At 67.6% G+C, this 54,104-nt stretch carries 62 protein-coding genes (1 of these 62 only partly in view); 28 read left to right on the top strand and 34 right to left on the bottom strand.

The genetic code is table 11. The features are described 5' to 3' along the window. Window positions 1-1,586, bottom strand: partial view of a cell wall metabolism sensor histidine kinase WalK gene (locus ITJ64_RS10175; protein WP_194680495.1) — the 5' portion only. The gene continues 49 nt to the left of window position 1, outside the view; the window shows 1,586 of its 1,635 coding nt (coding positions 1-1,586); its start codon is at window positions 1,584-1,586; its stop codon lies beyond the left edge, outside the window. A gap of 92 nt (window positions 1,587-1,678) precedes the next feature. Here ITJ64_RS10175 and ITJ64_RS10180 point away from each other — a divergent pair, with 92 nt between their 5' ends. From ITJ64_RS10180 to ITJ64_RS10190, 3 genes are read left to right on the top strand one after another with little or no spacing between them, the layout of a single operon-like run. Next, window positions 1,679-2,326: a response regulator transcription factor gene (locus ITJ64_RS10180; protein ID WP_194680496.1), complete on the top strand. Its 648-nt coding sequence runs from the start codon at window positions 1,679-1,681 to the stop codon at window positions 2,324-2,326. Between the two features lie 7 nt (window positions 2,327-2,333). Further along, window positions 2,334-3,542 (top strand): sensor histidine kinase, encoded by a 1,209-nt coding sequence (locus ITJ64_RS10185; RefSeq protein WP_194680497.1) that lies wholly within the window; start codon window positions 2,334-2,336, stop codon window positions 3,540-3,542. Then, entirely contained in the window at window positions 3,539-4,720 is a 1,182-nt protein-coding gene (locus tag ITJ64_RS10190; protein WP_194680498.1) for a hypothetical protein, read from the top strand. The genes ITJ64_RS10185 and ITJ64_RS10190 overlap by 4 nt, the downstream gene beginning before the upstream one ends. On the opposite strand, the gene ITJ64_RS10195 is transcribed toward ITJ64_RS10190, so the two are convergent. Genes ITJ64_RS10195 through ITJ64_RS10205 form a run of 3 tightly spaced genes read right to left on the bottom strand, consistent with a single transcriptional unit; the run spans window position 4,717 to window position 6,011 of the window. Further along, window positions 4,717-5,181 carry a MarR family winged helix-turn-helix transcriptional regulator gene (locus tag ITJ64_RS10195; protein WP_194680499.1) on the bottom strand — a complete coding sequence of 155 codons (465 nt, stop codon included), beginning with the start codon at window positions 5,179-5,181 and terminating at the stop codon, window positions 4,717-4,719. The two genes, ITJ64_RS10190 and ITJ64_RS10195, sit on opposite strands and share 4 nt — an antisense overlap. Further along, window positions 5,168-5,695, bottom strand: coding sequence for a MarR family winged helix-turn-helix transcriptional regulator (locus tag ITJ64_RS10200; protein WP_194680500.1), 528 nt, complete (start codon window positions 5,693-5,695; stop codon window positions 5,168-5,170). Before ITJ64_RS10200 ends, ITJ64_RS10195 begins: the two co-directional genes overlap by 14 nt. 58 nt (window positions 5,696-5,753) lie before the next feature. Next, window positions 5,754-6,011: a hypothetical protein gene (locus tag ITJ64_RS10205; protein ID WP_194680501.1), complete on the bottom strand. Its 258-nt coding sequence runs from the start codon at window positions 6,009-6,011 to the stop codon at window positions 5,754-5,756. Window positions 6,012-6,216: 205 nt separating this feature from the next. On the opposite strand from ITJ64_RS10205, the gene ITJ64_RS10210 reads away from it, so the two are divergent. Beyond that, window positions 6,217-7,083 (top strand): TetR/AcrR family transcriptional regulator, encoded by an 867-nt coding sequence (locus tag ITJ64_RS10210; protein WP_194680502.1) that lies wholly within the window; start codon window positions 6,217-6,219, stop codon window positions 7,081-7,083. Here the strand turns inward: ITJ64_RS10210 and ITJ64_RS10215 are convergent. The 3 genes from ITJ64_RS10215 to ITJ64_RS10225 all read right to left on the bottom strand — a co-directional run bounded on the left by ITJ64_RS10215 (window position 7,080) and on the right by ITJ64_RS10225 (window position 8,267). Next, window positions 7,080-7,349 (bottom strand): hypothetical protein, encoded by a 270-nt coding sequence (locus ITJ64_RS10215; RefSeq protein WP_194680503.1) that lies wholly within the window; start codon window positions 7,347-7,349, stop codon window positions 7,080-7,082. The genes ITJ64_RS10210 and ITJ64_RS10215 overlap by 4 nt on opposite strands. Before the next feature lie 218 nt (window positions 7,350-7,567). Further along, window positions 7,568-7,750 carry a hypothetical protein gene (locus tag ITJ64_RS10220; RefSeq protein WP_194680504.1) on the bottom strand — a complete coding sequence of 61 codons (183 nt, stop codon included), beginning with the start codon at window positions 7,748-7,750 and terminating at the stop codon, window positions 7,568-7,570. Window positions 7,751-7,784: 34 nt separating this feature from the next. Next, window positions 7,785-8,267, bottom strand: coding sequence for a pyridoxamine 5'-phosphate oxidase family protein (locus ITJ64_RS10225; RefSeq protein ID WP_194680505.1), 483 nt, complete (start codon window positions 8,265-8,267; stop codon window positions 7,785-7,787). Window positions 8,268-8,367: 100 nt separating this feature from the next. On the opposite strand from ITJ64_RS10225, the gene glgX reads away from it, so the two are divergent. Further along, a complete protein-coding gene (gene glgX, locus ITJ64_RS10230) occupies window positions 8,368-10,455 on the top strand; it encodes a glycogen debranching protein GlgX (protein ID WP_194680506.1) in 2,088 nt (695 codons plus the stop codon). Window positions 10,456-10,491: 36 nt separating this feature from the next. Further along, the gene (locus ITJ64_RS10235; RefSeq protein ID WP_194680507.1) at window positions 10,492-10,761 is read left to right on the top strand and encodes a DUF3072 domain-containing protein; all 270 of its coding nucleotides are present in this window, start codon (window positions 10,492-10,494) and stop codon (window positions 10,759-10,761) included. Window positions 10,762-10,788: 27 nt separating this feature from the next. Here the strand turns inward: ITJ64_RS10235 and ITJ64_RS10240 are convergent, their stop codons facing one another. After that, complete coding sequence (locus ITJ64_RS10240) at window positions 10,789-11,823, bottom strand: NAD-dependent epimerase/dehydratase family protein (RefSeq protein WP_194680508.1); 1,035 nt, start codon at window positions 11,821-11,823, stop codon at window positions 10,789-10,791. Between the two features lie 210 nt (window positions 11,824-12,033). Here ITJ64_RS10240 and ITJ64_RS10245 point away from each other — a divergent pair, with 210 nt between their 5' ends. Genes ITJ64_RS10245 through ITJ64_RS10255 form a run of 3 tightly spaced genes read left to right on the top strand, consistent with a single transcriptional unit; the run spans window position 12,034 to window position 12,769 of the window. Beyond that, window positions 12,034-12,324 carry a hypothetical protein gene (locus ITJ64_RS10245; RefSeq protein WP_194680509.1) on the top strand — a complete coding sequence of 97 codons (291 nt, stop codon included), beginning with the start codon at window positions 12,034-12,036 and terminating at the stop codon, window positions 12,322-12,324. After that, on the top strand, window positions 12,324-12,503 hold the full coding sequence (locus ITJ64_RS10250; RefSeq protein WP_194680510.1) for a hypothetical protein: 180 nt from the start codon (window positions 12,324-12,326) through the stop codon (window positions 12,501-12,503). Before ITJ64_RS10245 ends, ITJ64_RS10250 begins: the two co-directional genes overlap by 1 nt. Next, window positions 12,500-12,769, top strand: coding sequence for a GlsB/YeaQ/YmgE family stress response membrane protein (locus ITJ64_RS10255; RefSeq protein WP_194680511.1), 270 nt, complete (start codon window positions 12,500-12,502; stop codon window positions 12,767-12,769). The genes ITJ64_RS10250 and ITJ64_RS10255 overlap by 4 nt, the downstream gene beginning before the upstream one ends. A gap of 63 nt (window positions 12,770-12,832) precedes the next feature. Here ITJ64_RS10255 and ITJ64_RS10260 read toward each other — a convergent pair whose 3' ends face one another. Beyond that, complete coding sequence (locus ITJ64_RS10260) at window positions 12,833-13,138, bottom strand: hypothetical protein (RefSeq protein ID WP_194680512.1); 306 nt, start codon at window positions 13,136-13,138, stop codon at window positions 12,833-12,835. Between the two features lie 57 nt (window positions 13,139-13,195). Here ITJ64_RS10260 and ITJ64_RS10265 point away from each other — a divergent pair, with 57 nt between their 5' ends. Then, the gene (locus ITJ64_RS10265; protein WP_194680513.1) at window positions 13,196-13,570 is read left to right on the top strand and encodes a hypothetical protein; all 375 of its coding nucleotides are present in this window, start codon (window positions 13,196-13,198) and stop codon (window positions 13,568-13,570) included. Between the two features lie 27 nt (window positions 13,571-13,597). Here the strand turns inward: ITJ64_RS10265 and ITJ64_RS10270 are convergent, their stop codons facing one another. Next, complete coding sequence (locus tag ITJ64_RS10270) at window positions 13,598-13,783, bottom strand: hypothetical protein (protein WP_194680514.1); 186 nt, start codon at window positions 13,781-13,783, stop codon at window positions 13,598-13,600. Between the two features lie 190 nt (window positions 13,784-13,973). Here ITJ64_RS10270 and ITJ64_RS10275 point away from each other — a divergent pair, with 190 nt between their 5' ends. From ITJ64_RS10275 to ITJ64_RS10285, 3 genes are all read left to right on the top strand, one after another. Beyond that, on the top strand, window positions 13,974-14,489 hold the full coding sequence (locus tag ITJ64_RS10275; RefSeq protein ID WP_194680858.1) for a hypothetical protein: 516 nt from the start codon (window positions 13,974-13,976) through the stop codon (window positions 14,487-14,489). Between the two features lie 100 nt (window positions 14,490-14,589). Then, a complete protein-coding gene (locus tag ITJ64_RS10280; protein WP_194680515.1) occupies window positions 14,590-15,579 on the top strand; it encodes a MauE/DoxX family redox-associated membrane protein in 990 nt (329 codons plus the stop codon). An 86-nt stretch (window positions 15,580-15,665) separates the two neighbouring features. Then, window positions 15,666-16,571 carry a helix-turn-helix domain-containing protein gene (locus ITJ64_RS10285; protein ID WP_194680516.1) on the top strand — a complete coding sequence of 302 codons (906 nt, stop codon included), beginning with the start codon at window positions 15,666-15,668 and terminating at the stop codon, window positions 16,569-16,571. Here ITJ64_RS10285 and ITJ64_RS10290 read toward each other — a convergent pair. Further along, entirely contained in the window at window positions 16,543-16,869 is a 327-nt protein-coding gene (locus tag ITJ64_RS10290; protein WP_194680517.1) for a PqqD family protein, read from the bottom strand. The two genes, ITJ64_RS10285 and ITJ64_RS10290, sit on opposite strands and share 29 nt — an antisense overlap. After that, complete coding sequence (locus tag ITJ64_RS10295; RefSeq protein ID WP_194680518.1) at window positions 16,866-17,189, bottom strand: hypothetical protein; 324 nt, start codon at window positions 17,187-17,189, stop codon at window positions 16,866-16,868. The genes ITJ64_RS10290 and ITJ64_RS10295 overlap by 4 nt, the downstream gene beginning before the upstream one ends. Before the next feature lie 184 nt (window positions 17,190-17,373). Here ITJ64_RS10295 and ITJ64_RS10300 point away from each other — a divergent pair, with 184 nt between their 5' ends. Both ITJ64_RS10300 and ITJ64_RS10305 read left to right on the top strand, forming a co-directional pair. Then, window positions 17,374-17,895 (top strand): hypothetical protein, encoded by a 522-nt coding sequence (locus ITJ64_RS10300; protein ID WP_194680519.1) that lies wholly within the window; start codon window positions 17,374-17,376, stop codon window positions 17,893-17,895. Window positions 17,896-18,208: 313 nt separating this feature from the next. Further along, window positions 18,209-19,843 carry an ATP-dependent DNA helicase RecQ gene (locus ITJ64_RS10305; RefSeq protein WP_370545130.1) on the top strand — a complete coding sequence of 545 codons (1,635 nt, stop codon included), beginning with the start codon at window positions 18,209-18,211 and terminating at the stop codon, window positions 19,841-19,843. A 74-nt stretch (window positions 19,844-19,917) separates the two neighbouring features. Here ITJ64_RS10305 and ITJ64_RS10310 read toward each other — a convergent pair whose 3' ends face one another. Continuing rightward, entirely contained in the window at window positions 19,918-20,340 is a 423-nt protein-coding gene (locus ITJ64_RS10310; RefSeq protein WP_194680520.1) for a hypothetical protein, read from the bottom strand. Further along, the gene (locus tag ITJ64_RS10315; RefSeq protein WP_194680521.1) at window positions 20,337-20,720 is read right to left on the bottom strand and encodes a hypothetical protein; all 384 of its coding nucleotides are present in this window, start codon (window positions 20,718-20,720) and stop codon (window positions 20,337-20,339) included. Before ITJ64_RS10315 ends, ITJ64_RS10310 begins: the two co-directional genes overlap by 4 nt. Window positions 20,721-20,820: 100 nt before the next feature. Between ITJ64_RS10315 and ITJ64_RS10320 the strand changes: the two genes are divergently transcribed. Next, a complete protein-coding gene (locus ITJ64_RS10320) occupies window positions 20,821-21,537 on the top strand; it encodes a hypothetical protein (protein ID WP_194680522.1) in 717 nt (238 codons plus the stop codon). Here the strand turns inward: ITJ64_RS10320 and ITJ64_RS10325 are convergent. Continuing rightward, complete coding sequence (locus tag ITJ64_RS10325) at window positions 21,534-22,307, bottom strand: hypothetical protein (RefSeq protein ID WP_194680523.1); 774 nt, start codon at window positions 22,305-22,307, stop codon at window positions 21,534-21,536. The two genes, ITJ64_RS10320 and ITJ64_RS10325, sit on opposite strands and share 4 nt — an antisense overlap. Then, window positions 22,304-22,894, bottom strand: coding sequence for an RNA polymerase sigma factor (locus ITJ64_RS10330; RefSeq protein ID WP_194680524.1), 591 nt, complete (start codon window positions 22,892-22,894; stop codon window positions 22,304-22,306). Before ITJ64_RS10330 ends, ITJ64_RS10325 begins: the two co-directional genes overlap by 4 nt. Before the next feature lie 134 nt (window positions 22,895-23,028). Between ITJ64_RS10330 and ITJ64_RS10335 the strand changes: the two genes are divergently transcribed. Together ITJ64_RS10335 and ITJ64_RS10340 are read left to right on the top strand one after the other, a co-directional pair. Continuing rightward, window positions 23,029-24,240, top strand: a complete 1,212-nt coding sequence (locus tag ITJ64_RS10335) for an LCP family protein (protein ID WP_194680525.1) — start codon at window positions 23,029-23,031, stop codon at window positions 24,238-24,240. 255 nt (window positions 24,241-24,495) lie between these two features. Then, window positions 24,496-25,806 carry an HNH endonuclease signature motif containing protein gene (locus ITJ64_RS10340; RefSeq protein ID WP_194680526.1) on the top strand — a complete coding sequence of 437 codons (1,311 nt, stop codon included), beginning with the start codon at window positions 24,496-24,498 and terminating at the stop codon, window positions 25,804-25,806. 53 nt (window positions 25,807-25,859) lie between these two features. Here the strand turns inward: ITJ64_RS10340 and ITJ64_RS19135 are convergent, their stop codons facing one another. Then, complete coding sequence (locus ITJ64_RS19135) at window positions 25,860-25,985, bottom strand: hypothetical protein (protein ID WP_255524902.1); 126 nt, start codon at window positions 25,983-25,985, stop codon at window positions 25,860-25,862. A gap of 439 nt (window positions 25,986-26,424) precedes the next feature. Here ITJ64_RS19135 and ITJ64_RS10345 point away from each other — a divergent pair, with 439 nt between their 5' ends. Then, window positions 26,425-26,664 (top strand): hypothetical protein, encoded by a 240-nt coding sequence (locus ITJ64_RS10345; RefSeq protein ID WP_194680527.1) that lies wholly within the window; start codon window positions 26,425-26,427, stop codon window positions 26,662-26,664. 330 nt (window positions 26,665-26,994) lie between these two features. Here the strand turns inward: ITJ64_RS10345 and ITJ64_RS10350 are convergent, their stop codons facing one another. The 5 genes from ITJ64_RS10350 to lepB form a co-directional block, all read right to left on the bottom strand. Further along, the gene (locus ITJ64_RS10350; protein WP_194680528.1) at window positions 26,995-27,492 is read right to left on the bottom strand and encodes a hypothetical protein; all 498 of its coding nucleotides are present in this window, start codon (window positions 27,490-27,492) and stop codon (window positions 26,995-26,997) included. 75 nt (window positions 27,493-27,567) lie between these two features. Further along, on the bottom strand, window positions 27,568-28,017 hold the full coding sequence (locus ITJ64_RS10355) for a hypothetical protein (protein ID WP_194680529.1): 450 nt from the start codon (window positions 28,015-28,017) through the stop codon (window positions 27,568-27,570). A gap of 244 nt (window positions 28,018-28,261) precedes the next feature. Next, window positions 28,262-29,023 carry a twin-arginine translocase subunit TatC gene (tatC, locus tag ITJ64_RS10360; protein ID WP_194680850.1) on the bottom strand — a complete coding sequence of 254 codons (762 nt, stop codon included), beginning with the start codon at window positions 29,021-29,023 and terminating at the stop codon, window positions 28,262-28,264. 89 nt (window positions 29,024-29,112) lie between these two features. Next, entirely contained in the window at window positions 29,113-29,415 is a 303-nt protein-coding gene (gene tatA / locus ITJ64_RS10365; RefSeq protein WP_194680530.1) for a twin-arginine translocase TatA/TatE family subunit, read from the bottom strand. Between the two features lie 44 nt (window positions 29,416-29,459). After that, the gene (lepB, locus tag ITJ64_RS10370; protein ID WP_194680531.1) at window positions 29,460-30,185 is read right to left on the bottom strand and encodes a signal peptidase I; all 726 of its coding nucleotides are present in this window, start codon (window positions 30,183-30,185) and stop codon (window positions 29,460-29,462) included. A 191-nt stretch (window positions 30,186-30,376) separates the two neighbouring features. Between lepB and ITJ64_RS10375 the strand changes: the two genes are divergently transcribed. After that, window positions 30,377-30,940 (top strand): hypothetical protein, encoded by a 564-nt coding sequence (locus ITJ64_RS10375; RefSeq protein ID WP_194680532.1) that lies wholly within the window; start codon window positions 30,377-30,379, stop codon window positions 30,938-30,940. A gap of 80 nt (window positions 30,941-31,020) precedes the next feature. On the opposite strand, the gene ITJ64_RS10380 is transcribed toward ITJ64_RS10375, so the two are convergent. Both ITJ64_RS10380 and ITJ64_RS10385 read right to left on the bottom strand, forming a co-directional pair. Further along, window positions 31,021-31,923 carry a nucleotidyltransferase family protein gene (locus tag ITJ64_RS10380; RefSeq protein ID WP_194680533.1) on the bottom strand — a complete coding sequence of 301 codons (903 nt, stop codon included), beginning with the start codon at window positions 31,921-31,923 and terminating at the stop codon, window positions 31,021-31,023. Continuing rightward, window positions 31,920-33,032, bottom strand: coding sequence for a hypothetical protein (locus ITJ64_RS10385; protein WP_194680534.1), 1,113 nt, complete (start codon window positions 33,030-33,032; stop codon window positions 31,920-31,922). Before ITJ64_RS10385 ends, ITJ64_RS10380 begins: the two co-directional genes overlap by 4 nt. Window positions 33,033-33,199: 167 nt before the next feature. On the opposite strand from ITJ64_RS10385, the gene ITJ64_RS10390 reads away from it, so the two are divergent. The 4 genes from ITJ64_RS10390 to ITJ64_RS10405 all read left to right on the top strand — a co-directional run bounded on the left by ITJ64_RS10390 (window position 33,200) and on the right by ITJ64_RS10405 (window position 37,715). Then, on the top strand, window positions 33,200-34,804 hold the full coding sequence (locus ITJ64_RS10390; protein ID WP_194680535.1) for a polysaccharide biosynthesis tyrosine autokinase: 1,605 nt from the start codon (window positions 33,200-33,202) through the stop codon (window positions 34,802-34,804). Further along, window positions 34,804-35,397, top strand: a complete 594-nt coding sequence (locus ITJ64_RS10395; protein ID WP_194680536.1) for a hypothetical protein — start codon at window positions 34,804-34,806, stop codon at window positions 35,395-35,397. Before ITJ64_RS10390 ends, ITJ64_RS10395 begins: the two co-directional genes overlap by 1 nt. Before the next feature lie 82 nt (window positions 35,398-35,479). Beyond that, a complete protein-coding gene (locus tag ITJ64_RS10400) occupies window positions 35,480-36,079 on the top strand; it encodes a low molecular weight phosphatase family protein (protein ID WP_194680537.1) in 600 nt (199 codons plus the stop codon). Between the two features lie 154 nt (window positions 36,080-36,233). Beyond that, a complete protein-coding gene (locus ITJ64_RS10405) occupies window positions 36,234-37,715 on the top strand; it encodes a sugar transferase (RefSeq protein WP_194680538.1) in 1,482 nt (493 codons plus the stop codon). Between the two features lie 45 nt (window positions 37,716-37,760). Here the strand turns inward: ITJ64_RS10405 and ITJ64_RS10410 are convergent, their stop codons facing one another. Continuing rightward, window positions 37,761-38,702, bottom strand: a complete 942-nt coding sequence (locus tag ITJ64_RS10410) for a hypothetical protein (protein ID WP_194680539.1) — start codon at window positions 38,700-38,702, stop codon at window positions 37,761-37,763. A gap of 39 nt (window positions 38,703-38,741) precedes the next feature. Next, on the bottom strand, window positions 38,742-40,154 hold the full coding sequence (locus ITJ64_RS10415) for a polysaccharide biosynthesis tyrosine autokinase (protein WP_194680540.1): 1,413 nt from the start codon (window positions 40,152-40,154) through the stop codon (window positions 38,742-38,744). A 424-nt stretch (window positions 40,155-40,578) separates the two neighbouring features. On the opposite strand from ITJ64_RS10415, the gene ITJ64_RS10420 reads away from it, so the two are divergent. Further along, window positions 40,579-41,424 carry a hypothetical protein gene (locus ITJ64_RS10420; RefSeq protein WP_194680541.1) on the top strand — a complete coding sequence of 282 codons (846 nt, stop codon included), beginning with the start codon at window positions 40,579-40,581 and terminating at the stop codon, window positions 41,422-41,424. A gap of 104 nt (window positions 41,425-41,528) precedes the next feature. Beyond that, window positions 41,529-44,060, top strand: a complete 2,532-nt coding sequence (locus ITJ64_RS10425; RefSeq protein ID WP_194680542.1) for a hypothetical protein — start codon at window positions 41,529-41,531, stop codon at window positions 44,058-44,060. Between the two features lie 45 nt (window positions 44,061-44,105). On the opposite strand, the gene ITJ64_RS10430 is transcribed toward ITJ64_RS10425, so the two are convergent. The 5 genes from ITJ64_RS10430 to ITJ64_RS10450 form a co-directional block, all read right to left on the bottom strand. Then, complete coding sequence (locus ITJ64_RS10430; protein WP_194680543.1) at window positions 44,106-45,242, bottom strand: acyltransferase; 1,137 nt, start codon at window positions 45,240-45,242, stop codon at window positions 44,106-44,108. A gap of 173 nt (window positions 45,243-45,415) precedes the next feature. Beyond that, the gene (locus ITJ64_RS10435) at window positions 45,416-46,960 is read right to left on the bottom strand and encodes a lipopolysaccharide biosynthesis protein (RefSeq protein ID WP_194680544.1); all 1,545 of its coding nucleotides are present in this window, start codon (window positions 46,958-46,960) and stop codon (window positions 45,416-45,418) included. 25 nt (window positions 46,961-46,985) lie between these two features. Then, the gene (locus ITJ64_RS10440; protein ID WP_194680545.1) at window positions 46,986-47,861 is read right to left on the bottom strand and encodes a glycosyltransferase family A protein; all 876 of its coding nucleotides are present in this window, start codon (window positions 47,859-47,861) and stop codon (window positions 46,986-46,988) included. Continuing rightward, window positions 47,861-48,913 carry a polysaccharide pyruvyl transferase family protein gene (locus ITJ64_RS10445; RefSeq protein WP_194680546.1) on the bottom strand — a complete coding sequence of 351 codons (1,053 nt, stop codon included), beginning with the start codon at window positions 48,911-48,913 and terminating at the stop codon, window positions 47,861-47,863. Before ITJ64_RS10445 ends, ITJ64_RS10440 begins: the two co-directional genes overlap by 1 nt. A gap of 147 nt (window positions 48,914-49,060) precedes the next feature. After that, the gene (locus ITJ64_RS10450) at window positions 49,061-49,870 is read right to left on the bottom strand and encodes a polysaccharide pyruvyl transferase family protein (RefSeq protein ID WP_194680547.1); all 810 of its coding nucleotides are present in this window, start codon (window positions 49,868-49,870) and stop codon (window positions 49,061-49,063) included. A 151-nt stretch (window positions 49,871-50,021) separates the two neighbouring features. On the opposite strand from ITJ64_RS10450, the gene ITJ64_RS10455 reads away from it, so the two are divergent. Next, a complete protein-coding gene (locus ITJ64_RS10455) occupies window positions 50,022-51,050 on the top strand; it encodes a GDP-mannose--glycolipid 4-beta-D-mannosyltransferase (protein ID WP_194680548.1) in 1,029 nt (342 codons plus the stop codon). A 1-nt stretch (window position 51,051) separates the two neighbouring features. On the opposite strand, the gene ITJ64_RS10460 is transcribed toward ITJ64_RS10455, so the two are convergent. The 3 genes from ITJ64_RS10460 to ITJ64_RS10470 are packed head-to-tail and all read right to left on the bottom strand — an operon-like array spanning window position 51,052 to window position 53,694. Then, window positions 51,052-51,690, bottom strand: coding sequence for an ElyC/SanA/YdcF family protein (locus ITJ64_RS10460; protein ID WP_194680549.1), 639 nt, complete (start codon window positions 51,688-51,690; stop codon window positions 51,052-51,054). Then, entirely contained in the window at window positions 51,657-52,565 is a 909-nt protein-coding gene (locus ITJ64_RS10465; protein WP_194680550.1) for a glycosyltransferase family A protein, read from the bottom strand. The genes ITJ64_RS10460 and ITJ64_RS10465 overlap by 34 nt, the downstream gene beginning before the upstream one ends. Window positions 52,566-52,575: 10 nt before the next feature. After that, window positions 52,576-53,694 carry a hypothetical protein gene (locus ITJ64_RS10470; protein ID WP_370545131.1) on the bottom strand — a complete coding sequence of 373 codons (1,119 nt, stop codon included), beginning with the start codon at window positions 53,692-53,694 and terminating at the stop codon, window positions 52,576-52,578. Window position 53,695: 1 nt separating this feature from the next. Here ITJ64_RS10470 and ITJ64_RS19350 point away from each other — a divergent pair, with 1 nt between their 5' ends. Then, entirely contained in the window at window positions 53,696-54,001 is a 306-nt protein-coding gene (locus ITJ64_RS19350; protein WP_370545154.1) for a hypothetical protein, read from the top strand. Window positions 54,002-54,104 lie beyond the last annotated feature (103 nt).

Genomic DNA, 54,104 nt, shown 5'->3' on the forward strand with positions numbered 1-54,104 from the left:
GTCGAGGTCACCGAGAGCTCCCCGCCGTGCCGCCGCACGATGTCGCGGCTGATGGTGAGGCCGAGCCCCGAGCCGTGGATGGTCGACTGCCGCACGCCCTCCGCCCGGAAGTATCGGTCGAACAGCTTCTGCTGCTCGAGCTCGCTCAGGCCGATCCCGGTGTCGCTGACCGCGAGGTCGACGGTGCTCTCGCCGGACGCGACCGACACGGTGACCCGCCCGTCCTCGACGTTGTACTTGATGGCGTTCGTCAGCAGGTTGTCGACCACCTGGCGCAGGCGGAAGCCGTCGGCCTCGAGCAGCACCGGCCCCTCGACGGCGTTCCGGATCACGATGCCGCGCTCGGCCGCGGTGAGCACGTGCGCGTCGATGGCCTGCGCCACGATCTCGGAGAGGTCGCACTGGCTGAACGACATGACGATCTGCTGCTCCTTCTCGCTGGCCGCGGTGAGCAGGTCGGCGACCAGGGCGAGCAGCCGGTCGGAGTTCGCCGAGGCGACCTCGAGCATCGACCGCGTGCTGGGGTCGAGCGTCTCGTCGTCGAGCGCGAGCTCCAGGTAGCCGAGGATCGAGGTCAGCGGCGTGCGCAGCTCGTGCGACACCGACGCCACCAGGTCGTCGCGCGCCTGGATGGCGTTGATCTCGCTGGTCACGTCGCGGGAGACCATGACGCCGCCGTCCAGCCGCCCGTCGGGCGAGGTGAGGGGGCGGGAACTGATCGACAGCGCCACGCGGTGCTCCCCGGGTTCGCCGAGCCAGACCACGAGGTCGTCGTAGCGCTCACCGGCGGTCGCCCGCCGGAACGGCTTCTCCTCGTCGGCGTAGGGGGTGACCCGGTCGGGCTGGTAGAGCACCGGATGCTCGACCGTCGTCTCGGGCAGCCCGAACTCCGTCTGCACCGAGCGGTGGGCGCGGTTCAGCAGGGTCTCCCGCCCCGCCCGGTCGAACGCGATCACGCCGAACGTCACCGCGTTCAGCACCTCGTCGAGCGTCTGCTGCTGACGGCGGGCCCGGCCGAGCGCCACCTCGAGCAGCCCCGCCTGCTGGCGCAGCAGCCCCCGCTGCGCCGCCGTGCGCGCCGAGGTGGCGAGGGTGGTCGTCGCGATGAACACGAGCGTGGTGGGCAGGAGCAGCACGGTGGGGATCGAGGCGACGCCGAGCGCCTCCCCGCGGAGCGCCGCCGAGGTCCAGAGCAGCGCGGTCGAGAGCCCCACGCTCACCACCGCTCCTGCGAAGCCGAAGTGGCTGGCCAGCCAGATGACGGGGAAGACGAGCAGCAGCCCCGCCCCGAGCATCGTGTTGCCCTCGCGCACGGCGATGATCGCCACGATGTCGACGAGCGGCAACAGTGCCGCCCAGTTGCGGTGGATGCGCGACCAGGGGATGAGCGCCGCCGCCCCCGTCAGCACGAACACGACCGAGACGCCGCCGAAGAAGCGGATGTCGAGCACGGAGCTCGGCTGGAACGCGTAGCTCGCGCAGACGAGCAGCAGCAGGGCGGCCGACAGCAGCAGCTGCGACTGGAAGACGCCGCGGTCCAGCCGCGAGCGCCGCTCCGCCTCGGTGCTCTCCGCTGCCCTGGCCATGAGTTGAGGGTACAGGCAAGCCCCGCACCGGATTGGACTGCCCGAACGTGTGCCGGGTACCATTCGAGAAGGGGTCAGGGGTGGATGGCGGCATGAACGACAGGGTGCACACGGTCGGCATCGTCGACGACCACGAGCTGATCCTCGACAGCCTGACGGGCTGGCTCGGTGCGAATGCGCCCGAGCTCGACGTCGTGGCCCACACCACCTCCTGGGTCGACATGGCCCGGCACCCCGCCTTCCCGCCCGACATCGTGCTGATGGATCTGCAGCTGAAGGAGCCCGTCTCGGTCGAGGCGCGCATCCGGATCTGCCGCTCGGTGGGGGCGACGGTCGTGGTGCTGAGCGCGCTCGACAACCCCGAGAACGTGCGCCGGGTGCTGGCCGCCGGGGCTGCGGCCTTCGTCTCCAAGTCGCAGTCGGCCGACGAGCTGCTCGCCGCGGTGCGCCGCGTGCTCGGCGTGCGGCCCGAACCGGGCGCGGTGGCCTGGGACGAGGCCGCCCGGCCGTCGCGGAACGCCGTCTCGGGCATCCGCTTCAGTGAGCACGAGGAGGAGACGCTGCGACTGTACGCCTCGGGCCACAGCCCGGTGGAGGTCGCGATGATCCTCGGCACGAACATCCAGATCGTCAAGAACGCGCTGGAGCGGGTGCGCGAGCAGTACGCCTCGGAGGGGCGTCAGGCCGAACGCAAGCAGGATCTGATGCTGCGCGCGGCCGAAGACGGCTACCTCGCATGAGCGCCCGATGACGCTGCAGATCGCGGCCGACGTCGACGGGCGGAGCACGAGCCGCGCACTCGCCACCGCGGGCACCTGGCTGGCCGGGGTGTTCCTCGCAGCCACCGCCCTGATCGCGATGACGTTCATCCCCGTCACGGGGCGCGGCGACATCGTGCTCGGCATCGCGGGTCTCGCCGTGACGGGGGTCGCCGTCGTGGCCGCGCTCCGCACCGCCTCGCACCTGCGCGCGGTGCTGTACACGATCGCGGCCGGCCTCACCCTCGGGCTCTACGCCTTCGTGGTGACGGGCGTGAGCGTGGCGGCAGCATCCCCCGGCGCCGCCCCGGCCAGCGACTACGTGCTGCTGTCGATGCCCGAGTTCGCCATCCTCGTGGTCGGCATCGCGGCGCGGTCGCTCGGCCGCTCGCTGGTGCTCGGCACCCTAGCCCTCGTGGTCGGCCCGGGGCTCGTGCAGCTCGCGGCCTGGCAGCAGGGCATGCGGCTCGCCCTCGACGTTCCGGTGGTCGCCTCGTGGATCGCGCTGTCGCTGTTCGTCGTCTCCCTCTGGGTCGGCCGGCGCGAGGCGGCGCGCGGCACCGCGCAGATGCTCGACTCGGCGCTCGCCGAGGAGCGCGACCTCGCGAACGCGCGGTTCTCGGCCCGGGCCGCCGACTGGGTCGCCGACACCGTGCTGGCCGACCTGCGTGCGCTGGCCGCCGCGGCGCCCGGCCCGCTCGAGGACCGCACGCTGCAGTCGCTCGACCGCGACCTGGCGAACCTCGCCGACACGAGTCTCGTGCTCTCCGGCCCCGAGATCGGGGCGTCGGCCTCGCGGTCGCTCGCCTCGGTGCCGCTGCTGGTGTCGGTGGTGCGGGCGGCCGAGCAGCAGGGGCTGCGCATCCGTGTGACCGGCGACACCGAGGTGATCAACGGTGTGCGGCCCTCCGACGCCCGCAACCTCGAGCGCGCCATCGCGGAGTGCCTCGACAACGTGCGCCGGCACTCCGGCCAGGACGAGGCCGAGATCGCCGTCTACTTCAGCCCGCCCGAGGTGAGCGTGATGGTGTCGGATGCGGGGGTCGGCTTCGACGTCGACGCCGCGGGCGACGAGACGGTCGGCCTCCGCGTCGGCGTGATCGACAGCATCGTCGAGGCCGGCGGCTCGGTGCAGATCTGGTCGCGGCCCGGAACGGGCACCGCCGTGTTCATGACGGTTCCGGGAGCCCCCGCGTGAGCGGGCCCGCGGCCGGCCGCGCACCGAGCCGCTCGGTGCCGCTCGGCTCGGTGCGCGCCCCCCGCGGATCCACGGCCCTCGACTTCGACCCGCTGGCCGCCATCAGCGCGCGCGGCTTCCTGATCGTGGTGGCCGCGGTGTGCCTCTCGGCCGCCGTGGCGCTGACGGTCACGACCGCCTCGCAGGTCTCGTCGTGGCCGCTCGCGATCGGTGCGCTGGTGGCGCTCGCGGCGGGCTTCGGCTGGTTCATCCGCTCGGCCTTCGACTTCACGGTGGGCGTCACCAACGACCGCTACGCCACGGCCTTCGCCCTGCTCGCGGTCGCCACGGTGCTGAACTCGCTCGGCTCGCTCGGCAGCAACGTGCTGGTGCGTGACGACTGGGGCCTGCTGACGCTGGCGTTCGCGCTGATGGCGGCCGCGCCGTTCCGCACCGCGGCCGAGCTCGGCCTGTACACCGGTGTCTCGACCGCGCTCGTGACCGTGCTGTCGCTGCTGCACGTGTTCTTCAGCCCGCTCACGGCGGTGCCGATCCCGGTGATCGTGCTGGTCGCCTGCGCGCCGGTGCTCGCGCTCGGACTCGGGGCGATGGGCTACGCCCGCGTGCTGCTGACCGGTATCTACGCCGAGCGGCTCGCCCAGGCCGAGGCCCGCGACCGGCAGTTCGACGCGCTCCGGCAGCGGTTCATCGACGAGGACGGGGTCGGCGCGATCGGCCCCCTCCGCGACGAGGTGGTGCCCTTCCTCGCGCGGCTGCGGGTGGCCGGCGAGCTGACGGCGGACGACCGGGTGCGCGCCGCCGAGCTGACCGCCCTGCTGCAGGCGGCCGTCGACGGCTCGCGCCCGATCGACTCGCTCGGCGACCAGGTCGACGTCTTCATCGACGAGGCGGGGCTGTCGCTGCGCATGCACGAGGACGACCGGGCGACCATCCGCGCGGTGCTGCGGGAGCTCAACCAGTCACCGCGCCGCACGCCCGGCTCGCTCGTGCTCGAGCTGCTCGAGGGCGAGGAGGACCGCTTCGGCATCATCCGCTGCTCGAGCACCGACGTGCGGAGCCTCCGCGCGGAGGTGCTGCCGTTCATCCGGATGATGCGGCTGATGATGAGCACCGCCTCCGGCGAGGTGGCGGGCGACGAGCTGCTGCTGCACTTCGACCTGCAGCGGCTCGCGAGCTAGGACGCGTCGTCGAGCGCGTCGCTCATGCTGTGCAGGAAGCGGTGCAGCACCTGGGCCTGCGTGTCGTCGAGCCGGCGGGCCACCGTCATCATGCGCGTGTGCATGGCGCCGAGGGTCTCCCGCACCTCGTCGTCGGACCCCGGGGTCGCGACGACGGCGAGGCTCCGACGGTCGTTCGGGTGCGGCATGCGGGTGAGGTGGCCCGACTTGGTGAGACGGTCGAGCATGACCGTCACCGAGGCCGACTTCATGCCGAGGTGCTCGGCCAGCATGCCCGGGGTGACCAGCTGCCCGTCGCCCTGGGCCTTCAGCAGGAAGCGCAGGGCGGCCAGGTCGTTCTCGCCCATGTTCATCGACTCGCGTGTGCGGCGCCGCATCGCCTCCTCGGCGAGACGGTAGGCCCGCAGCTCGGCGAGCACCTCGTAGTTCTTCGGCGCCGTGGCGGCGTCAGCTGCGGTCATCGCGATCGGGCTGGTGGTTGTCGACCTGGTCGACGGCTTCGCGCATCTCGGTGAGGAAGTCGACGATGATGCGCACCTCGTCGGCGCTCAGGCGCTCGACCACGTCGATCAGCTCGGGACGCACGTCTCCGAGGGTGGCCGCTTCGATGGCGTCTTTGGGGATGGTCGGCACGATGATGAGGGCACGACGGTCGAACGGGCTCGGCTCGCGGTGGATGTGGCCGTTCTTCTCGAGCCGGTCGAGCAGCACGGTGATGGAGGCGCTGGTGATGCCGAGGTACTGCGCGAGCTCCTTCGGACCGACGGTCTTGCCCTGCTCGGTCGCCCTCAGCAGGTAGCGCATGGCGATCAGGTCGTTCTCGCCCATGTTCATGGACTCCTGCGACCGACGGCGCATGGCGGACTCGGCGGAGCGGAAGGTGCGCATCGCCTCGAGTACGGCGATGCTCCTGTCGCGTTCGGCGTCGTCTCCGTACCAGTAGTGTGGCGCCGAATCGGGTCGATTCGTGGTCATCCTTCAAACATAGACCATCTCTTTACTAGACGGGCTAATGATCTCGGGATCTCACCCTTCACGCAGCGGCGAGCACGCTCTCGCTCACCCGCACCGCGGGGGCGGTCTTCAGCATCGCGGCCGCGGCCGAGAGCGACAGGGCCTGGCCGGCCTCGACGGCGCGGTCGTAGCGGGTGCCCGAGAGGGCGACGTACACGCGGCCGGCGCGCTCGACGAAGCCGAGGAAGGTCTCGCCCGAGACGACCTCGTAGAGGCCCTCGTCGCGACGGCTGACGTGATAGCTGATCCCCTGTGAGATGAGTTCCATGCTGGTCATGAGCGCCGCCCTCCGTGTTCCCTCGTGTCGAATTACTACTAGACAGACTAATTAGTAGTTGCCCGAACGCAACGGGGTTGACGGGGCGGGTCAGGATTGATACACAAAAGAGTCGCTCTCGGGCACTGCCGACGGATTGTCACTACTCTGGAGCACAGATGTCGGCTCGATGCCTGAGCCGACGACCTGACCCGGGGGTTCCAGTGTGACGGAAACAGTCGACGGCGCCCGCCGTGCGGGCGAACCCGACTCGCAGCGGCCGCGCTCCCGCATCCCCGCCGCCGAGGTGCGGCGGCGGGTGCTCGACGTGGCGATGGAGCGCGTGGAGGGCATCGGCCTCACCATCGGCTTCGAGCACATCGTGATGGACGACCTGATCCGCGAGGCCGGAGTGCCGCGCAGCTCCACCTACCGGCTGTGGGACTCGAAGGAGGCCTTCGTCACCGAGCTCCTGATCGAGATCGCGCGGGAGACGTCGAACAAGCTCACCGACGACGAGACCCTCGAGCTCAGCGAGCGCATCCTGCTGGCCCACATCGACGAGCTGGCGGATGCGCGGCAGCGCCAGCAGGTGCTGTACGAGGTCATCCGGGTGGCCCTCGAGCACAACTACCGCGCCGTGATCGAGTCGGTGGCCTGGCAGTCCTACGTCGGACTCTCCGCGACCCTGCTCAGCCACCTGGACTGGCCCGCCCGCGCCGAGATCGAGCGCGCCCTGCTCTCGGGCAGCGCCGAGTTCGTCGAGCGCATGGCGGAGTTCCACCGGCAGTTCTCGGCGGTGCTCGGCTATCGGCTGAAGCCCGAGTGGGAGGGCGACTACCGCCCCTACGCCACGGTGATCTCGGCGGTGGTCGAGGGGCTGGGGCTCCGGCACCTCGGAAACCCCGCCATCGTCGACGCCCGCTACCGGGGGCCGGCGACCATCACCTCCGACGACCCCGACTGGGCCCTGCCCGCCATCGCGCTGCTCGCCGTGTTCGAGCGCTTCCTCGAGCCCGACCCCGACTACGACTCCGCCGCGGTGATCGCGTCGCTGAAGGAGCGGGCCGGAGAAGCCGGCGCCGGGCACTAGCGTCGCTGCTCGTTGAGCACGCTCGGCACGGCGTTCGCCAGCGCCGTGCGATGGCACTCGCGGGCCGCGTCCTCCAGCGTACCGAAGTAGCCGGCGCCGATCAGCTGCCGGGGCTGCTCCCAGGTGACGGCCCGGAAGGTCCAGACCGTTCGCTCGCCGACCCGCACCGGCAGGTGCCGGATCTCGGCGAAGGGCTGGGTGGTGCCGGGTCGTGGAAAGATCCACGAGTTCGCGTGCAGGGTCTGAACGGGGTGCCAGTCGGCCAACGATGCTCCTCTCGAGAAGCACGCCGGCCCGCGCACCACCGATGGTAGTGCGCGGGCCTGACATTCGTGGCCGAGGGGCCGCCGGCTGCGCCGGCGCCCTGCGGATCAGCCGGAGGGGTTCTCCACCGGGCTGCCGCCGGGCTCGGTGCCCGTGTCGGGGTCGACCGTCTCGGGGTCGGGGACGTCGGTGTCGGGCTCGGTGCCGGGCTTCGCGTCGGTCATTCCGTGTCTCCGTCCTGGTTCCCGCTGTCCTGGTTTCCGCTGTCCTGGGCGCCGCCGCCCGAGACCGTGTCCTCGCCGGGCTCGGAGGTGCTGCCGTCGGAGCTGGAGCCGTCGGGCAGGTCTTCGGCGCGGTCCTTCTCGGACTCGCTCACGTCGGTGGATCCGTCTTTCGCGGTCATCGTCGTCTCCTTACTGTTCGGTGGTGGGGGTCGTTCAGAGGTCGAGCTTGGCGTTGTCGCCGCCCTCGTAGGGCTCGCCCGTCACCTTCGACTTCACGAAGCTGAACAGGGTGGCCACGCGGCCGCCGGGGCTGTCCCAGTACTCGGCGCCGTCGGCGGTGAACTTCAGCAGGCGCACCTCGGGGTCGTCGGGGCCGTCGGGGAACCAGGCCTCGAGCGTGGAGCTCCACAGCTCCTTCACCTTGGTCTGGTCGGCGACCTCGGCGGCGGTGCCGGTGAGGGAGACCCAGCTGTCGTTCGAGCTCAGCGTGACGCCGGCCGTCGGGTTCACCTGGAGGTTCTGCAGCGCCGAGGCGTGGGCGCCCACGATGAACCAGAGGTCGCCGTCGAACTCGGCCTCCTGCACGGTGAGCGGATGCGCGACCAGGCGGCCCTGGTCGTCGACCGTGGTCAGCATCGCGAAGCGGAAATCCTTCACGAGGCCCGCGAGGGTCTCGGTGTCGCTTTTCTCTGTCATGTTCGCGACCGTACTGCTGTTGGCGGTTTTCGGCTCGCGTGTCTCACTGGGAGAGCACCTCGCATCGCGAGTCCCGCCTCCCGAAGAGAACCAGGATCTCATGCCCGACTCCCGCTCCCTGCCGTACCCGCTCGGCATCAGCTTCATCGACGGCCGCGCGAACGCCGCCGTCTACAGCGAGACCGCCGACGCGGTCTACGTCTGCACCTTCGCCGACGACGGCACCGAGACGCGCACGATGCTCGAGCAGCGCACGGGCCACGTCTTCCACGGCTTCGTCGACGGCATGGGCGTCGGCACCCGCTACGGCCTGCGGGTCGACGGCCCCTGGGCCCCCGAGCAGGGCCTGCGCCACAACGTGCACAAGCTGCTGCTCGACCCCCACGCCACCGCGATCGAGGGCGGCTACGACTACTCGAAGAACGAGACTCTGTTCGGCCACGAGCTCGACGACCCCGAGACGCTGAACGAGCAGGACTCGGCTCCGGCGAGCCCGCGCTGCGTGGTCACCACCGGTCCCGACGGGCCCGACTTCGACTGGGGCGGCGACCGTGCCCCGCGCATCCCGCTGAGCGAGACCGTCGTGTACGAGACCCACGTCAAGGGCTTCACGATGAAGCACCCCGAGATCCCCGAGAACGTGCGCGGCACCTACGCGGGGCTCGCGCATCCGGCCGCCCTGAAGCACTTCACCGACCTCGGCGTCACCTCGGTCGAATTGCTGCCCGTGCACCAGTTCGTGCAGGACAGCCACCTCGAGGAGAAGGGCCTGCGCAACTACTGGGGCTACAACTCGATCGGCTTCTTCGCCCCGCACAACGAGTACGCCACGGGCGGCGCCGACTCCGCCGGCGGCCACCAGGTCGACGAGTTCAAGGCGATGGTGAAGTCGTTCCACGAGGCGGGCCTCGAGGTCATCCTCGACGTGGTCTACAACCACACCGCCGAGGGCAACGACCTCGGCCCGACGCTGAGCTTCAAGGGCATCGACAACGCCTCCTACTACCGTCTGGTCGAGGGCGACGAGCAGCACTACTTCGATACCACCGGCACCGGCAACAGCCTGAACGTCAGCCACCCCGCCGCGCTGCAGCTGATCATGGACTCGCTGCGCTACTGGGTGACCGAGATGCACGTCGACGGCTTCCGCTTCGACCTCGCCACCACCCTCACCCGGCAGGGCGGCGACGCCGAGCTGCACAGTGCGTTCCTCACGCTGATCCAGCAGGACCCGGTGCTCGCCCCGGTGAAGATGATCGCCGAGCCGTGGGACACCGCGGGCTACCAGGTCGGCGGCTTCCCGGCCGGCTGGTCGGAGTGGAACGGCAAGTTCCGCGACGACGTGCGCGACTTCTGGAACGGCGCCGACACCGTGCTCGGCACCGTCTCGCAGCGCATCCTGGGCTCGCCCGACGTGTACGAGGCCTCACGCCGCTCGCCGCTGTCGAGCATCAACTTCATCACCGCGCACGACGGCTTCACGCTGCACGACCTCACCTCGTACGCCTCGAAGCACAACGCCGAGAACGGGGAGGACAACAAGGACGGCGAGAGCGACAACAAGTCCTCCAACGGCGGTGCAGAGGGGCCGACCGACGACGACGCCGTGAACGCGCGCCGTGACCGCAAGCGCCGCAACCTGATGGCCACGCTGCTGCTCTCGGCCGGCGTGCCGATGATCCTCGGCGGCGACGAGCTCGGTCGCACCCAGGGCGGCAACAACAACGCCTACTGCCAGGACAACGAGGTGTCGTGGTTCGACTGGGACGCGGTCGACCTCGAGCTGTTCGAGTTCACCCGGGCGCTGCTCGAGCTGCGGCGGGAGAGCCCGGCGCTCCGCCCCGAGTGGTTCCGCCACGCACCCGACGCCGACGTGCCCGACGAGATCGCGGGCGACACCGTGGTGCTCGAGCGCAGCGACGGCAAGGAGTTCGCCGACCACGACTGGGACAACCCGAACGCCCGCACCATCACGCTGGTGTTCGAGCACGAGGGGGACGACTCGTTCGCGCTGCTCCTGAACGCGGCCGAGAACGGTGTCGAGTTCCAGGTTCCGGATGCGCCCGGCGCCGAGTGGGAGCTGGCCCTCTCGAGCGACCCCGAGCAGCAGGTGGTCGCCCCGGTCACCACGCTGATCGCCTCGGGCGGCTCCTTCACCCTGCTCCGCTCCCGTACCGCCGTGAATTGAGTGCCGGGTGATCGGGGCAGGCGTACGGTGACGGCCATGAGCGATCAGAGCAACATCGAGGAATCCGTGGCAGGGGCGGCGCCCGAGGGCGAGACCCTGGGCGGCACCCATCCCGACCCCGACAACACCGCGAGCAAGGACCCGAGCGACTGGGTCACCGGCGACGAGCCGATGACCGGGCCGCAGAAGAGCTACCTCGACACCCTCGCCCGCGAGGCGGGGGAGGAGCTCCCGGCCGACCTCACCAAGGCGCAGGCCTCCGAGCACATCGACCGCCTGCAGAAGAGCACCGGCCGAGGCCAGTGACCCCGGCCGGTCCCCTCCGGGGGCCGGTCAGAACGCGCGCCGGGCGCCCCCCTCGCCGAGGGGTGGCGACCCGGCGTTGCCGTGCGCGGAGGCGAGCCCGCCCAGGAGCTCGGCGAGAGCATCCGGAGCCGACACCGTCGGGGCCCAGCCGAGCACCGCGCGGGCCCGCTCGGTCGACATCAGCGGCACCGTGGTCGCGATGTCGAGCCAGCCCGGGTCGGACGGCTGCACGCGGAGCTTCCAGCTCGCCCACATCAGAGCGCGCACCACGGCCGCGCGGATGGGCACGGCGCGGCCGCCGAGCGCCGCGGCCAGCACGTCGGGCGAGACCACGGGTTCGGTGGCGATGTTGAACGCCCCGCCCGCCTGCCGCTCGATGGCCCGCCAGAAGGCGTCGGCCACGTCGTCGGCGTGCACGACCTGCGAGATCAGCTGCGAGGGCAGGGTGACGACCGGCAGCCGCAGCCGGCCCAGCAGCCGCCGCGGCACGAACGGCCCGGCGAACAGCCGCGCGATCTCGGAGGAGGCGTCGGCCTGGAAGACGAGGCCCGGCCGCAGCCGGGTGACGACGGTCGACGGGTTCGCCCGTTCGAACGCGTCGAGGGCGCGTTCGTTGATCGCCTTGTGCCGCGAGTAGTGCGAGCTGGGCAGTCCACCGGTCGGCCACTCCTCGTCGACCCGGCGGTACTTCGGGCCCGGGCTGTAGGCGCCGACCGACGAGGCCACCAGAACCTGGGGCACCCCGGCGTCGGCCGCGGCGCCGAGCACGGCCGCCGTGCCGCGCACGTTGGTGCGCCAGAGCAGGTGCTCCAGGTGGTTGGGCTGCAGGGCCCAGGCCAGGTGCACGACGGCGTCGGCGCCCTGGAGGATGCTCGTCAGCCGGCGCCTGGCCGTGTCGTCGCCCACGTCGACGGCGTGCCAGCGGAGCCCGGCGTACGGCTCCGTCTCGTCGGGGATGCGGCGGGCGACGCCCACCACCTCGGTGGCGGCGGGGGCCTGGGCGAGACGGCGGAGCAGAGCGGTGCCGAGATTGCCGGTCGCGCCGATGACGACGATCTTCACGAGGAGTCCTTCCGGAGCGGATTCAGGGCTGTGCGAACCAGCATCGTCCGGTTGTCCGATTATGGGAGTACGAGTCTCAACGGATTCTCGCTAACCTCGACGCAGGTCGGGCGGCGGCGCCGACCGTTTCGGGTACTGTCGGCGCCGCGCCCCACCGTTCCTCTTCACCTGCCCCTTTGCTGGGAGTCCTCACAGGAGTAGGCAGGAGGTATGAGCGACACCGATTCCGACGCGCTCGGAGCAGACACACTGCCCGATGTGGATGTTCAGAAGGGCGACCTCGGCGACGAGGACCTGACCCGCAAGGACATGACATACAGCCCCTCGAGCGGTCGCGAGACCGAGGAGCTGCAGCACGAGGCCGGCGAGTCCGCCGCCCTCGACGACCCCGACATCGATGCGAGCCGCGTCACGTCGCTGCCCGGCACGGGCGGCCCCGACGACGTCGGCGAGATCGACATCGAGGGTGCGGAGATCAACATCCCGCACCGCACGAACTGATGCCTCCACGCGACGAGGACAAGTCCTCGATCGGCGAGCGGCTCACCGGTGAACGTGATCCGAAGGATCCCGACGGTCTGCTGACCGTCGACGACGTCACCCCTCAGACGGAACCGGCAGACAGCATTGCCGGGGACGAGTACCCGACCATCCCCGAACACAAAGGAATCACATCATGAGCTTCATCGCCTTCCTCATCCTCGGCCTCATCGCCGGCGCCATCGCGAAGCTGATCCTCCCGGGCCGTCAGGGCGGCGGCTGGTTCGTCACGCTGCTGCTCGGCGTCGTCGGCGCCCTGCTCGGCGGCTGGCTCGGCGGCCTGCTGTTCGGTGCGAACCTGCAGGACTTCTGGTCGATCCAGACCTGGGTCGTCGCGATCGTCGGCTCGATCGTCGTGCTGCTGATCTACGGCCTCATCTTCGGCCGCAAGGGCAGCCGCGCCTAACCCGACTCTGAGGCCGCGCACACCGCGACCCCGAACGACCGCGACGGCGGCCGGCTGACCTGTTCAGCCGGCCGCCGTCGGCGGTTCGGCCACCAGCTGGATGTCGCCCTTGTTGGCCGTCTCGGCGATCGCCGCGACCCACTGCGCGTTGATGGGGTGCCGCTCCGCGGTGTCGAAGCGGAAGCGCAGCGCGGTGTGGGGGTTGATCCAGATCGTCTCGCGTCCGCTGCCCTGCGCCTTCGCCACGGTCCAGCTCAGCGCGCACGACTCGGCTCGCCGCAGTTTGCCGATGATGACGATCTTGAGATGCGCGAGCATCCGGTCGTCGATCTCGATCTCGAAGTCGCCGCCGTAGATGAGTGTGCCCACGGCCCCATTATGCGCGCTCGACGAGCGCCCACCGCACGTTCGGGGCAGGCTTGGGCCATGAAGCGAATCACGTATGCCGGCGAGACCGTCCTGACCTCGGACGAGGTGGCCACGGCGCTCGTGGAGCTCACCGCTGCCCTCGCCAAGCGGGGCCTCGCGGAAGCGGTCGTGATCCCCATCGTCACCGCCTCGGGGCGGCTCGACCGCTCGGCCGAGCTCGTGGTCGGCATGGGCAACGACGTGCTCGCCGTGCCCGACGACTTCGAGGGGGAGGAGCCCGACTTCTCCGCCGAGGCCGAGTCGCTCCGCGCCCATATCCGGTCAGTCACCCCGAACCGGTCGAAGGCGGTGCCGGTGCAGCAGTCCGAGTCGGGCCCGATCGACGACTTCGAGCTGGAGCTGGGCGCGGTCGGGGACCTGAAGCCCCTGTAGACCGACCCGGTCGCCGAACCCCGCCGCTTACGCGATCTCGGTCAGCGCCTCTTCGGGCGACTCGAACGGTCCGAACCAGGCCTTCCCCGTGTGCAGGTGCGCCAGCTTGGCGTGCCAGCCGTCCTTCATGCGGTAGAGCCGCGCGATCGGCTGCGTGACGTCACCCGTGTGCACGAGTGCGCTCTTCTCGTTCTCGAATTCGATGGTCCCCATGCAGCAACGATAGACACACCTCGGTTTCAGGCGGGTAAACAGTTCGCGACGTGACCTGCGCGACAAAGGCGGTCACCGGAACGACAGAACGACCCCTCCCGCTTCATCCCGCTCCACCCCCCTCGAAATGCTGATCCAGCGGTCGCCGAAGAGCGTCGCCGCGATCCGGAGAACGTCTCGAGGGGGACCCATGCTGCAGAACAAGAACACGTCGATCGACGCCGAGAAGGGGCTCGACCGCCGCACCGTCATGAAGGGCGCCGCCTGGTCGGTTCCCGTCATCGCCCTGGCCGTCGCCACCCCGGCGCACGCCGCCTCGATCGTCGACGTCGGCGCCTTCGCGCTCCGCGGCACCTGCGGCACCCTCGGCCTCCTCGGTCCCGGCTTCACGCTGCAGGCCGGCCCGACCACCCCGCTGCCCGTCGGCACCACCGTCACCATCACCGGCTCGGGCGTCGCCAACATCGGTGTGTTCTCGGTCACGGGTGGCACCGCCACGGTGAACGTGCTCTCGGGCACCAGCCGCCAGATCACCCTGACCGCCGCCCTCCCGGCCGGCGCGACCATCGCGTTCAGCACCACGCTGTCGATCTCGGTCGCCTTCCAGCTGAACGCGGTCGCGACGCTCCCCACCGGCTACTCGGGCACCGGCGCGAAGACCGCGGGCAATGTCAGCAGCACGCTGATCCTCTGCTCGGCCAACTGACCCACCCCGTCCGGCGCTCGGCGGCGGCCCACTCGGGTCGCCGCCGGGCGCTCCGCCGTCTCTGCGGGTGCCGTCGCCCGCTCCGGAGGAAGTCCCGTCGATGACCGCTGCCGCCGCCGCCCTCGCCCTGACCCTCGCCGCCGTGCTGCTCGTGAGCGGCACCCTCAAGCTGCTGCCGCGCGGCCGCCTGACCACGGATGACCTGGCCGAGCTCCTGGTCCCGGCTCCGCTCCGGCGCCCCTGGTTCACCGCGGCCCTCCCCGCCGCCGAGCTGCTGCTCGGCCTCGCCATGCTCGTGGCCCCGGCCCCGCTGTTCACCGTGGCCGCCATCGCCACCGTGCTGCTCACCCTCGCGTTCACGGTCGTGGTGGTGCGCGTGCTGCTCCGAGACGACCGGGTCGACTGCGCCTGCTTCGGGATGCTCCGCACTCCCCTCACGCTCGCCACCGCCGGGCGCAACATCGCCCTGGTGCTCGCGGCCGCCGTGGTCTCCGTCACCACCCACCAGGGGGCGGTGCTCACCCTGCCCGCCCTCGCGCCGGACGGCTGGACCGCCTTCTTCGCCACCACCACCGCCGTGCTCGCCCTGACGGCCCTTCTGCTCGCAGCCGCGCGCCGCGCACCGGCCGCCGAGCCGACGCCCCCGGCGACCGGCCGCGACGGCACCGCCTGGCTCGTGCCCGACGTCGAGGTGCTGGCCGACGGGGAGCTGGTGCCCCTCGTCGAGCTGGCCCGCGCGAAGCCGCTCCTCCTGGTGCTGCTGTCGGCCGACTGCCACGCCTGCGAGCGGGTCGCGCCGCAGCTCGCGGGCTGGCGGGAGCGGTTCGGCGGGGCGGTCGAGGTGGCCGCGCTCACCTCGGACGACGCGGCGAGGCTGGCGGCCGCGCATCCGCTGCTCGACGCCCCCGTGCACCGGGGGGCCCGGGCCGTGATGACGGCGGCCGGCATCCCGGGGTACCCGTCGGCCCTGCTGCTCGGCACCGACGGCACCGTGGCCGGCGGCCCCGCGGTCGGTTCGGTCGAGGTGGAGGCCCTCGCGACGACGATCTCCGACGTGCTGGCCGCCGCCTCACCCGTGGCATCTCGGTAGTGATTGCTGATGCGTCCGGGGCCGGTGGGCGTTTGAATGGTGAAGTGGCTTAGCGATCAACGAGTGTCGACGCAATGGGGGTAGACATGGCTCAGAACGCGCAGAACGCGCCGAACCCGTCGACGTCGTCGAGCGCTTCGACGATGGAGTCGCTGCGTCGGCAGCGCGCCGTGGGGGAGCGGGGCGCCCGCTTCGGCCAGACCGAGCTCTCCATCCTGCGGGTGCCTTCCGGCGGCACCCCGGTGCGCAAGATCTGCCGCCCCGACGAGATGGCGGTCGAGGTGATCGTGCCCCTCGGCGGCGCGATCATGGTGCGCCCCGAGAGTCGCGACGAGCGCGCGGTGCGCGCCGGTGAAGCGCTCTATCTGATCGGCTGCCGCCGCTACGCCGCCTACGCCCTCCGCGGTGCGAGCGCCGTCACCCTCGGGCTGCCCTTCTCGGCGGTCGACGAGTACATCGACCGGTCGAGCACCTCACCCGTGCTGGTGCAGAACTCGGCCGTGCTGACGCCCGCCACGTCGTTCCTCGGCACGCTGCTCGAGGGCGGCGACGAGCTCGACCGGCTGTCCAGCTACTTCGCCGAGAAGCTGATCTGGGAGATGGTCGCCTCGGTCTACCTCGAGGGCAAGGGCGTCGGTGCCGCCGAGGCGCCGAACACGGGTATCCTCGACCGGGCGATGGCGCAGATCGCCGCCTACCGCACCGACCGCTCGCTCACGCCAGAGGCGGTCGCCCGCTCGCTGAACGTATCGATGCGCCAGCTGCAGCGCGTGTTCGCCTCGACGGGGTCGACGCCGTCGCGGGAGATCCGCCGGCAGCGGGCCGAGCTCGCGGTCTCGATGCTGCGCAGCGAGTCGTTCGGGGTGCTGAACGTCACGCAGATCGCGCACCACAGCGGCTTCAGCGACGCCGCCGAGTTGCGACGGGCGCTGGTGGCCTTCGGCTACCCCTCGCCGCGAGAACTCAGAGCGGGTGTTCCGACGCCTCGATGAGGTGCCGCTCGACCAGTTCCGCGAGGAACGAGGTCACGTCGGCCTGCACCGCGTCCGGCTCGATGCCGAAGCGCTCGGCCACCGCGGCCACGACGCCCTCGGCGCCGTCGTCACCGTGCTCATGCACCGCCGTCCAGATCGCGGCGGCGGAGCCCTCGAGCACGAACGGCACCGCGCCGACCTCCGCCAGGTCGAGCACCGCGATACGCCCGGCAGCAGCGGCGCCGGCAGCTCCGCCCGCGCCCTCGTCGTCCGAGCTGTGCCACGCGACGTCGGGCCCGATGCGGTAGGTCGTCACTCCTCCACTCTATCGACGCCCGTCACGCCCTCCCGGGCGGCCGAGACGTCGATGAACTCCCGCAGGTCGGCGACGACCTCCTCGGGAGAGCGCCGGGTGGCCAGCGCGAGATGGCCGGCCAGCCACGACAGGCAGACGACGGATGCTCCCACCACGTCCCCCGCATCCGGAGCCGCACCGCCACCGATCAGCTCGGCGAGCGCCGTGGTCATGGCCCGTGTGTTCTCGTCGGTCGTGGCGTCGCCGCTCTGCGACACCACCGCGTCGAGCAGGAGCATCGCGGCGCGCGCACCGTCGGCCGGCATACCGTTCTCGTTCATCCTGGACCCCCACAGTCTCGGTTGAGCGTATTAACCCGCCTGAAGGCAGGGTGTCAACCCTATCGATCTCAGTAGTGGCGAGCCCGGCGATGACAACGATGACAGTGTAAGTTCCGTAGTGCGTCAGTAGTCCCTGGAGGAGACCCGACTTCCCCACTGCCTGGGCGCATCCTGATGGAGAACCATGACCCCGAGTTCCCCGAGCGATCCGAGCGATCGCTCTCCGCACGACCAGGCCGTCGCCGAGACCGCGTCCTGGGTCTCCGGCGTGGTCGCGCGCTCGCGCAGCGCCGCCCGCCCGGTGCCCGGCATCGTCGCGCCGCTCGAGTTCGTCGTCGACTTCGCCGCCAACAGCCAGGCCGACGCGGTCAGTGTGTCGATGGCGAACGGCACCGTCGGTGTCGCGCCCTGGGCCGCCGACGCGTCCGGCGTCGTGACGATCAGCGTGCGCTGGTCGAACGGCTTCGCCCTGGCGGGCCTGGAGGCCGGCAGCGAGATCGACGGCTGGACGGTGGCGGCCGTCGCCGCGGGCCGCGCCGACCTCGAGCATCCGTCGCTCGGCCGGGGCGAACCCGCCGTCGCCGTGCCCGCCCTCACGCTCGTGAAGGCCGGCGCCCCCGACGGGCTCGACGAGATCACGGCGCGGGTGTCGGGCACCTCCGACTACTGCCGCGACTTCACGATCCGCGGCTGGTCGCGCGCCTGACCTGCCCCTGGCAGCACGCGCCCGGCCAGCACAGCGCGGGCATGAAGAAGGCCCCTCACCGGATCGTTTGGGGTTCACCGGCGAGGGGCCGCTACGCACTCGCAGCGATTGGGTGACCGCTGTAGCGAGACGCCGTCGAATCCTCAGACGTCATCGGGTCCGACTCCTCCACCATAGGCGTGTCGCGCGGTGCGCCAACCGTCTGTCGCTTATATCACCCGCAGTCTCACCCTTGGCTCACCCGCCCCCCTTCGGGGGACGCGCCGAGACCCCGCTGTGGTGGCCGGCGGCGGCGGAAAGCTAGGGTGAGGGCGTGCAGAGCGAGCTGGTCGACCGCATCGAGGACGTCGCCCGCCGCGTCTTCGGCTGGCCGCAGCTGCGGCCCGGTCAGGCCGAGGCGATCGGAGCCGTCGCGGGCGGCGCCGACGTGCTCGCCGTCATGTCGACGGGCTACGGCAAGTCGGCGATCTACCAGATCGCGGGCCACCTGCTCGAGGGCCCCACGGTGGTCGTCTCGCCGCTGATCTCGCTGCAGCTCGATCAGGTGCGGCACATCGACGAGCGCACCGGCACGAACGACGCGGTCGCCGTCAACTCCTCCCAGTCGAAGCGCTCGAACGCCGCCGCCTGGAGCGCCGTCGCCTCGGGCGAGGCCGAGTTCATCTTCCTCGCGCCCGAGCAGCTCGCCCGTGACGAGGTGATCGACGAGCTCGGCACCCTGGGCGTCGGCCTCGTGGTGGTCGACGAGGCGCACTGCGTCTCGGCCTGGGGTCACGACTTCCGCCCCGACTACCTCCGCCTCGGCGGCATGATCGACCGCCTCGGCCGGCCCCCGGTGCTGGCCCTCACCGCGACGGGTTCCGCCCCCGTGCGCGAGGAGATCGTGCAGAGACTGCGGATGCACGACCCGGTGCTCTTCGTGCGTGGCTTCGACCGCCCGAACGTGCACCTCGCGGTCGAGCGCCACGAGAGCGAGCACGAGAAGGCGCGCGCCGTGCTCGCCGAGGTCGTGGCGGCGCCGAAGCCGGGCCTCGTCTACGTCGCCACCCGGGCGGACACCACGACGACGGCCGACGAGCTGGCGCAGGCGGGCATCCGCTCGGCCGCGTACCACGGCGGTCTCGGCGCCACCGGTCGTCGAGCGGTGCACGAGCTGTTCCAGGGCGACGGCGTCGACGCCGTGGTGGCCACCTCGGCGTTCGGCATGGGCATCGACAAGCCGAACGTGCGCTTCGTGGTGCACGCCGACATCACGGATTCGCTCGACTCCTACTACCAGGAGGTCGGTCGCAGCGGCCGCGACGGCGCCCAAGCGTGGGCCACCCTGCACTACCGCGAGGAGGACCTGGGACTCCGCCGCTTCTTCGCGGGCGGCCGGCCCGCACCCTCCGACGTCGAGGCGATCATCCGCTCTCTGGCCGTCGACGACCCGCGGATGCTCGTCGCCGTCGCCGCCCGCAGCAGCCTCTCGCCCCGCGCCGCCGGCACCCTGGTGAACCTGCTCGTCGAGTCGGGCGTGGCCACCGAGGACGCCACGGGCATCGCCCTGGCCCGCCCGATCGACCCGTCGGACGCGGTGGCCGCGGTCGAGCGCCTCGCCGACCAGCGGCTGGACATCGAGGAGTCGCGGCTGGCGATGATCCGCTCGTACGCCGAGACGACCCGCTGCCGCCGTCAGCTGCTGCTGGCCTACTTCGGCGACACCCTCGCGGAGCCCTGCGGCAACTGCGACACCTGCGACAGCGGCAGCGCCTACCGCCCGCCCGTGCCGTCCTCGCCCGGCCTGCCCGTCTTCGAGAAGTCGCAGCGCGTGCGCCACACCCTCTGGGGCCCGGGCGAGATCGTCAGCGTCGAGCCCGACCGCGTCACGGCCTTCTTCGCGACGAAGGGCTACCGCGTGCTCTCCCTCGCGGCGATCGCGGCCCACGCCCTCCTCGCCCCGGCCTAGCAGTATCGCCCAGGGGCATCAGTCACGTGGCTGATGGGTGGCTCCGCTCCGATGGTGTTGTGAGGCCGACATCGTCACGAGAGCTCCTCCTGAACCTCCGCATCCCGCAGCCGGCGCAGCGCACGCTGATGCAGCTCGAGGTTGCCCGCGCCGAGCACGAGGAGAGCGACCGCGTAGGCCAACTGCCCCCAGTCCTGCCGCACGAGCGCGAAGATCGCGATCCCCACCATGCCCACGGTGAGCACGCTGCCCACCACCTGCATCACCCGTGCCCGCCGCAACCGCTGCCGCAACGACGGCGTGACATCGGGCGGCCACGGCTCATCCCACGACCGCCGAACCAGCCACACCCACCCGACCGACAAGAGGATGCTCGCCCCCACCAGCACGACCGCCCCCACGATGCTCCACGGCGGCACCGCCAGCAGCAGCCCCCCGACCACCGCGACGACCCCGGCCCCACCCACCGCGTCCCACCCGGCCGCCCGCGGACTCACGCCCCCACCCCGCCCGCCCGCGCCGTAGTGGGCCGAGCATCCTCGAGCCGCAGTGCCCCCACGACCAGCAGTGCGAGCCCCCCGAATGCGAGCCCGTAGATGATGATCGTCACGGGCCAGCTCCCGCCGCTCACCGTGGCCACCCCACCGATCCCATCGGTCCAGGTGCACGACCGCCCGAGCGGGAACATCGTCAGCTCACCGGTCACCGTTCCCTGCGCGACGTCGTTCAACGGCAGCGGCGACCACGGCCCTTCGCTCGCACAGTTCGCCCCGGCCCCGCCGTCGTGCAGGTTCACGAACACCGCGCCCACCCACATGAGACACCCCACCGCCAGCGCTACGACCCCCACCGCGACAGCCGACCACGCGCGCCTCATGCCCGCACCCTACGCCCAAGTCGACACTCGTCGCCCATTCCCAGCGACCCCCGCTAGCCTCCCTGCACCGCCCCCGCCGTCGCAGTGAGAGGACAGACCCATGGGCACAGCCCCCATGCACTTCACCGGCTACCTCCCCGAAGACGCCCCCGGCCCCCGCATCGCCCAGGCCGCCAAGGCGCAGACACTCCCTGTCCCGGTCATGGGCTTCACCCCCCAACCGACCCTCGACGACGTCCACCTCGAGAACACCGAGACCGGCGGCGGCAGCATGACCGTCGGCATCAGCTACACGCTCTGGCGCAACCCGACCGACCGCTCCGACCCGGTCAACCTCGCCGACCTCGACCCCGAAGCCCTCCGCTCCCTCGAGCAGCCCTCCCCGCACCCGCGCCCAGCCTGGCTCCTCGAACTGGTCGAGCGGATGCACTACCCTCTCCTCTGGGAAGCCGTCCGCACCACCTGGCACCAGACCCCGACCGAGTTCTCGTCCCCACCGACCCTCCTCGTGGCCCACGCCCACCACATCCTCCGAAACGGCTTCCGCGCCGAGCTCGGTCTCGCCCCCGGCTCCACCGACCGAACCCCCACCCACCCCGCGCACTCGGCCGCCCTCCTCACCGAACGGGCGGTCCGCCCCCGCCCGCCCGTCGACGTCGACGGCACCCCGCGCGAAGCCCTTGAGATCGACACCGACCCACTCATCTACGCCCTGGCCGTCCCCCTCACCCCCACGTCCACCCTCACGGCAGTCGTCCCCCGAGCCGACCTCCCACACGTCACCCTCTCCTTCGCCCGCCGAACCCTCTTGCCCTAGCAAGTGATGGTGACCGGAGGCGAGTCGGTCCCCGGCATGATGATCTCCCCGATCACCGTCGTCCCGTCGGACAGGTAAACGGGTATGGAGCGATCGAACCGATTGGCGCCGTTGATGAAGTCTTGCGCTTCGTCCCAGGTCATCCCGGTGGGACCGCCAGACTCCATCTCGTCGGCGTAGGCGTACCCGCGCAAGCAATTGGTGGCCGAAACCGGGACGAGGTCAGGATTGTCCAGCCCCTTCGGCGCACCGTATGTCTGGCCCGCGTCGTTGACGCCCCAGTCCGTCTCGATCGTCTTGGAGTAATGCGCGGCAATTGACCATTCAACGTCAGGGGACGTCTCAATCGTCACCGTCGACGGGTCGCCCACGGTGAGCGGCACGACTCCCCATGACAGGGTGTCGGTCGTGTCGTCCGTGCACAGGAAGGTGTCAAAATCACGGAAGTCGAAGGCCCCGGGGCTGAGGCACGTGACCGTCATCTCGATCCCGTTCGCACCCTCCGGTACCGGGCCGAGGTCGAGCGTCCCGGTGCCGACGAACGTGCCGGACGCCTGTTCGCTGAACTCGGTGACGATGGGCGTCCCAGGTGGGGCGGACAGCTGTGCCACCGCTACTCCCGCTGTTCCCGTGATGCCGAGCAAGGCCGCCGCGGTCACGCCGAGCCACCACCGCCGTCTGGTGGAGGGCTTCTTCCCCGACGCGACAGATTCCAGCAGCACCACGCGCAGGGCGTCGGCGTAGTCGGGCCTCACCTCTATGTCGTTCATGATCGATTCCCTTCGGCAGCGAGTCGGTGGGTGGCAGAACCGCTCAGATCGGTCCGGAGCCTCGCTTTGATGCGCGAAAGCCGTGTCCGCGCGGTGCCGACCCTGATTCCGAGCACATCCGCCGCCTCGGCGATCGCGTAGTCCTCGATGACGACCAAAGCGAGCAACCCCCTGTCGACGGCCTTGAGCGAGCCGATCGCATCCTTCAGATCAGGATGGAGCTCATTCGACGCGAGAAATGCTTCCTCCTCGGCGGACAGTCCCGGCGGGTCATGAGGAACTCGACCCAGCAGATGTCGGTAGCGCCGGGCCGCCCGCTGCAGATTCATCGCCGTGTTGGTGGCGGTGACCAGCAACCACGGCAGGATGGACCCGTCCGTCTCCCGCACAGCATCGCGCTTCCGCCACAACTCCAAGAAGACGGTGCCGAGCACGTCCTCGGCGTCGGTCCGGTCGCCCAGCACCCGGAACGCATGCCGGAAGACTCGATCCCGATGACGGTCGAAGAGTGCTCCGAAAGCCGCTTCGTCTCCCGCCCGCGCACTCGCCCAGAGAGCGAGCTCCTCCGATTCCCCGTGATTCCCCATACCCTGTCATGTCCTCACACCCCGTGATCGTTACAGACTGCCGCACTCCTCGGTGAGAGCCACCTACCCACCCCCGATTCAGCCCCCGACCATCGCCATGTGGCAAGATGACCCGGATCGACCGGGGAGACGACATGCAGATGCACCACGCCAGACGGCCGACCCCGTCACCCGTTTCTTTCATCCTGAAGTGGGTCGCCGTCGCAGCCGCCGTAGCCCTGATCAGCGTCGTCTCGATCACCGCCTACGCCGTCACCAGCGTCACCCAGCAGTTCAGCTCGAACGCCGTCGACATCGGCAACTCGACCGCCGCCCCGCCCGCCCCGCCGCCCTTCCTCGGCGCCTACGAGGGCGGCTTCAACCTGCTCGTCGTCGGCACCGACAACGACCCGAACCAGGGCGTGAGCTTCGGTGAGCGCGACGCCACCCTGAACGACGTGAACATCCTGCTGCACGTCTCGGCCGACCACCAGAACGCCGTCGTCGTCAGCTTCCCCCGCGACCTCGTCATCCCGCAGCCCGAGTGCACCGACCCCGAGACCGGCACCGTCTCCGACGAGAGCAGCGGCGAAGCGCTCAACGACGCCTGGGGTCGCGGCGGCCTGGCCTGCACCGCGGCCACGATCTCCGGCATCACCGGCGTCGACATCCAGTACGCGGCCGCCACCTCCTTCGACGGCGTCATCGAGCTGACCAACGCGGTCGGGGGAGTCGAGGTCTGCCTCACCGGCGACATCGCCGACACCGATTCGGGGCTCTACCTGCCCGCCGGCCGCACGGTCATCCAGGGTCAGGATGCTCTCGCCTTCCTCCGCAACCGCAAGGGTGTCGGCGACGGCAGCGACCTGTCCCGAATCGGTTCGCAGCAGCAGTACCTCTCCTCACTGCTGCGCAAGATCAAGAGTGAGAGCACCCTCTCCGACATCACCAAGGTCTACGGCCTCGCCCAGGCGGCGGCGCAGAACATCAAGCCGTCCACCTCGCTGCAGAGTGCCGACTCGATGGTCTCGCTGGCGCTCACTCTGAAGGACATCGACCTCACCAAGGTCGTCTTCGTCTCCTACCCCGTGGCCGAGTACGTCAACGACCCGAACAAGGTGCAGCCCGTGCCCGAACTGGCCGACGAGCTGTTCTCGAAGATCCTCGCCGACCAGCCCTTCACCCTCAGTCCCGACTCGGCGCCCACCGGCTCGGCCGACGAGGGCGAAGCCGCTCCTGATCCGGCACCCACCGACGCCGCACCCCCCGCCGACGCCGTTCCGACAGACTCGGCGGCCACCCCCGAAGTCATCGAAGGCCTCTCGGGTCAGAACGCTGCAGAGGAGACCTGCGCAGTCCCCAACTGACCCCGGCGCGGTTCTTCTCGTAGGACCGACCTCGTCGCCAGCGCTCACTCGACGACCCAGCCACACCGTCTTCGGCAAGCGCGTAGCGCGCGGCAGCCATGTCGGGTGCAGGCCGTGTCTCGGCTGCGACCAGGATGCTGCCGCGCGCTCCGCGCTTGCCGACGGATGACCATGGTCGGCTAGTCGAGAAAGCCAGATCAAGCAATGAATTCGATTGATTTCGCACCCTACGGGGACTAGAATTGAGCCACGCTCATGAACGCATCAGTCATCTTCGAACCGGTCTCCACCGACGCCACCCCGTCGGTCGTCGAGACGCGCGAATCGTTGCTCCGCGGCATCGGTGCCGACGCCGACGCGGTGGCCGTCATCCAGCGCGAGCAGGCCGTTCTCGACGCCCGGGCAGTGCTGCATCTGGCCGCTGCGGCTCGCAAGTCGACCTGGTTGGCGAAGCTTCCCGATGGCTCCCTCGAGCACGCGCGCCGATCCCTGGTCGCCGAGGTCGCGACGACGCTGGGCCTGCCCGAGTCGACAGCCGCGCAGCGCATCGACGATGCCGAGATGCTCTGCGAATCCTTGCCGGTCACCCTCGACGCGCTGACCCGTGGCGACCTGACGTACCGCCACGCACAAGCCGTCGTGCGCCAGGCGCGATCGCTTCCCGAGAGCGCCCGGGGCGAGTTCGAGGTCGTCGCCCTGGCGAACGTGCACCGCCAGACCCCGACGCAGCTGTCGACCCACGCTCGAGTGGTTCGCGAGCGGATGCACCCTGAATCGATCGACGTGCGCCACCGTGAAGCCCGCGAAGAGCGTGCCGTGTGGCTCGAGAAAGAACGCGACGGCATGGCGACCCTGGTGTGCCACCTCCCCGCCGTCGCGGCGACGGCCATCGACGACACCCTCGACCAGCTCGGCCGGGCCTTGCGCGCTCCCGATGAGACGCGCACCCACGCCCAGCTCCGAGCCGACTCGCTCGTCGAACTCCTCCTCCACCGCGACGGCGACAGTGACGTCGTCACTCGAGCGCGCGGGATCACGGCCAACATCGCCGTCACCGTGCCGGTGCTGACCCTCCTGGGCCGCTCCGCCGAGCCGGCTGAGCTCCACGGCTACGGCCCCATCGATCTCGACACCGCCCGCGAGCTCACCGCGGCGGCCCCGTCGCTCCTGCGCATCCTCATCGACCCGATCACGAGCCAGCGTCTCTCGGTGGGCCGCGACCGCTACAAGGTGCCGGCCGATCTCCGCGCCGCCGTCATCCTCGACGACGAGACCTGCCGCTTCCCCGGCTGCACGCGCAACGCCGACCGCTGCGATCTCGACCACGTCCTCGACTGGGCCAAGGGCGGCGACTCCAGCCTCGCCAACTTGGCGGCCCTCTGCCGCCGCCACCACACCCTGAAGCACCAGACCGACTGGACCGTCACTGCAGCCCCGAACCGCGCCCTCCACTGGACGTCCCCCTCGGGGGCCCGCCACATCACCGACCCACCACCTCACGGCCCCGCCCCGAGTCCGCCCGCGCGCCCTGCACTACAACATCTCGCAGACGACCCGCCCTTCTAGCCCGAAGTCGCGTCGGCGAATGTTCGTGCTGTAGTGATTCAGCGAGCCTGTTCTCAGCCCCCGTCGGGTGCCGGCCGCTCGAGCTCGGTGTGCAGGTGCTCGAGGGGGAACTCCGTCACCGCATCGACCCCGTCGAGGATGACCTGCCAGTGCTCGTCGGCGCCAGGCCCTACGATCACGCCCTCCCGCCCGGTGGCACGAACTGTGAACCGTGTTCCCGGCAACTTGCGGTGCGGCGCGATGCTCCTTTTCCGAGGTCAGGTCCAGCCCAGGCGATCTCCGGTTACGGTACCTCGATCGGCTCCTGCCCGCCGCCCTTTGATCGCGCGCCCGCGCGATGCTATGCGGGTCGCCCAGTAATGCCTTAGACACCATGGCGTGCTCTTTCACACCCTCACCGCAACCGTCCCCCGCCGCTATCGATCTCGGACCCCGCAGGCACCCTTGAAGTGTTGGTCGGCGACGGGGTGCAACAGCGCGACACGAACCGCGGCCCAAGTACGTCATGGCCGAAGACTCGCCTCGAAAGGACTCGCCCAGGGCCCTTGATGGCTGGCTGAGCGGCCCGTGGTCGGACTGCCGTCCGGAGACTCGGACCTTTCCACTTATCGTGGTCGGGTGGTCCCCACCGTTGTAGCGCTGATAGTTGGCCCCCTTGCCTGTGCGTCCGGCGTTCTCACCATTTGCTTTCGCCATCGGCTGACGGACTGGCAGAACTACATGTATCGAGAGTTCGGCTGGAATCCGCGCGGCAAACGGCAGGACCTCACGGTGACCGGAATGACTGTCATCGGCAGCGTTCACCTGTTGATCGGAGTGTCGTTGCTGATCAACGCTCTGATCCGGTTGTCGTCGTGACATGGTGCGCACTGCGGTTGCGAACTCGCAGGGCGAACGAATGCTGACCATCGGTATCCGCTTGGGCTAGTTCGTGCCGATACGAGTTTGCGGCGGTTTCATGGCGGGGTAGTGGCTTGGCGATAGGTCTCATTCAGGAACCCCAGCAGGCTTTGCCCTGTCGGCTTCGGCTAGAAGGACGTGCTGGAGGGCCCGAGTGAAGTCGCGCTAAGTGATGGAAACAGGCCCGCTCGTCTTCACCGAGCTAAGCGGCCCAGAGAGACTCTCGGCCTGGGGGCTCGAAGTCTCGTGCCCTCAAGTGCAAGAGGTCTGCCGGCCAGCTCATCGAGGTCAACGCAGGATCTCCACCATCAGCACCCATGCGTTCACGATCGACACGATGAAGATCACGATGAACCCGGCCGCCACATGGAACAACCCGTCCGGGTTGCCCGTCATGAGCAGCACGCCCCCGACGAGCACACCCGAGAGCTGACCGATCCCGAGCACGATCGTCGGAACTTTGAGAGCGAACCGTGGCCCGTCGTGGCTCCGCAGCATCCGCACCGCAGCATCCACCTGGAACCCGAGCGCGGCCGCCGCGAACGCCACCAACTCGATGCCCAACATCTCGGCGCTCTGCGAGGGGATGAGCATGGCCATCGACGACACGAGAATGACCGCGATCGACGCGATCGTCGCACCAGCTCGCGCAGGCAGCGCCGACCCGGCGATGATCTGCTTCACGTTCACCGACACGGCGACGATGATCAACCCCGCGAGCGCACCGGCGGCCCCCACAGTCGCCGCCGCGAAGTCGTGCCACCCCTCGAGATCCACGCTCGTCATGGGGGAAGCGTAGCGAACCATGAACGCGAGAAGCGGGCCGGTTTGATGTCGAACCGGCCCGCCGCAGCGAACGGACTAGGCCGCGTTGACCGACACGTCGACGGTGTCGTCGTACTTGACGCCGTCGGGTCCGGTCCAGAACGCCTGAATGGCACCCAGGATGCCGGGCTGCGCGTTGGCTGCGAAGGTGACGCCGACTCGTGCAGCACCTTCTCCATCCGTGGTGGCGGTGTTCTCGTTCATGGTGAACGGGCCGGACACGTAGACGAACGACACGACCTGTCCGGCGACCGGGTTGCCCTCGGGGTCGGTCCTCACCCGTGCGCCGGGGCGGAAGTCGTCGACGAGCGTCTCGCCGGGGTTGCCGGTCGCCGAGATGCCGGCGAACGTGTACTTCGGGATGGGCGTCTCGCTGGCCGCGGCGAGGGGCGTCGCGACGGCGACAGCGATGACGGGGACGGCCCAGGCCGACCCGGCCAGGACCTGACGTCGGGAGATTCCGGGCGCGCTGATGTTCTTGCTCATTCGCATTCTGCTTTCGGATCGACCGCCCCTGATGGCGCACGGCGCGGCCTTGGGGTACTGGCCTCAGGTCACCGGCGCGGGCGGAAGTCACCAAGCTACGGCGGGCAGGATGCGATAGGTACCGCCTCGGCGGGTGGTGTTGCGAGTGGGGTGCACGCCCGCTTGGGGGGTTTATGGGCGGTGAGCAGAATCACCCCAATCCGATACCCTCGCCGCTACGAAATGCGGCGACTCGGGTGATGGTTCAGATGACGTCGAGACCCAACTCTGCATCGATTGCGCGATTCTTCTTCGCCACGCGACGGTCGTGAAGATACGCGATGCCGGCTGCCCCGAAGTACAGCAGCACCATGGGAATCGCGAGCAGGAACATGGACATGACGTCGGCCGCCGGTGTGGCGATCGCGGTGAAGAGCGTGATCACAAGAATGGCGATTCGCCAGGACTTCAGGATGGCCTTGGCCGTCAGCACACCGGCGAAGTTCAGCAGCACCAGGAACACCGGCAGCACGAACGCGATGCCGATGGCGAGCACCAGCTTGAGTACGAAGTCGTAATAGGTGCGGGCCGAGATCAACGCGGTGGTGTCTTGAGGCGCGAATCCGGTGAGCAGCACGACCATGTGCGGCATCACGAACCAGCCCGCAGCACAGCCGGCGAGGAACAGCGGCACGGCGGAGAGCACGAAGCCGACTGCGTACTGCTTCTCGCGTCGCTTCATGCCGGGCACCGCGAACGCCCAGATCTGGTAAAGCCAGACAGGCGACGAGATGACGACGCCCACGGTGAAGGCGATCTGAATACGGAGATCGAACGCTGACGAGATGTCAGTGAAGTTCAGCGAGGCAGTGCGCCCCTGCGCATCGGAGAGCTCCTGGATCGGCACGGTGAGCGCCTGCAGCACGGCATCCGACAGGATCCAGCCGACGACCATGCCGACCACGATGCCGAGCGCCGCCAGGAAGAGCCGCTTGCGCAGTTCGATGAGGTGCGCGCCGAGCGACATGCGCCCGTCGGCGGGGCGCTTCGATCGAGGCTTCTTCGGCGCGCGCTCGTCGCCCGAGCGCGAGCTCCGCGCTCCGATGGCGACCATCGTCAGTTTTTGCCGGAGTCGGGCTCGCTGCGCGCCGCGTCGGAGTGAACCGGCGTCACGCGCGGCGTCTCGAGCGGGGGAGCGACATCGGTCGTCGTGGCGGACGGTGCGCTGGGCGCGGGCGGCGTCGTGTCGACCGCGTCACCCGGCTTGTCGTCGTCGCGCAGTCCCTTGGTCTCCTGCTTGAAGATGCGCATCGACTGGGCCAGCCCCTTCGAGAGGGCGGGAAGCCGGGTCGCGCCGAACAGCAGCAGGATGACCACGAGTACGACGATCAGATGCCAGCCGTTGAGATTTCCGAGCATGAGAGGAGCCCCCTAGTGGTTTTGGTCGAGTGTACCCGGCGCAGTCATGAGACTGCTCCGAGTCGGGTGAACGGAAAGACGATGCTGAAGACATGGCCCACGACGCCAGACCGGTCGACGAGCCGCACGCACGTAGCGGTCGTCGGAGCGCCACGGCACTGAGCGATCGAGTCACTCGACGCTGAGCGATGATCGCCGAGTACGAAGTACTGGTCATCGGGCACGGTGAACGGGGTGAAGCAGCGCAGCGATGCCGGAACCGTCGAGCAGTCGAGCACTCCGGCTTCGAACGGCAGATCGTCGAGGATGTAGGGCTCGTCGACTGCGGCGCCGTCGACCGTTATGCGCCCCTCGGCATCGCAGCACGACACCGTCTCACCCGGCCCGGCGATGACCCGTTTCACCAGCACGTGATCGTTGGTCGGTCCGATACCCACCAGGCCACCGACCCATTTCGCGGCGGCCTTCAAGGGGTTCGTCTCCGGCGGTGGTGCCGGTTCCCAAGCCGTCGAAGCATTGAACACGACGACGTCACCGTCGACGGGTCCACCCCCGAGGTAGGCGAGCCGATTGACCAGGATGCGATCCCCGACCTCGAGCGTCGACTCCATCGACCCCGACGGCACCGAGTACAGCCGCACCAAGAACGTCTGCACGAGGGCGAGAACGACGATCGCGGCCACCAGATTCACGAACGGATTCCGCGCCAGTCGACGGACGAGTGACGGCCCGCCGGAGGCGCCAGTAGGGGAGTCAGAGAGGGCGGTCACAGCGCTCACCTTAATAGAAGGAGTGGCTCGATCTCCTATCGGGTTTCTTGCGGTCGTCCGGAAGGGTGAATCGCAGGGTGAAAAACTCGTCGTCCAGCTGATCGAACTCGTCGCCCTCGTTACTTTCGACACGCGCGTGAGGGCCTTCCGGCCCCGAGCGATCCATCGAACTTCGACATTGGGGACCCTCTATGACCTTCACTCCTTCCCACGACTCCGAGTCCACTTTCACGGGTGAGTCTGCAGGTGAGACTCGCGGGCTTACCCGCCGCCAGGTCACAACTGCGGCGGCCTGGGCCGCACCGGTGATCGCGCTCGCGGTCGCGACCCCGCTCGCCGCCGCCAGCGAGGTCTTCGACAGCCCGACCGCATTCGTGAGCGGTGCTCTCGCCGCAACCGGCACGAGCGCAACCCAGCGCACGGCCACCTACGAGGGCGGCGCGCTCAACTACAACAGCGCAGGTGTTCCCGGGCTGAACTCCGGCGACATCACGATCACCGTCTACAACACCAAGACCGCCTCGTGGACTCTGACCACCGACGTGGTCACCGCCTATCAGGCGGCCGGCTGGGTCCTCGTGTCGGCGAGCCCGGAATCGACGGTGTTCATCCACGCGGCCATCAGCAACGGTGCCACCATCTCGATGCCGGCCATCAGCTGGTCCGCTCAGGTCGGCAGCTCCAAGCCGGTCCTCGGCATCATGGTTTCCTCTGACAACGACGATGTCTCCGGCCTGGGTGTGAGCCTGAACTGATGCAGGCTTGATCCTCGCGGGGGTGGGTGGCTGTGGGCTTGGTCCACAGCCACCTGTTTCGCGCGGCCAGACGACTCAAATCACAGTGTGCGTCGAGAGCGCCGAACTGTGAGAAGTCCCTTGAACCCGTAGGCCAAGCGTTTCACGCGAGCTGCGACTAGGCCCTTGACCGATCCAGCGAGTTCTGGGTGCTCCTGGACGTACAGGTCGGCCGGTGGCCAGATGATCTTGCCCAATTCGGCCGGTCGCTGCCGTAGGGGCAAAGATCCGAGGTATGTAAGCCACTGACCGGTGCGCGAGCGATGCGCGATTCTTCGCTTCCACGCTCTAAGTGCGTCCGAGTCATTGACCGGCACGCCGCGCAGAAGGTCGCACTCTTCAAGCATTGGGCGAAGTGTCTCTAGGCTGCCGGTTCGACCAGCCAGTTCCACGACGCCATGACCGAGTTCGTCGTCCGCGCGCAAGAGGTCCACAAGATGGGAGTACTCGGTCTTCTGACGGTCGGTGTACATACCGCGGAGCGCGTGAAGACCGGCGATGGCCGCTGATGCTGCTCTGTCGGTGCCGGTCGCCGAGTGATTCCCCAATGTGAAGCTCTGCCTGTGTGACCACAACTCCTCGAAGACATCCTCGGGTTCCCCGAGAAACCCCGGGAAGAAACGGTGCACATCGAGGTCCACGGGCCATTCATCGTTCATCAGGGTCGTGGAGTGCTGTTCGAGCAGGTCGAAGACCCAGTAATGAGTGCGTGGCCGCCAGCCGACGTCTCCCATGGCCTCGACGAGATCCTCGGCGTGCGCCGGTTCGACGATCACGTCGACGTCGGCGTAGTTCCGCCGCGCTCGTAATCCGAGCTGCTCCAGCACCAGGCCTTTCACGACCAGGATGCGGATGCCCCGTTCCTCCGCGCGGCGCGACACGAGCGCCGCCAGCAGCATCACCGCTTCTCTCGGCCGAAGGTCGGCAGCCTCTGAGATCGTCACGGCGTACGCTCCGCGCAATTGTGATACTCAACGACGCCCGAGTCCACCATGGCGTCCAGTGCGGCGATCACGAGCGGCGAAGGATCCATGTCGCCAGCCGGCCCGACTGCGATCAGTACTCGCGCGACGACTACGTCGAGCGTCGGGCCGTCATGGAGAGAGTCCCAGATCGCGGGGCCGATCCCGTCGAGAACGACTACACGGCTCCCGAGCAGCAGGACGGCGTACTCATCGATCGCGATGGCGTCCAGGGCCTGCACTCGGGTGTAGCACTCCGCCGAGGGTGAGGTGAACGATGCGACGGGAAGTGGACGCCAGTTGGTGCTGCGTTGTGCTCCGATGATTTCGGGCACCAGTACCGGCACCGACGTAGATTCTCGATAGTGAAGGCGCCGGACTCCTCCGACACCGTCGATGAGATCAGCGAGACGTTGCAGTGGGTTCGGAAGCTCCGGAAGGTAGCTGAGCTCGGGTACCAGGCGCACCAGCGCTTCAACGGGGTCGACATCGTCAACCACGGGGGGCTCCGGGGCTGTGTCGTCCCGGTCGAGAAGAACGATGGCCGCGATGTGAAGCGCGCGGTCGGGCAGTGAGCGAAGCCCGAGCGCCGCGGGAGAGACTTGCTTCTTGGCGCCTGGGTCAAGCGCATCGATGACCGACAACGGCTTTTGGTAGGGGAGCACGGTGCCGTCGGCCGCGATGCCCACGGTCTCGTCGGTGACGTAACCGAAATGGCGGCCGAGGGCCGTTGCCAAGGTGGTCTTCCCCCGGCCTGATGGCCCCACGAAGGCCACCACGTCTCCTTCGGGCAGAGCGATGGCACACGCGTGCAGCATCACGAGTTCGTGTTTCCGCTGTTCGATGGCAGCGAGCGTCACACGTGTCGAAAGCAATGCGGAGAGTTCTCTCACCGTGCCGCCAAGGACATCCGCCGAGGTATTCTCCTCACCGACGAGCGCAGCGGACAGAATCAGATCGTGACTGTCATGGTCGACCTTCGCCGCCTGCCATGACCGCTCGATGTCCATCCGGCCTTGGGCCTCGACTCTGTGAAGGTCGAGGCCGATGGTGACACCGATAGCGCTGATCCGAAGTCCGGGGCCGGTCATAGTGTCACGATAGTGCACACTGAGAGGTCAGGTCCGTGAGGGGGAGGCGTGACGCCGCCGGTCCTGCTCTGGCAATGTGCACCCCTACAATGTTGGAATCGGCCGGGTGGCCGCAATGGTGGAGCCTTCGGAGCGCCTGGGAGCTCCCCGATGAGATTGAGGCAGACATGGAACTGCGTTCGTATCTACAGATCGTTCGCGCGCACTGGCTGGCGATCATCGCGCTCGTCTTACTGGGCGGCATCGTCGGGTTCGGCTGGGCGTTCATCCAGCCCAAGGTCTACACAGCGGACGCCAGCGGTTACGTCTCTGCCGGCAGCAACGACGACACGGGCAACGCACTCGTCGGCGACAACCTGGCTCAGTCGAAGGTCAAGTCCTACATCGACATCGGCAGCTCTCGTGCGGTCGCGCAGGCTGCGATCGACGATCTCGGACTCCAGGGCGTCGCACCGGAGAGCCTCGTCAATCGCATCACGGTCACCAATCCCTCGGGCACTGCACTTTTGAAGGTCAGTGCCACCGGGCCGACCCCGACCGACGCTCGCGATCTCGCCGAAGCCTGGTTGCGCGGTATCGCCACTCAGATCCAGGTCGTCGAGAACGGCGGAACCGCTCCGACGACCGGCGTCGGAGTTGTCCAGCTCGTCCCTCTCGATTCCGCGGTGCTACCGAGCAGTCCGAGTTCGCCCAACACGCGCCTCGCCATCGGCATCGGCCTCATAGCTGGTCTGATCGGCGGTTTCGCATACGCCATGATCCGCCACACCTTCGATCGACGCGTTCGCTCGGCGGAGGCCGTGGAGAAGGAGGTCGGGGTGCCGGTCATCGGATCCATCCCGATAGATCGCCGATTTACCGACAGTGACCGTCTGGTCTCCATGGATGGTGCCACGGACTACTCCCAGATCGACGACGATGCGGCCGTCGCCGAGGCATTACGCGAAGTGCGCACCAACCTGCAATTCATGAACGTCGACAACCCGCCCCGCGTAATTGTCGTGACCAGCCCTCTCCCCGGCGACGGCAAGTCCACGACCATCGCCAACCTCGCGATCGCCCTCGCAGCAGCGGGGCAGCCCGTCGTCCTCGTCGATGCCGACCTTCGGAGGCCCACGGTCTCGAAGACCTTCAACCTCGTCGAAGGGGTAGGTCTCACCGACGTGCTGGCAGGCCGATCCCAGCTCATGGATGTTCTACAGCCATGGGGGAACTCCGGCCGGCTCATGATCTTGGCGGCAGGGAAGACCCCACCCAATCCAAGCGAGTTGCTGGGGTCGGAACGTATGCATTCGCTGCTATCGGAGTTGTCCGGTCAGGCAATGGTGCTGATCGACGCGCCGCCGCTGATCCCCGTCACCGACGCCGCCATCCTGACCCATAACACCGACGGTGCGCTCGTCGTCGCGAGCGTCAACAAGACCACCTACGAGGGTCTCAGCAAAGCGATGCAGATCCTGGAGCGGGCCAACGCGCGCCCCCTGGGGATTATCCTCAATCGTGTGCCCCGGCGCGGCCCTGGATCGTCGTATGGCTACGGCTACGGCTACGGTGCGTACACGACGCGCCCATCCGAGGAGTCCGAGCCGGTACCCGCAGCCGAGGATCCGATCAGCGCTGCAGCGCGGGAACTCGACCCCACATTGTTCTCGCCGCGCTCCGGCATCGCACCCGTTGCCGATCCGCCAACGGCAGATCAAACTCGCGCTCTGCCGGCTCCCGCCGAAGCCGTGACAAGACGCGAGATGCGACGACAGGCCAATCGCTCCTGATGATCGGCGACATCTTCGGCTCGCCTGTCGCACCAGTCGGACCGACCTTGATCACTTTCGTGTGCACCGGCAACATTTGCCGGTCGCCGCTGGCCGAGAAGGTCCTCAGGTTGAGAATGGCTGAGGCGTCCATAGATGACATCCTCGTCTCGAGCGTCGGACTGCACGCGGTAGTGGGATCGGGAATGGACGGCCTACCCGCTGAAATCGCGAGCCGAGAGGGAGCCGACCCGGCGCACCTCGCCGTCCAGGCAGACGCAGAGAACATTCGCGCGTCCAGCCTGGTGCTCACCATGACGCGAGAACAACGATCAGAACTTGTGAGGGAGTTTCCTTTCGCACTGAAACGCACCTTCACCCTTGCCGAATTCGTCCGGATCCTCGAGGAGTCGCCGCCCGTCGCTACTCGATCTGCCCGCTCGAGACCCCTCTTCGACACCGTCGTCGAGGCCGGTGTGCTGCGTTCGTCGATCCCACTCTCCGATGCCGACGACGTCGATGATCCCTACCGTCGGTCGCCCGCGACTCACGAACGGGTCGGTTCCGAGATAATCGCGCTGGTCGACCGGCTGATGAACTCTCTCGCTGGTTGAGTCGACTTGACCGCAGGCGTCGACACGGATGGAGTCGCGGAGAGCGTGAAGTAGGCTTGATGTGGCTATCGAGAGGATCCATGTGGAAGACGTTCGAGTCCTGACGGTCTGCTCGGGGAACATCTGTCGATCCCCGTTGGCCCAGCTGATGATCGCAGACGGGCTCGCCGACATTTCTGGTTTTGTCGTCGAAAGTGCTGGCACGATCGCTAAAGACGACCAGGAAATGCCTGAGCAGGCTCAGGTGATCGCCCGAGGGTTCGGGCTGGAGCCCGCCGGTCACAGAGCGCGCTATCTGACGGAAGATGTCGTCGTGGAGGCCGATGTGCTGCTTGCCATGTCGCGATCTCACCGAAGCGAGATCGTGAGACATGCGCCCTCGAAGATCTCCAAGACGTTCACGGTAAGGGAGTTCGCCCGGCTTGCCTCTGGCGTCACTGACGAGCAGATCGTCGCGGCGGCCGGCGACGGAAGTCTGCGCGACCGGGTGGCAGCGGCGCTTCGCCTGGTAGTCGCGCAGAAGGCGTCGAGCCCCCGTCCGACTGATCCGGAGCTCGACGACGTCATCGACCCGTACCGCCGCGACGACTCCGTTTATCGTCAGTCAGCCGATGAACTGGAGCCTGCTGTGGGGGAGGTCGTGCGCGTTCTGCGACTTGCGTCAGGAGCCGGAAAACACTGAGATTCAGCACGTCGTCAGCTGATTGGGAAACACCCTGGAAACGACCATTTCATCGTTCGTTGATGTACCGAGTCGTCTGGCGGCCCCGATACGGCTAAAATCACTCTTTGGGCCGACTCTTATCCATGTATGAGATTGTGTCTTGGGGGCATAGATGACGACAACTGCTCGGCAGACCGTGGGCATCGAGAAGGCAGTACGTCCCGACTGGCGGCAGTCGTACTCGCGGCGGCTGAGTGTCACCGATCTAATCGTGATCGCGGTCGCGGTCGGTGCTACTCAGGTGCTCTGGTTCGGATTTTCGGTGAACGACCGCGTCGTGACCGAGAGCCTGAACTCGCTCGCCCTCAGCTACACCGTGGTGTCGGTCGTCTTGACCGTCTGCTGGGTCGGGCTGCTCGGCATCTACGGCTCTCGAAGTGACCGCATCATCGGCACCGGTACGACGGAGTACAGGTTGATCGTCGACGCCAGTCTTCGGCTATTCGGGGTCTTCGCGATCATCGCCTTCCTTTTCAGGATCGAGTTCAGCCGCGGCTACTTCATCCTCGCCCTCCCGATCGGCGTGCTCTCCTTGCTTCTTGCACGCTGGCTGTGGCGCAAGTGGCTGAACAATCGCCGCGCGCGCGGCGAGTACTCAGCCCGTGTTCTCCTGGTGGGTTCGGAGATCTCCGTGTTACACACCGCGAAAGAGCTGGCGCGCCTTCCGTCTGCCGGGTATTTCGTGGTCGGCGCCTGCATCCCGAGTGGCCTCGTCGCAGATCATCTTCCCGGGACAGATATCCCGGTCGCCGGCAGCGTCGACCGCGTGAGCAGTGCGATCGACGCGACCGGCGCCGACACCATCGTGATCACCAGTTCCGACGAATTGTCGCCCGAGCGCATCCGGGAACTCAGCTGGTCGCTCGAGCCCGGCCGACAGCATCTGGTTGTCGCACCGAGCCTCACGGACATCGGTGGTCCGCGAATCCACACCCGCCCCGTCGCCGGACTGCCCCTCATTCACGTGGAGACGCCGCGCTACGAAGGATTCAAGCGCTATCAGAAGCGCATCTTCGACGTGGTCGCCTCCTTCGCCTTGCTGCTCCTGCTGTCCCCGGTGCTGGTCGCCATCGCCGTCATCATCAGGCTGAGCAGCCCCGGAGCGGTGTTGTTCCGGCAGGAGCGGGTCGGGCTCGACGGCCAGTTGTTCAGCATGCTGAAGTTCAGGTCGATGGTGACGGACGCGGAGTCCCTGATGCAGGAGATCTCGAGCGAAGACCGTGACAAGGGCAACGCGGTGTTGTTCAAGATGAAGAACGATCCGCGCGTCACGCCGGTAGGCCGCATTCTCCGCAAGTTCAGCCTCGACGAACTTCCGCAGTTATTCAACGTGCTGCGGGGCGATATGTCACTGATCGGTCCTCGTCCGCCATTGCAGCGGGAGGTGGATCTCTACGAGAGCCACGTGCACCGGCGTTTCCTGATGAAGCCCGGTATCACCGGCCTATGGCAGGTCAGCGGTCGCTCCGACCTTTCTTGGGAGGACTCGGTGCGCCTCGACCTCTACTACGTCGAGAACTGGTCGATGGTAGGTGACCTCGTCATCCTTGTGAAGACTGCGCGGGCTGTCTTTGCCAGTAGCGGCGCCTACTGAAGTGTTGGTCTCTTCCAGCTAGTTGCTGGCGGTGACCGGGCGCCGTCACTTCCAGGTGCTACCGCCATCGAGAGATCGCACGACGGTGGTGCCGGCCCACAGCCACGTCGCAGTCGAGTTCCCCGAAATCGCGATGTCGGTGCTCTCATTGCCAGTAGCTACGCACCGCGAGACCGTCATCGGATCAGCGGAGCCTGTGGCGGCGATCGCGCTGACTACCACGCCCACACACGCGGGGTCGTCGGAGAGAGCTGCAACGAGGTAGCCCTCAGTCCCCGTTCCGATGGCTGCGGCGCTTCGAACGGGAGTGGATGCCTCCCACGTGACCCCGGTGTCAGTGGTGCGATGCAGCGACCCGTCGGAGCAGAGCGTTGCGGCGCTGGTTGCGTCCACGGCGGCGAGACCGACGATTTCCGGACAGGGGGCCTGCCTCACACCGGCCGGCGAGACGACGATGGCGCGATTGCCGGGTTCGATCCGCCAAACAGTCGCTACTCGGTCCGGAAAAGCCGTCCACTGGGTACCCTCCGTAGTGGTGCCTACCCACGTCGGGCTGCAGTCCTGCTTTGTCTGCGCGATGAGGAATGCGGATCGACTGTCTCCGAGAATCGAAAGCGAGACCGCGGCTGAGATACCGCCCTGCGCACCCAAGTCGAAGCCGTCCCAGGTATTGCCCCCATCGGCTGAATGCTCCACCAGCGCGTCTGCCTTAGGACACGTACCTGTTTCAGAGCGCCACGCCGACGTCGCGTCGAAGGCCGCCAGCAAACGGGTCGCCGGCGGTAGATCGACGGCGTCAGGTTCCCCGCCTGGCGTGCTCAGCAAGTTTGACGAGATCGGTGTTGCCGTGCTTTGCGGCATTGACGACCCATTCGACAGGGCGGCCGCGACGAGCACACCATCAACGATCAAGAAGGCGCCGATCGCGATGGCGGCCAGAATGCCCCGGGCGGAGCGCACCGAGTTCGGATTGCGTGTCTTGGCCATCTCGAGCTTCCGTTCGACTATCCGCCGCGTGTCCGCCGACTACTTTCGGCCGCGCCGGGCGCGAGGCTTGGGCATGACCTCTGAGGGCTGCTCGGCCCCGCCGTAGTAGCTGTACTCGGTGCCACCGTAGGCGTCGGGACCCTTGCTCGGAAGCATCGTCAGGACGACTCCGATCACCTTGCTGTTGGTCTGATTTAGGTTGCGGATCGCCCCGGCGACCTCGGTCTTCTTCACCTTCCCGGCTGCAGAAACAACGATTGCCCCGGCGGTCAGGCTGCTCAGGACAGCCGCGTCGGTCACCGGCAAAAGGGGTGGCGAATCGAGGAGCACGTAGTCGACCTGCTCATTCAGCGCTTGGAGGAGGCTGACCATGGCCTCTGACCCGAGCAGCTCGCTGGGGTTCGGCGGCACCTGGCCGGCAGGCAGGACGAACAAGTCCTTATCACCCCAGCGCTGCAGCACGTCGGCCAGTGCGGCTCGCCCGATGAGCACGTCGGTGAGCCCGACGGCGCCCTCGAGGCCCATGTACTCAGCCAGCCTCGGAAGCCTGAGGTCAGCATCGACGAGAACGACGCGCGCCCCTGTCTCGGCCAAGGCCAGGGCCAAGTTCGCGGTCGTCGTGCTCTTGCCCTCCCCGGGAATTGAAGAAGTGACCACGAAGGCGCGGTTGTCGTCGTCGACGTTCACGAATCTCAAGTTCGTACGGAGGGCGCGGAACGACTCTGCACGAGGGTTGCGTGGGTCGGTGTAGACGATCAGCGGGTGCTTGTTCGACTCGGGGTCGTAGGTCGTTCCACCGAGGATCGGGACATCGGTTAGAGCCTCAATGTCGTGGCGGCCGTGCACGCGGGTGTCGAGAGTCGAACGGAGGAACGCCGCCCCGATCCCGATGATGAGGCCGAGAAGAGCGCCGATGCCAATGTTCGCAGCGAGGTTCGGGCTGGAGGGCCGAGAAGAGGGTTCGGCAGGCTGAATGGTCTGCACCTTCACCAGACTGGGGCCGCCACCGGTGGGCTCTTCGAGATCGTTCGCCACGGTCTGGAAGCTGTCCGCAGTGGCATTGGCGATGTTCGCGGCCTGCTGCGGGTCGGGGTCGGAGGCGCTGATACTGATGATCGTCGTGCCGGAGGTGGCCGCAGCAGTGATCTTGGTCTCGAGGGCCGATGCCGTCATATCGAGGTCGAGGGCGTCGATCACCGGGTCGAGCACCGCAGGGCTCGAGACGACGGCGACGTAGGACTGCACCTTCTGCTGCGCGTAGGTGTTGCCCTGAATGAGCTCGCCCGTGCTCGAAGAGTCTGTCTGCACGGACACGAAAATGCGCGTCTCCGACTCGTACTGCGGGGTGGCCACGATCGCGAGCGCCGAACCGACGGCCACACCCAGGAGTAGGGCGACAATGATCAGGACCCAGCCCTTGCGGAGCACGCGGATGTAGTCTTGTAAGGTCACGTCGGTTGCCTCTCGTTTTTCACCGGGTGCAGCGGAGAGACTCGATTTCAATCGGATGACGAGTCCGTGCCCCCGTCTCCGATTGTTCCACACAAGCAGAGCCGACCTAGAATCCACACCTCATGCAACTGCTCCTGATGGACCCAGGAAGGGCTTGATAGGCTCTACCGAGCGCCCGTGTGGGTGTTGCGAAGCCGAGGACCCTGGGGGAGTGATGAGACATCGTGTTGCGACCGGACTTGTGATCGTCGCCCTCGCCTCGGGCCTCGCCGTAGCTCCGGCGATCTCGGCATCGGCTGACGTATCGGCACCGTCGACGATAGTGCTCCCCACCCCGGAGCCGACGCTGCCCGAAGAGCCCCAGCCGACCGATCCGCCGGATCCGGGGCCGACGGATCCGCCGCCCCTTCCCACAACTCCGCCCGTGGATCCGACACCGGCCCCGACGGAGGCAACGCCGCCCGAGGTTCCGGTCGAGGAGCCCGCCGAACCGGAGGTCCCGGTCGAGGTTCCGGTCGAAGAGCCGACGTTTGTTGACGGAGACGACAACAGCGACGTCGAAGAGGAGGAGGTCGCGCCGGTCGCCCCGTCGCCCTCGGAGACTCCCTCGCCGGCTCCGACCGTCACTCCCACGCCCATTCCGGCCGTTGACATCTTTGCGCCGTTCTACCCGCCGTCGTCCGGGGCCGCTCGTGATCTGCTCCCGCTGACGCTCGGCGGCATCGCCGCTGGCCTCGTGGTCGTCGCTGCGATTGTGGCCTTCATCGTTTCGCGCTGGAAGCTCGCCGGGCTGCGCTCGTCGCTGATCCTCACCGAGCGTCCCGTCGACACGACAGCGCATTCCGATCGCCGCCTGCCTCACAAGACTCCGAGCACTCTCGATATCTCCTTGTTGGTCGGTGCCCGATCGAGCGCTACACGGCAGCCGCCGAAGCCAAGTCTCTCGCTTCACCTTCCCGAACGACCACGAGTCGCCGCGTCCGAAAGCGGTGCTCAGCGGTTCGAAGTTCCTGCCACCCCGACATCAAGGCGCGCCTCGGCGGTCAGCTCCCGACGCGCTTTCGATCTCGCTGCGGTGTTCGGCGGCAAGCGCCGAGCGGCGTCCAGGTCCGTGCTGGTCTCGCGTGATGGCCTGGATGGAGCGCTCGGTGCTGGCACCGACCGCGCCCAGGCCCCGACGCTCGATCTTGAATGGCAGACAACTAGCCGGGCCGCAAAATCCGGTCCCGCGTTGAAGCTCGACTTCCCGACGGCTCCCGCGCGCGCCTAGCCTTACTTCGCTCCGCGGATGGATTCGGACGCGAATTCCTCGCGATGGTGCTGATTTCCGTCGTCTGACGTACGATGGCCCCAGTGTGATTGGGGTCACCAAAAATGGCAAATATCGATTTTTCTCGACGAATCTTTTTGTCTGCTTCCGCATTGGGTGTTGCGAGTGTCGCAATGGAAGCAGTCGCACCACCACGATCGGCATTCGCTGCCGCCTCGACGGCGCTTCCCGCGTTGTCTGGCACGACGGCGGATGCGTCGGCCGCCTTGGCCGCCTACCTCGCCACCGCGGGTGCTAGTGCCGCCATCGTTGGCGACTACTTCATCGACTCGGAAATCGCGATACCGCACTCCGTGACATCACTGGAGATCCCGAGCGGCTCCCGTATCAAGGTGCGCGGCGATCACGCAGGACTCACTCGATCGGGAACGGTGACCTTCCGGGAGTTGCTCGCCGCGCCGGTCGCCCAAGGGGCGACGACCATCCAGGCCGCTGCGGCGACGTATCGAGTCGGTGAGTACATCCTCGTCACCACCTACGACGTCGTGCCGAAGTCGCCCGACAAGTACGGGTACATGCGCCAGGTGACGGCGGTGAACGGAAAGACCGTCTCGGTGGACGGCCCGATTCCGCGGGGCATGACCCTCCAGCCTCGTACGGCGATCGTGGCGCTCGCCCCGTCGATACGCCTGTGGGGCGCCGGCGAGATCGTGAGCACGGATGCGACGGTCACCAAGAGGCCGCTCCTCGCGTTCTTCGCCGTCAACGACCCGAAAGTCGAGGGCATCTACCTCCATGACTCGGGAGGAACTGCGGTCAACCTCGCCCATTGCCTCAACGGGACCATCGACTGCGCCATCTCCGACCTCAAAGACGATGGGGTGAACTACTTCGGCTACGGGGTGAATGTGACCGGGGCCACACGAGGTGTCGTCGTGAAAGGCCGAATCTCGCGGGTGCGTCATGCCGTGACCACGAACGCAGGCCCCCAGGTCACCGGTATCGGTCCGGCCGGCGAACCGGAGGACTGCCGCTTCGAGCCCGTCGTTGAAAATTGCAGCGACAAGTCGATCGACACGCACCGCGTCGGCTGGAACACCACAATCGTGCCCAATGTGGTGGGTGGGCGCGGTGGAGTGCAGATCCGCGCCGACAACACCCACGTGGTGGGCGGCACCATCGTCGGCAGTTCCGGCCCGGGCGTAGCCGTCGCCGATGTCGTCGGCGTCCCCGCGACGATCTCTGGAACAGCGATCAGCTACCTCAAAGCGTCAGGTACAGCGCTCCTAGGCAACGGACCGGTGAACGCGTCCGACGTCACGATCCGCGACTGCTACGGGACGAACATCGTCCTCAAGGAGGGCTCGACCGTCACGGGAGGATCCATCAGCGCCGGCGGAAGTGTCGGGGTGCGGTTCATGGGGTCGAACAACACGGTCACCGATCTCCAGTTGGGTGCATCAGTGACCACCCCGTACGTCGAGGATCCGGGGGTCACTGGCAATTCCTTCGACACCGCGCCGCCCGACGACATCGAGATGCTGCCAGCTCCGAAGTCGCTCACCGCCATCAACATCGGCGGCACGGTCGCCGTCGGTAGTCAGCTCGTCGCGAGTAGCGGCACCTGGGATGTCATCGGTGTCACGACGACCTTCACCTGGTTGCGGGACGGCGTCGAGATCAATGGGGCAGTCGCGCGTACGCATCCCAAGTACGACGTAATCAGCGTCGACATGGGCAAGACCGTCAGCGTGCGGGTGACCGCCACCCGCACGGGTTACAACCCGGGCACAGCGACCTCACCCGGTGTTGCAGTCGCCGCCGGGCCGGCCCTGGCCCCGACGACGGCACCCGTGATGAGTGGGACGGGTGCCATAGGCACCTACCTCAGCGTGACGAAAGGCGTCTGGACACCGGCCGCTCAGTCCTGGACCTACACCTGGCTTGTCGGAGGTGTGGCCCAGAGCGGCCCTACCGGCGATCGGGTGCAGATCCAATCGGGCTGGGCGGGCAAGGACGTCGCCGTGCGCGTGACCGCCGCCCGAACCGGCTGGGCCTCCGGCTCGGTGACCACGCCGGTGATGAGGATGGCGGGCGCGGCCATTGCCAACACCGTGAAGCCTGCCATTTCTGGAACGGCCAAGGTCGGCTCGTACCTCACGGTCTCCAACGGCACCTGGAACCCCTACCCCGGATCCTTCAAGGTCTCTTGGTATGTGAACGGCGTGGTCGTGTCGGGACTGACCGCATCCCGGGTGCAGGTGCGCTCCGATTGGTCGGGCAAGCAGGTCAATGCGCGCATAACGGCCGCGAAGGCCGGCTGGACGTCTGCGTCGGCCGACTCGGCAAAACTGACCATCGCCGAGGCTCCTCTGCTGAACACCGGCCGTCCGATGCTGTCCGGCTCGGGCAAGGTGGGCGCTTTCGTGAGCGTGTCCTACGGATCGTGGAGCCCGTCGGCGTCCTCGTACTCGGTGGCGTGGTACGTCAACGGGACGGTTGTCTCTGGTCTCAGCACCACTCGGGTTCAGATCATGAGCGCCTGGAAGGGCAAGACCGTCGTGGCGAAGGTCACCGCGAAGCGAGCCGGATTCACCAGCACCACGTCATCCACCACTGCTCTCACAATCGCCTGAGTTCCAGCTGGCTGGCCGCCGCGCCCGACGCGCCGGGCCAGGGCCTCAGCTCTTCAGTGCGCGCTTCTGATGGCTGGTTATGAAGTGCCGTTCCACCAGGAGGAAGAAGCCGTAGGCCGCTGCGATTGCGACTGGGAGTGCACCGAACATCAGCAGCAGCCAATTCACGATCGTCGGCAGCTGCAGAGGCAACAGGAGGATGTTCGCCAGCGCCAGGATAGGAGAGTGAATCAGATAGATGCTGTAGGAGAACAGTCCGAGCCCCACGAGCGGACGCCACTCGAGCACCTTCCGGCTGAGGCTCGGACGGTCCTCCATCGCGGCGCGGCCAAGCGCGAGCAGGCCGAGCGCGACTGCGACGCCAGCCACGGTATCCGAGACCATCTGGGCGGGCCGGCTGGACGGCGGACTGACCAACATCCATGCGGCCGCCAGGACGGCAATGGCGATGGCTGCGACACCGATCCAGCGGCGCGGGAGTCGCGTGCCGCGGACAGTCGCCAGTGCGGCGATCATACCCAGTGCGAAGAGCCCGATCATCCAGTAATTATCCGAACCGATTCCAGGTAGCGAGAAGGTGAGAACCGGGCCGAGCGCCAGGGCCGCACCGAGCATTACCCACGGGTTGAACCAGCGGCAGAGCGGCAGCAGGAGTAAGGGCATCAGGAAGTAGATATGCCACTCGGTAGCGACCGACCAGGCGGGGCCATCGATCTGGTAGACCCAGTCGGGATTCCAGATGTGCACGAGCAGGATGTGCGAGACGATGCCCTCAAGCGTGATGGGCACCTTGTTGCCCCAAGCTGTGTCATGCCCCGACTGCAGGGCGGGCGCGAGGGCGATCAGCAGCAGGAACAATGCGATCGCGGCGTAGTACGGCGGAAGGATTCGCTTGGCGCGACGCCATATGTACTTCCAGAACCCGCCTCGAAGCTCGAAGTTCGCGGTGCGGGCCACTGGGAGCATCAAAACGTAGCCAGAGAGAGTGATGAAGACCGGCACGGCGTAATTGCCCAGCTCTGCCAGGCGCGCGATGACCGGGAGCTGTTCGTCAGCATCACCGAGGTGCCCGGTGAACGTCGTGGCGTGCAGCGTAGCAACCGAGAGCGCGGCGATCGCGCGGAGACCGTCGGCGAACTCGAACTTCGGCCGGCGGGTGCTCTCTACCGTCGACTCGACCATTCCTGGCCTCAGTGGCTGCGTCACCGAGCGATCCCGATGGTCGGGTCCTCGTTGTTGATCCGACCGGTCGTCGGCACAGTTGAAAAGCGCACACATTCCCCCAATGAAAGCCCCGCGGTCATCGTATCGGTGCGCATCGTCCGCGCGCTATGCACGGGGCTCGGAGGAGGCGCCTAGTTCTCTCTGCCCGGCTCAGCCTGTCCGCCCGGCTCGGTTCCCGGCTTCCTGTCCCCGCGCGAGCGCAGCTTCTTCGCGATCCGCTGCCCGATCGGCGCGGCGATCTTGCGCAGGACCTCACGGTTCTCCCGACCGGCGAACGCCCAGAGAAGCGCCGAAAAGACGAGCAGCCCGGCGATCCCGACCGGTACCGCGAATGTCCAGAAGGAATGCTCGCTTGAGGCCCAGGGAGTCATCTGCAAGAAGGCGATTGCCACTACCACGGGGACCATTGCGGCCACACTCCGGAAGACCTGACCCAGATAGGTCCAGACCGGTAGACCGATCAGTCGGTGCAGAATCTGTATACGCACGGGCCACGTCACGATCCTCGACCACCGGGAGAGCGCTACGCCGTACAGCCCGAGGGGCAAGAGGGCGAAAACCATGATGACGCCTACGACGTTCTGGAGTATGGCAACCCACAGCGCTACGTCGGCGCGCCCAATTGCCAAAAACGCGCTTCGATCGAAGTACATCACGGCACCGAACGCCCATCCGCAGGCGAGCACCCAGACAAGAGGAACGGTAGCCTCCCACCCTGGTCCGAAGGCGAAGGGAATGATCTGCGTCGCGAGGGCTGCAACGAGCCCGAACATGGGAACCCCGATGGCCGCTGACGCAAAGGTCATCTGCAAGAAGATTCGATTGAGTCGGGGCAGGTCATCCTGCACCTTCGAGAACGTCGTGAGGGTCACCCGGGACATCACTGTCGTGACCAACTCGATCAGGATCGTGCCGATGCGCTGGGCCAGGTAGTAATAGCCGAGGTCCTGCGCACTGAAGAAAGCGCCGATGAGCAATTTGTCGATGTTCTGCTGCAAGGCGTCGAGTAGTCCGATACCCATGATGCGCACACCCATCGCCCACATCGACTTGAGTGATGTGAACGAGAATTCCAGCCGAGGCCTCCAGGAAGTGGCCGTCCACAGTACTACGACCGATGCGGCGTTGGTCACGAGCACCTGCGCCACGAGGGCCCAGACGCCGCCGCCGCTGAAGGCGATCACTACAGCGACACCGGCACCGCAAAGCGCTCCGATCACTTGGCGGATCGCCAGATTGCGGAATCCAAAGGATCGTTCCAGTAGCGCAGCAGGCACTTGCGAAAGTGATGAGACCGGGAGCCCGAGACCCAGCACTTGAAGCACGGTTGTGAGGTCCGGCTCACCGAAAAGGTCGGCCAGCAGGGGCGCCGAGAAGAACAGCGCGACGTAGAGCACCACGCTGATGGCGACCGAGGTCCAGAACGCCGTCGAGGTGTCCTTCTCTCCGAGGTCCTTCTTCTGCACCAGCACGGTGACGAAGCCGGACTCGACGAACACCTGCAGGAGCGCGGTGACGACGGTCGCCAGGGAGACGAGCCCGAAGTCCTCGGGTGAGAGCAGACGGGTGAGGACAGCGATGACCACCAGCGAGAGCAGGCGGGATGACCACCTCTCCAGCACGATCCACCCGATTGACCGGGTCGCTTTGCGACGCAGGTCGTCGCTGTCCGTCATCGTGCTCCCTCGATGGCCGGACGGGTCACCGAGCGGTCCCCCGCAGGCGCGCCAGTCGTGTGATCACCCGGCGCGCAAGGCGCTTCACTTCCTCGCCGATCGCGAGCGGCCCGACGGCGGCCCACAGCGTGGACGCAATCCCCCGCGACGGCTCGATCCCGAAATCCCGACGCAGCCGCTCATCGTAAGGACGTGCTAGTCCGGAGAGCGACTTGGCGGAGTGATTCTCGCCGGTGTCGACGTGGTAAACGGCCGCCCGGAAGGGGAACTCGGCGAGGACACGGCCATGATCGCGATGCCACGCCTCGGCGTCGCGGTGAGCGCCCATGATGGCCGAGAGGCGGTCGGCGTAGCCTGCGGCAATCTCCTGCTGCGAGGCTGTCACGGACAGATCGCCCGGAACCCCGTAGGCCTCGAATGGCACGACGAACGACGTGCCGCAGGTGCGGTTGAAGTTCGACTGGGCGACGTACGCGTTGCGGGCGCGGGAGTACATCCAGCCCTCCCGCACCACCCAGCCTGGATGCGCTGGGTTGTCTTGCACGAATTTCGCGAGGTCACGGTGCACGAAGTCGTCGGCGTCGAAGATCATCACGTGCGTCGGGTCGTACTCGGCCGCCGCGATGAGACCGATGCCAAGTTTGGTGCCCTTGTCCCAGACGAACGGCTCGCGTGCGGTCTGAGCACCGGTGGGGGGTGCCGGCGGAGGAAACTCCACCTGCACGAAGTGCGTGCGCGCGGGCAGCGAAAAGTCGGGCCTCTTGTTGCCGACGATGATGATCACGAACTCTTCCGACGTCTGCTGGGCGACCGAGCGCAGCGTTTCGTCGAGGAGCTTCTCGACCCGGTCGTAGCTGACCGAGTTCTGGGGGTGGCGGAGCGTCGTGATGAAGGCGAGCATCAGCGCACCGAGAGTTCTTCGACGAAGCCCCTGGCCATCTCGGTGTCGGTCGCGTAGCGCGCCGTCGTGAACTTGCCCGTATAGCCGTCGAACACGGCGCCGATCTTGCGATAGTTGTTGTCGAGTGCCACGTGATCGATGCCGAGAAGCAGGGCGAGCACATGGGCGTGCAGCCGGTCGACCACGATCACTCCCGCGGTGGAGTAGAGCTTCAGCGCCCCGGTGATGTTGATTTCGTTCAGCGCCCGGATGAGCCGCTGAACCGCCCACTGCGGAAGCGCCGGGATGAACCGCAGCCGGCGGTGGTAGCGCACCAGGCGCTGGTGCAGACGCATCAGGGCGCGCGCGGCTCGGTACTTCACGGCGAGCCAGCCCTCGCTGTGCCAGTCGGTGCTCGAGACCGAGACACCGGGGATCCAGCCGGGTCCGATGGAGTGGAGGCCGGACATCGCTTCCTTGTCCTGACGGGCGATGATGAGCACCGAGGTGGCCGGAGCCGTGCTCTGCGTCCTCGGGGGCTCGTACCCTAGCGCCATGTCATAGCAGAACGTCGGGGTCAGATTCGGCAGCATCGCGGCCGCCCGTTCGATCGAGAGCTCGTCCCGGAGGAGCAGGTGGAAGTCGGGGTGGGCGCCGATGATGCGGTTCGCCTCGGCTGCGCGGTCGGCGGAGGCGAAGAAGATGGACTGGGACAGCTGCACGATACGGAAGTCGGGCAGGTCTGTCACGATCTTCTCGCGGTGCGACTGATGCCCTATCCAGAGGTCACCGAAGTTGCCGCCTCCGTGCAGGAGCACGACGCCCGAGGGCATCTTGCGGCGAAGTTCTTCGGGATCGAAGGTGCGGATGTCGGAGACGTAGCGGAGGTTCAGGCCCATGCGGCTCAGGTATGCCATCTCGCCCGCCCAGATGAGGGAGTCCCCCACGTTCGTCTGGTTCGGGGCATCGAGTAGAGCGACGTCGGTGGCGTCGCCGATCGCAGCTCGCAGCCTCGCCACCGTGGCGTCCCTGATCTCTGCGAGGTACTCGGAGTCGGTGTTGCTGAGCGGCACGCTTCCCTCTTTCTCGACGGCGCACGGGTGTTCGAGGCACCACAGCCGGCGTCCGCCCGTTGATGTGATGCAGATCAGAGCCCGTGCACCCTCGAGCCCTGGTGAGCATCCGACCGCACCGCGGCGCGGCGGACGCGCAGGCCCATCTTACTGATACAGCCGCCCGGAGGAGGTCCAGAGATCGGCCGGGAAGCTCTCCAGCAGCGGATCGGGGGACCAGTCGGGCGCCTGCTGCCCGCCCATCCGGAGAGCCTCGGCCACGGTCTCCGCGGGCTCGGCACCCGGCCGGCCCGTGCCGCGGTAGTAGTCGTCGAACTTGAAGATGGGTTCCGTGCCCGAGACTACGAGACGGGCGGGGATGCCGAGGCTCTCGGCGATGATCATCGCGTGCAGTGACGAGCCGACGACGAAGCTGCTGGCCGCGATGCGGCCGATGACGTCCCAGAGCGGCGCCTTCGGGTTAACCAGGTGCGAGCTGTGCTTGGCCGAACGGTAGTCGTGGAAGTTGGGCAGCACGATGTAGTCGGATGCCTTGCGCCCCTTGGCCAGTTCGGCGCGGTCCCACAGGTGCCCGACCAGCAGCCCCGGATCTCCGTACACCTCGGGGGCGGCGATACCGAGACGCGACAGGTAGTCGCGGGTGAGTGGTCCGCGTACGGCCCGGACGTCGAGCGTAGTGAACGGCATCTCATCGTCGAGGCGCTTTCCGTTCGCCCCGATGCCCCACACCGTGTCGCCTTCTTCGGCAAAGTGGAGGATGGAGCCGATCGCGAGCAGCCGTCGGTCGGCGGGGGCCGATTGCGGGTCGATCCCGCGCTTCTGCAGGATGCGCTCCACGATGACCGGTCCGAGCAGGTCACCGAAGTTGTTGACCGGGCGCTTCGGCAGGTAGCGGCCGAGCCGTCCGGACACGACCTGCCGCGTCGGATTCCAGTGCACCAGTTCTACTTCGGCCATCTACCGTCTCCCCCTGTCCTGGTCGTGCAGCCACGACAGACCCAGACTAAAGGACGGGCGTGCCCGCCCGAGTTCCAGCCGTCGCCGGGCATCCATCTGATCTTCTAAGCTGGAGCGGCACGCCGCGTGACGGAGTAAGGGAGACCACGACTTGGCACGTGACACGAACCGCACCGGCAATGATCGACGCATCCTCGTGATGTTCTCCGTGCCGCCGCCGACCGAGTCGACGAACCCGTACATTCCGCTCTTGGCCCACGCCGTGCGGGGTGAGCTCGTGGAAGTGAGCTACTTCTCCTGGAGGAGCGCTTTCCTCCGCAGAGTGGACGTCCTGCACGTGCATTGGCCCGAGCTGCTCGTGCGGCGGCCAAGCGCGCTGAAATCCGCCCTACGCTCGTTGGCCGGACTGGCGCTGCTGCTCAAGCTGCGCCTGACTAGCGCGAAGATTGTCTGGACGGTGCATAACCTGCGACCGCACGAGTCGGGGCCCGTGCTCGAGCGCCTCTTCCTGCGATGGTTCTACCGGAGCGTCGACCATCGCATCTACATCAACGACTCGGCTGAGAACGTCGGCGGTCCGTCAACCACGATCCTGCACGGCAACTACAGCGGCTGGTACCGGCCGGCGCCCGACGGTGGGACATCGGCGCGCTCTGGACTGCTGTTCTTCGGCCTGGTGCGGCCATATAAGGGGATCGAGTCACTGCTGGCAGCGTATGGCGGCCTCACCGGAAATACGCCTGCTCTCACGATCGCCGGCAAGCCCAACTCCGGCGAGTATCGTTCGCTGATCACGGCTCGGGCGTCGGAATTGCCGGGCCTGACGCTGCGTCTCGGGCACCAGAGCGACGACGAGCTATCCGGACTCGTGCATGCTGCCGAGGTCGTGGTCCTGCCGTACACGCAGATGTACAACTCCGGTGCGCTCATCCTGGCGCTCAGTCTCGGTGCCCACGTGCTCGCTCCCCGAACCCCCGCGAACCAGGCGATGCTGGAGGAATTCGGGGACGAGTGGATCACGCTCTTCGACGGGCCGCTCGAGTCACGGCATCTGCTCGACGCGCTCGGCCACGCCGCAGGGGCGGCGCGCGGCGCCCTGCCCGACATGTCCCGGCGCGACTGGGGCGACGCGGGCGATCGGCACGTGCAGCTCTACCGCCGCCTCCTCGGCGGCGCATGATTCAGCACGGCTGTGAGGTTAGCACCTTGACGAAGGCGCCGGTCTGGTAAAGGAACTCATTCACCCAGCGGGCCAGGTCGTAGTCGCGATCGTCCGAGACGAAGAGGGCGCGATGCCCGGGCGCCGTTAGGCACCGGTCGAAGAGCACGCGGGCACGGGCGATGTGGGTTACCGAGGTGACGACCACGATCGAGTCCAGGCCCTCGTCGGTGAGGATGGACTCCGCGGCTCGTGCCTCGCCCTGGGTCGTGAAGGGCCCGGGCGTGAAGCAGGTGACCGGGTAGTCGGTAAGTCCCGCGCAGAGGTTACGCACCCGCGGATGGGCGTAGTCCTCCTCGACGTCGGGCGGGACGGAGACGTACATGCGGTCCACCACGCCGTCGTCGACCAGGCGCTGCGCGGTTAAGAGGCGCTGGACGGTGGGCGGGCCGAGCACGAGCACGGCGTCGGCGTGATCGGGGTGGTCGAGCGGTGGTAAGGCGTAGACCTCCACTGCAACCCCGGTCATCAGCGCCAGCAACGCGAGAAGGGTCGCGCCCACGACGACGATCCGGAGCCGGAAGCGTTCCCAGCGATTCCGGCCTGGTCTCGCCACGAGCTCCCTCGTCAGTTGGATCGCCAGACTGGTCGCTGTTTCCACCCTCTGATGCTGATCGCGACCGACTTCGGAGACGAGTTAAGGGCGCCGGCGACCAGGTAACCGAGTTTGCGAGGCCACGACGAGGCAGCGTGATACCGGATGCGGTTGATCGCCAGGCGCATATACCGGCGGTCAGCGAGACTGAGCGTCTGCCGGTGCTTCTCTACGTAGGCCTCCAGCCCTGCCGCCCGCATCTCGGTCGCAGCCGTGAGCTGACCCGACGAGTGTTTGCGCTGCAGTACGGCGTAGGTGGCGTTCACCCGGTAGGTGCCACCGGCTTGCAGATAGCGGTAAATAAAGTCACCGTCGTTAATTACGCGGAGCTCGTCGTCGAAGCCGCCGATCTTCCAGAACGCCTCCGCCTTGATGACGAAGTTGCTCCCGATGAAGCCGGGATTGATCGCGGCGACCTCTTTGGCCTGGAGGCCCTCGTTCATCGTGAGACCGGGCACGCGGAGCTCACCGCGGAACATCATCAGCCAGGACACGACACAGTCGACGCCCGCGGAGCAGAGCAGGGCGACTGACTGCTCGAGGTAGGCAGTCTCCCACAGGTCGTCGTCGTCGAGGAAAGCCAGCAACGAGCCCGACGCGACGCGAGCGCCGGCATTCCGGGAGGATGACGCACCGCCCGGTCCGCCAGAGTTGTCGACGTAGCGGATGGGCACATCGGATTCTGCCGCGAGGCTGTCGACGATCTCCCTCGTGCGGACCTCAGCGTCGTCGCTGACCACGATCACCTCGATCGGAGGACGCGACTGGCTCAGCACCGATTCGACCGATTCCTTGAGGAAGTCGGGCCGCCCGTGGGTCGGGATGATGCAGGAGACGGTGTCGGGGGAGTGGGGCTCGGTCGGCTGCGGTACAGCGGTCAAGTCGGACTGCCTATCCTGTTCGGGGGACGGTTGACGAGGAAGCGGAGAGGGGGAGCGCGGTATCGCTCGCCGGAATCGCGAGATCGTCGGGATCGTCGCGGGAGAGCGGGGAGAGGGCGAAGCCGGCGAGGATCCAGAGCGGGCCGGTCGCGTCGAGGCCACCGGCGGTCTCCGACACGAGGCTCACGATGATCACTCCGGTGAGCGCCGCACCCGGCATCGAGCGCCCGGCCATCACGCCTCGTACAAGCAGGTAGGCGATGATGGCGATGCCCACCCATCCGATCGACGCCAGGAAGATCGCCGCGAGGCTCTCATTGGCACCGCTCTCGTTTTCGAGGCCGATCCGGCTGAGACTGTTTCCAGCGGTGCCGAAACCGCCTCCAAGAGGGTGGGTGATGGCATAGGTGATGCCGCCGAAGAATCCATCGACGTGCTTTGCGGATTGTCCGTCACCGATAAATTCGGAGAAGCCCACGTAACCGAGCGCGACACCCACGATGAGGAAGGAGAGCTTGCCCGACTTGCGAGTGAGCAGGGGCTGAAAAGCCGCAAGGGCGAGCAATACGAATCCACCCCGGCTGAAGGCGAACAGCGCGGCGAGCAAAAACACAACCGTAGCTACGAGCCGGAGTGCTTGATGGCTCTTCAACGTGTACCAGGCCCACATGACCCCAGACGCGACGAGCATGCCGAACGACGGCGGGTTGAGGATCAGTCCACCCGAGCGCTCCAGGCGCACTCCGTCCGACGGGTAGTAGTAGTAGGCGTTCGGCAGGCCTTCAAATGACTTACCGTGAGCGTACTGGTTCAAGCCTAGGATGCCCAACGGATCGATCGGCCGCCAGCCCAATTGCTCGAACAGGCCATAGATGGCACCGACGAGAATGACGCCGACAACAACGGGGCCGGCCTTCATGATCTGCTCGCGAGTCAGCACCATACCGAAGAGCAGCAGGACCATCGGCACCGCCATCTGGCGGAACTGGGTGATGCCGAGGCCGAGTTCGGGAGCACGCACAACGGCGAAGCCCAGGACGAGTACCAGACCGATCACGAAGAGCCGCACCTTGGGCGTCGAGTCCTTTAGGAGCCGACCCGCCACATAGATGATCATGCCGACAAGCACGATGTCGTCCAGCCACAGGGCGGTGGCGTTCAGCGTCGAGGCCGCGACCGCGCGCTGCACGGCGGATGCCACGACGAGCAGCGCAATGATGACGACCGGCTTCCCCATAGCAGCCGCGATCACCGACGCCGCGCCGAAACATGCGATCAAGAGCAGCACAGCAACCCCGGGACCACCGGTCAGTACCGCCACGGTGACGACGACGACCGCCACTGCGGTTCCGGCGACGAGTCCCAATGACCTCACACTGTCGCTGTCGATCCATCGTCCACGTTTCATCGCGGCGCGTGTCGTACTACTCAACTGAGGCCCCCGTCTCTGGCGTCGTGACACCCGGCAGTGGGCCCGAACCGTCCTGTCTGCGTCCGTTGCGGTAGTGCCAGGCTAGCGCATTCGAGGTTCCTGCGGAG

This window comes from Herbiconiux sp. VKM Ac-1786 (genome assembly GCF_015350805.1).
GTDB lineage: Bacteria > Actinomycetota > Actinomycetes > Actinomycetales > Microbacteriaceae > Herbiconiux.

What these genes read in the sequence shown, in the direction of transcription:
- ITJ64_RS10180 (WP_194680496.1), top strand. Translation starts at nt 1,679, where the DNA reads ATGAACGACAGGGTGCACACGGTCGGCATCGTCGACGACCACGAGCTG.
- ITJ64_RS10185 (WP_194680497.1), top strand. Translation starts at nt 2,334, where the DNA reads ATGACGCTGCAGATCGCGGCCGACGTCGACGGGCGGAGCACGAGCCGC.
- ITJ64_RS10195 (WP_194680499.1), bottom strand. Translation starts at nt 5,181, where the DNA reads ATGACCGCAGCTGACGCCGCCACGGCGCCGAAGAACTACGAGGTGCTC.
- ITJ64_RS10200 (WP_194680500.1), bottom strand. Translation starts at nt 5,695, where the DNA reads ATGACCACGAATCGACCCGATTCGGCGCCACACTACTGGTACGGAGAC.
- ITJ64_RS10205 (WP_194680501.1), bottom strand. Translation starts at nt 6,011, where the DNA reads ATGACCAGCATGGAACTCATCTCACAGGGGATCAGCTATCACGTCAGC.
- ITJ64_RS10220 (WP_194680504.1), bottom strand. Translation starts at nt 7,750, where the DNA reads ATGACCGCGAAAGACGGATCCACCGACGTGAGCGAGTCCGAGAAGGAC.
- ITJ64_RS10225 (WP_194680505.1), bottom strand. Translation starts at nt 8,267, where the DNA reads ATGACAGAGAAAAGCGACACCGAGACCCTCGCGGGCCTCGTGAAGGAT.
- glgX (WP_194680506.1), top strand. Translation starts at nt 8,368, where the DNA reads ATGCCCGACTCCCGCTCCCTGCCGTACCCGCTCGGCATCAGCTTCATC.
- ITJ64_RS10235 (WP_194680507.1), top strand. Translation starts at nt 10,492, where the DNA reads ATGAGCGATCAGAGCAACATCGAGGAATCCGTGGCAGGGGCGGCGCCC.
- ITJ64_RS10245 (WP_194680509.1), top strand. Translation starts at nt 12,034, where the DNA reads ATGAGCGACACCGATTCCGACGCGCTCGGAGCAGACACACTGCCCGAT.
- ITJ64_RS10250 (WP_194680510.1), top strand. Translation starts at nt 12,324, where the DNA reads ATGCCTCCACGCGACGAGGACAAGTCCTCGATCGGCGAGCGGCTCACC.
- ITJ64_RS10255 (WP_194680511.1), top strand. Translation starts at nt 12,500, where the DNA reads ATGAGCTTCATCGCCTTCCTCATCCTCGGCCTCATCGCCGGCGCCATC.
- ITJ64_RS10265 (WP_194680513.1), top strand. Translation starts at nt 13,196, where the DNA reads ATGAAGCGAATCACGTATGCCGGCGAGACCGTCCTGACCTCGGACGAG.
- ITJ64_RS10270 (WP_194680514.1), bottom strand. Translation starts at nt 13,783, where the DNA reads ATGGGGACCATCGAATTCGAGAACGAGAAGAGCGCACTCGTGCACACG.
- ITJ64_RS10275 (WP_194680858.1), top strand. Translation starts at nt 13,974, where the DNA reads ATGCTGCAGAACAAGAACACGTCGATCGACGCCGAGAAGGGGCTCGAC.
- ITJ64_RS10280 (WP_194680515.1), top strand. Translation starts at nt 14,590, where the DNA reads ATGACCGCTGCCGCCGCCGCCCTCGCCCTGACCCTCGCCGCCGTGCTG.
- ITJ64_RS10285 (WP_194680516.1), top strand. Translation starts at nt 15,666, where the DNA reads ATGGCTCAGAACGCGCAGAACGCGCCGAACCCGTCGACGTCGTCGAGC.
- ITJ64_RS10295 (WP_194680518.1), bottom strand. Translation starts at nt 17,189, where the DNA reads ATGAACGAGAACGGTATGCCGGCCGACGGTGCGCGCGCCGCGATGCTC.
- ITJ64_RS10300 (WP_194680519.1), top strand. Translation starts at nt 17,374, where the DNA reads ATGACCCCGAGTTCCCCGAGCGATCCGAGCGATCGCTCTCCGCACGAC.
- ITJ64_RS10315 (WP_194680521.1), bottom strand. Translation starts at nt 20,720, where the DNA reads ATGAGGCGCGCGTGGTCGGCTGTCGCGGTGGGGGTCGTAGCGCTGGCG.
- ITJ64_RS10320 (WP_194680522.1), top strand. Translation starts at nt 20,821, where the DNA reads ATGGGCACAGCCCCCATGCACTTCACCGGCTACCTCCCCGAAGACGCC.
- ITJ64_RS10325 (WP_194680523.1), bottom strand. Translation starts at nt 22,307, where the DNA reads ATGAACGACATAGAGGTGAGGCCCGACTACGCCGACGCCCTGCGCGTG.
- ITJ64_RS10330 (WP_194680524.1), bottom strand. Translation starts at nt 22,894, where the DNA reads ATGGGGAATCACGGGGAATCGGAGGAGCTCGCTCTCTGGGCGAGTGCG.
- ITJ64_RS10335 (WP_194680525.1), top strand. Translation starts at nt 23,029, where the DNA reads ATGCAGATGCACCACGCCAGACGGCCGACCCCGTCACCCGTTTCTTTC.
- ITJ64_RS10340 (WP_194680526.1), top strand. Translation starts at nt 24,496, where the DNA reads ATGAACGCATCAGTCATCTTCGAACCGGTCTCCACCGACGCCACCCCG.
- ITJ64_RS10350 (WP_194680528.1), bottom strand. Translation starts at nt 27,492, where the DNA reads ATGACGAGCGTGGATCTCGAGGGGTGGCACGACTTCGCGGCGGCGACT.
- ITJ64_RS10355 (WP_194680529.1), bottom strand. Translation starts at nt 28,017, where the DNA reads ATGAGCAAGAACATCAGCGCGCCCGGAATCTCCCGACGTCAGGTCCTG.
- tatC (WP_194680850.1), bottom strand. Translation starts at nt 29,023, where the DNA reads ATGTCGCTCGGCGCGCACCTCATCGAACTGCGCAAGCGGCTCTTCCTG.
- tatA (WP_194680530.1), bottom strand. Translation starts at nt 29,415, where the DNA reads ATGCTCGGAAATCTCAACGGCTGGCATCTGATCGTCGTACTCGTGGTC.
- ITJ64_RS10375 (WP_194680532.1), top strand. Translation starts at nt 30,377, where the DNA reads ATGACCTTCACTCCTTCCCACGACTCCGAGTCCACTTTCACGGGTGAG.
- ITJ64_RS10385 (WP_194680534.1), bottom strand. Translation starts at nt 33,032, where the DNA reads ATGACCGGCCCCGGACTTCGGATCAGCGCTATCGGTGTCACCATCGGC.
- ITJ64_RS10390 (WP_194680535.1), top strand. Translation starts at nt 33,200, where the DNA reads ATGGAACTGCGTTCGTATCTACAGATCGTTCGCGCGCACTGGCTGGCG.
- ITJ64_RS10395 (WP_194680536.1), top strand. Translation starts at nt 34,804, where the DNA reads ATGATCGGCGACATCTTCGGCTCGCCTGTCGCACCAGTCGGACCGACC.
- ITJ64_RS10405 (WP_194680538.1), top strand. Translation starts at nt 36,234, where the DNA reads ATGACGACAACTGCTCGGCAGACCGTGGGCATCGAGAAGGCAGTACGT.
- ITJ64_RS10410 (WP_194680539.1), bottom strand. Translation starts at nt 38,702, where the DNA reads ATGGCCAAGACACGCAATCCGAACTCGGTGCGCTCCGCCCGGGGCATT.
- ITJ64_RS10425 (WP_194680542.1), top strand. Translation starts at nt 41,529, where the DNA reads ATGGCAAATATCGATTTTTCTCGACGAATCTTTTTGTCTGCTTCCGCA.
- ITJ64_RS10430 (WP_194680543.1), bottom strand. Translation starts at nt 45,242, where the DNA reads ATGGTCGAGTCGACGGTAGAGAGCACCCGCCGGCCGAAGTTCGAGTTC.
- ITJ64_RS10435 (WP_194680544.1), bottom strand. Translation starts at nt 46,960, where the DNA reads ATGACGGACAGCGACGACCTGCGTCGCAAAGCGACCCGGTCAATCGGG.
- ITJ64_RS10440 (WP_194680545.1), bottom strand. Translation starts at nt 47,861, where the DNA reads ATGCTCGCCTTCATCACGACGCTCCGCCACCCCCAGAACTCGGTCAGC.
- ITJ64_RS10450 (WP_194680547.1), bottom strand. Translation starts at nt 49,870, where the DNA reads ATGGCCGAAGTAGAACTGGTGCACTGGAATCCGACGCGGCAGGTCGTG.
- ITJ64_RS19350 (WP_370545154.1), top strand. Translation starts at nt 53,696, where the DNA reads ATGTCGTCCAGCCACAGGGCGGTGGCGTTCAGCGTCGAGGCCGCGACC.